We start from the raw sequence: 57671 nt of genomic DNA on the forward strand, positions 1-57671 counted from the left end.
ATAGTCCATAACACTCCGTTACCGGCGAGCCATGGCCCTACCGGAATTTCATCTTACCAGTGCCGTGCCGGCCCGGTATCAATATGCACAAAGTTACTGCTTGGGTAGTATCCTACACCACCAGCGCGCATGGAAAGCGCCGCTTTGCGTACATTGTTCAATGCAATCCCGTCAATATGCAAATCCATCGCCTGCCCCAGCGTGTGGTAACTGTGTTTCGCTACCCCTTTACTGTGTGACCGCAGGGAATTGTTGGTCGCCAGTGAACGATAACCCGAAATCAACGTGACCGGTTTGCGGGTATCCAGCAGCGCCTGCAAACGGTAAAGCTGGTCGAACAGATGGGGATCGATGTTCTTGACCTTGTTGGCCCGATAATCACGGAAGAAATGATTCAAACGTGACAACTCATCCTTGTCGTAACTTTTACCGTTAAAAAACTCGGTTTTGAGTGTTTCACCAGTATTGAGGTTATTCAGTGTTAATACACGAGGACGCGAAGTGGAGAGCGAGGCAAAAGCCTGTCCGGGAAGCAGTGCACACCCTAATGCAGCACCTCCTAATGTCAGCCACTTACGGCGATGAGCGTCGAAATTATTCATAAATCTGTGTTACCCGGCTAAATGTTCTGAAATGGTGCAAAATGGTCACCGTCGGGAACCATAACCGGGGAGAATTGCGGAGTCAACCTGGGAAATGTGACAGGAACGGCAAATATCAAAAACCTTGCCGTACCTGCCAACGGAGGTGCTTTCAGGCTTCGGCCAGAACACCTGAAGAATCAACCATTAGAGCATTAATTGACCAGCGGCGGCCATGCTCTGCACGCCTGAACGTGCGGTCATATCATAATTGTAAATATCTGTACGATATTGCGCCTTACCATCATCCGCCACCCAGGCCGTCAGATAGTAAAGGTTGACCGGAATACGATGGCGGATCGACACATATCGGGTGTCACCTTCCTTCAGGGTGGTGGAAATCCGGGTGTCATTCCAGCCAGCGTCCTGCAACAGCAAATTAGCCAAATCGGAGGCTTTGTTGACGCGCACGCAGCCAGAGCTCAGCGCCCTGATGTCCTTCTGGAACAAATTATGGTTTGGCGTATCGTGCAGGTAGATAGCATCCGAACTTGGCATATTGAATTTATAACGGCCTAAAGAATTCGTTGCACCTGGTGCCTGACGAATGCGGTAAGGGAACGAAGCCGCTGAAACCATCCGCCAGTCAATCATGCTGGGATCGATGACTTCAGCATCATTGCTCCAGCCAGAGAGCAAAGTGTAATTATGTTTGTAGAGGTAAGACGGGTCCTGCTTCACTTTTGGCACAATGTCCTGACGCACCAGGGTGGTAGGCACGTTCCATGGCGGGTTCAGCACCACGTTATTTAACGCGCTGCGCATTAAAGGCGTTTTGCGATCGGGACGGCCAACGATCACCCTCGACGCCAGAATCTGACTGCCGTTGAGATAATAGATCAGCGAGTAGTTAGGGATATTCACCATAATCCCGTTGTGCATATCGTCTGGCAGCAGGCGTAAACGCTGAATATTCAGGGCGAGCAAAGACGCGCGAAGCTGTGGCGAAACGTTCAACCATTCGCGTGTACGTGGGCCAATGGCGCCATCTGGTTCAAGCCCCTGCCAGCGCTGAAAACGTTTTACCGCTTCAACCAGATCGGCTGAGTAGATATGCGTTGGATCGGCTGGTACGGTATTCTCCTGCACCAGACCGGCTTGTTCAGGCGTATTGGCCGCATTCGGGTCTTCCGGCAACGGAGTGGCGGAAGGACTGACTGTTGCCTGCTCATCTACCGGTTTAGCTGCTGGCGTGGGCGCCACTTCTTCATCAACGAAAGAGGCAGGAACGCTGGTCGTCGGAACGGCTTCGTCTGTCGGCTTCGGTCCTTCAACGCCAGCGGTCATCATCCCGGTACGCTCCAGAATGCTTCTCAAGGCTGGCACATCATCGCTCAGTTGGCCGGGCTTCAACGTCTGCTTAGCAGCCAGTTGCGGCCAGGGATGATTGTCTGCCAGGAGCGTTTTCAATGCCTGATGCATCAGCACATATTGCGGATGCTGAGGGGCCAGTGAAGTGACAAAGGGGTTAGTCGCGCTATTTTCAACTGACCTCTGCCACTGATTAATCACGGACAGCGTAGGCAATTCCAGCTTGTAGGGCACGTTGCTGTACAGCCAGGTTTCCCCTTTGGCTGGCACCGTAGAGACAAAGTGCAGATAGCCCAGCATGGCATCAGACAAAACAACATCCCGCGCTGAGCCCGTGATCGAAGGATCGGTCAGCAGTTTGACCCACAGGTTGAACTGGGGTTGCACACCAGAGATAGCCACTTCCGCCAGCTGTTGCTGGAACTGTTGCACAGCCTGGCGATCCTGCCACATAGGTCGCATACCCTGCGCGGCATACAGTGAAGCAAGAGTAGTCAGATAAAACGGTTTATAGCCCGTTGGCAGTTCAGCCTGCAGCAGTCGCTGGGCCTGAGAAGGGCTATACGTTGAGGTGACAGGCGCTGAAACCGGTGGGATACCCGCCAGTGCAGGCTGCATCTGTCCGGCGAGCAGCACCAAACCTGCGCCTAACAGCGCTAACCTTGCAGAATTCGTTTTAATCAGCAACATCCCTTGCTCCCTGGTTAGGTGCCCAAACAGGTGCCGCGCACCTGTTTATTAGTCATTGTTATCAGTATAGAAAAAGAAAACGGCATTCGCTGTAAATACAGCCAATGCCGTTGGGTAGAATAAACCGCTGTCCGACTTTTTACTATAGAAGTCGGCTGAGATTTTCTTATGAAGAAGCCTGTTGATTTTCCTCAGGAGTTGAGGAATTTGCGGCGGTAGGTTCCGCAGCAAAGCCGCGCAGCCCAACAACGTGAACGTGTTCAATGTTGTTGACCACTTTACGGACCAGTTTATAAGTCGTGCCCTTCTCAGGACTGATATTCTCTGGAGCGGCGATAATCAGCTGCATTTCAAGACGATCGCACAGTTCAAACAGCGTGGCGATCGACTTGGCATCCAGTCGGGCGGCTTCATCAAGGAACAGTAAACGGCAAGGGGAGATATCTTTCCCGCGCAGGCGGCGAGACTCTTCTTCCCAGCTTTGCACGACCATCACCAAAATCGACATCCCGGTACCAATAGCTTCACCCGTTGACAGCGCGCCACTCTCTGCACGCAACCAGCCGTCAGATCCACGATTAACCTCAACCTCCATTTCCAGATAGTTGCGGTAATCCAGCAGCTCTTCACCAATGGTTTGCGGCGTACGCTGGCCCATATCAATCTGCGGGTTCAGTCGTTGATAGAGCTTAGCCAGCGCTTCTGAGAAGGTCAGGCGGTTGCTGTTAAACAGGTCCTGATGCACTTCATGCTGCTCAGACAGGACATCCAGAAGCGTTGAGTGTGCCTCACGCACGTTGACGTTCAGTCGCACGCTCTTCACCTGGCCAAAGCTCACGGCCTGCAAGCCCTGGTTCAGCTGGCGAATACGGTTTTGCTCGCGCTGGATGGTCTTACGAATGATATTGGACACGCTGCGGGAGCTGATGGCCAGCATCTGTTCACGTGCGGTTAATTCTTCCGTCAGACGGCCAAGCTCAATCTCCATCTGCTCGATAGCTTCTACCGGGTCGTCAGTGCGGATAATGTCCTGACGGATACGTTCACGCAGATGCTGATAAACAGCGATGAAGAACTGGATCTTACGCTCTGGGCGTTTAGGATCTTCAGACAGGCGCAGCACATCGCGCAGATGTTCGTTGTCTGCCACGGCCAGGCGCAGCGCACCTAACGCCTTATCCGACATGGAGCGCAGCTCATCGCCACCCAGATACGCCAGTTCGCGACGGTGCAGTCGGCGCTCAACGCCGTTGTCTTTCACCAGACGTAACACGGCTACCCAGCCAGCCTTGGCATTAACAACCTGCTCACGGCCCTGATGGTAATCACGCTCGACACGCTTCAGTTTTTTCTGCAACGCGTCCATTTCGGCTTCGCAGAAGGTGATCTGTTTTTCCAGCTGATTGCGACGGGCGCGGTTATTGCTCAGTGCAGCATAGAGCTCATCACGACGCAGACGTGCACGCTCTTCCGCGCTGGCATCAGCCGGCACGCCGATATCCTGCATTTCCTGCTGAAGCTCTTTCAGCATGTCGCGCTTGGCATCGTAAGAACTTTTCAGTGACGCGAGCACCTGAGAATACTGGGTAAACTGGGCCTGGTGTCCACGCAGCTGCTCGCGGGCACGAGCACGCTCGGATTCGGCCTGCTCAAGACGCTTACGCAGCTTCTCGTTGAGGTCGCTGTTGCCGTCCAGCATACCGGCGGAGTCTACATAGCCAAAGTGCGCACGACGCTGCACAACTTCGGTCATGGCAAAGGCCTGCTGGCGAGCATCGCGCTGAACCTGCTGCGCCTGCTGATAATCCAGCTTCAGCTGTTCGTATTGCTCCGGGTCGCTCTGCAGAACCGAGATCAGCGGTTCCAGTTTCGCCAGCTGGTTGCCATGCAGCTGCAGGAAACGAGCCGCTTCCTGCGCTTCATCCAGACGTTCCAGCAGTTCGTCATAACGATCCTGCAAGGTTTCATCCTGCAGCAGGCTAACGCGTGGCATCAGGCGGTTAAGCTGGGCGACGCCCTCTTTCGCCTGGTCAAACTGTTGGCGCTGCTGCTGGTTATCCGTCTCATGGGCTGCCAGCCCGCGTTCCAGTTCACCACGACGAAGGTTCAGCACTCGCAGTTCGGCTTCCGGATCTGACTCAAAGGCAACGGCTAAGTGGCTACCGATAAAACGGCTGAAGGACTGATGAAGTCGCTGCGTTTTCTGCACATCAAACGACAGCGTGGCATAGCGTTCAGCCAGCGTTTCGCGCTCAGCATGTAACAGATCCAGCTGATTTTCACGGGCAGCACGGCCAAACAGCGGCACTTTAGGGAAGCGGGAGTAACGCCACTGGCGATCGCCTGACTTCACCACTACCGCTTTTTGCAGCTCTTCAACGTTAAACACGCTGTCATCGAATGACTGCGGATCCCCTTCAATCAGATAAAGGTCTTCCGGGCAGTCTTCAAGGCCATCCAGCAGATCCTGTACCAGAGACAGGTCCGGAACCACAATACCGTGACGGGCCGGTCCATAAAGCGCGGAGAAGTAAGGCGCATCGTCGATGGTCACATCGTCATAAATTTCAGACAGCAGTACGCCGCCAAATCGCTCGGCCAGATGCGTCATGCGGGCATCTTCAGCGCCACCAGGCTGGCTCAGACGCTCAACCTGCTTTTCAACTTCGCGTTTACGGGCAGAGACTTCATCACGCTCAACGGTTGTTTCGCGCTCACGCTCCAGCAGTTGCTGCATGTATTCGGTCACCTGCTGACCGCTCTCCAGCTCCTGACCGGTTTGCTCATTCAGCTGGCTGAGAATATCCTGCGCGGCATGCCACTGAGGCGCCTGTTTGGTCAGACGGGCAATTCGTTCACGGATTTGCTCAAGCTCCTGACGCATTTCCATGCGACGTTCGCCCGCTTCAGACACACTCTCGGACAGCTGTTCAATCCGGGCTTCAAGCTCGTACTGATAGCCTTCCAAATCCTGCGGCTCAAACTGTTGGCCGTGACGCTTACAGAACTCGTTCAGTAACCGCTCTGCGTCCTGCTGTTCACGCAGTCGCTGTTCCATCTCAGCCACGCGTGAGCGTAAAGACTGTAACTGCTCGGCGTGATAGCGCTGATTGCTGGCATCTCGCAGTAATTCGCGACCGGTCTGATAAGCTTCAGAACGACTGACCGGCCCGGCAATGCGGCCCACCAGCTCAAAAGCCTGCTCGAACTGACTGTGAGCGGCCTGCGCCACACTCATTTTCTGCTCAAGCTGCAATAATTTGTCGGTAGCTTCCTGCTCTTTGGCGCGGAAGGTTTCCTGCCACTCTTCGGCATTGTCCACGCTCAACTCTGCAACCCGGCAGATTTCCTGAGCGCGTTGCAGAGCCTGCAAAGCCTGCTGATACTGAATGGCGCGGGTTTGCTGCACGTCCAGCGCCTGCTGATAATCGGCCAGCTGACTTTTCAGCTCATCGACTTCAAGTTCGGCGGCTTCGCTGCGGGCTTCATTCTCTTCCTGCACTTCACGCGCTTCAGCGACGACTTCATTCTGCTCTTCCAGACGGTAGGTCAGCTCATCGATATCGCCTTCGTAGCGCTCGATTTTTTCCTGCTGACGCATCGCCGTCTGCACCAGATTCAGGTGATCGCTGGCGCTCTGGTAGTCGGTTTCAAGATCGCTTTCCGCACCGTTGTGCTCGCCCAATTCGCGGGCCATTTCAACGTGGCGATACTGCTCGGTTTTTAACTGTTTACGGCTGGTGAACAACTCATTACGGTTCAGCAGCGCGCCATCAAGGTGGATGCGGCGTTCGTTAGCATGACGCATATAGTCCGCAGCAACATAGCTGGTTGCTTCGGAAATCAGATGCTTAAACAGATCGCGGTCGGACTGCGTGACGCGTATGGCTTCCAGCGTCATGCGGTTTTCACGCAGCGCGGCTTCCATATCCTGGAAGGCCTTACGCACGCCGCTATTTTCCGGCAGCAGGTAATCACGCAGCGATCGGGTAATGGCGCTGGAGATGCCGCCGTACAGCGAGGCTTCAATCAGGCGATAATATTTGCTGCGATCGGCCGCTGAACGCAGACGACGCGCCACAATGCCCAGATCAAACATCAGCGAGTGATAATCGGTGATCGAGTTGAACTGCTTGAACTGCACGCTTTCCATCGCTTCGAACTTCTCTTTCAGTTCGCTAAGCGGCAGTACACGCGCCTGACGGGCATTCACCGTTTCCGTCAGAATTTCCGTCGGATTGATCGACATAGGCAAGCCGTGAATACTGAAAGGCTTGATATCGACTTTACGATCGCGACCGGCAACCTGTTGCAGACGGACACCCACAATGACTCGCTGATGCAGGGAGTTCACCACATCCAGCGCGGCGTAACAGACGCCAGGACGCAGCTTTCCGTGCAGACCTTTATCACGCGAGCCGGAAGTTGCCCCTGCTTCGGTGGTGTTACGGAAGTGCAACAGCGTCAGATCGGGGATTAAAGCCGTGATAAAGGCCGCCATGGTGGTGGACTTACCGGCACCGTTACCGCCTGATAAGGTAGTAACCAGCTCATCCAGGTCAAAGGTTCGGGCAAAGAAGCCGTTCCAGTTAACCAGGGTCAGCGAGCGAAATTTTCCGCGTTCAATCATTTACTCATTCTCCGCGTTGTCCGACGACAGGCTCTGAGCCTCATCATCCTCTTCGCTTTCATCATTCAGCGCCAGGCCACCTTCAATCGGCATCGCTTCGCCCTCCCGGATCATCCTCAGCTGCGCTTCGCGGGCATCGTCGCCGCTACGCACATCAGCACCAAAGCGGAAGACCGACTCAATGATGCGGAATTTGCTGCTGTCATTGCCCATAAACCACACCATGCCAAGACGGCGCAGACGGTTGAGGGAAGCACGCATTTTTTCCTGCAACTTTTGCCGATCAATGTCGGAACCGGTTGAGCGCTGGTTGACGAACTTCATCAGTTTGCTCTCATCAGCCAGCGACAGCAGCTCATCATAGAGCTCCTGCTGGGTGAAGATACCTTCATTCGCCAGACGCTCAGGGCTGAGGTAGAGATAACAGAGGATTTTGCCAACCATCATATCCAGCTCGGAAAGGACCGAACGCGGGATCAGCGTGGTGGAGCGGGGACGCAGATAGAAGAAGCCTTCCGGCGCGCGGATCAACTCGACGTTGTAACGCGCATAAAACTCTTCCAGATACTCCTGATAATCCATCAGGAAAGCATGTTGATCCAGCTCTTCAATGCCAATATGGCGACCGGAACGTAACTGGCTGTCCAGCGCCGGGAAAAGAGAATTGGCCAGCGCCTGTGCCAGTTTAACCGGCATCACTTGTTCAATATTTGTCGATGACATGCGCCTGCACCTTGGCTCCGTAATCATTAATGACCTGCCATTCTGCTGGCAAGCCGGAGAAATCTGCTTCGGCCACGCCTAAGCGGACGGCCTGATCGACGACAATTCGCGCCACGTCGAAGTGTCGTGCCCTTGGATACTGCACCAGGTAATCACGCATTACTGCGCCCAGATTGAGCGGTTTTTGTTGGGCTTTATAGATGGCCAGCGCTTCTTCAATCATCGCCGCCAGCTGTTCACGAATTTCGTTGAACTCTTCGTATTCCAGCTCGGACGGCAGTTCACCGGTCACTTCTTCGCTGCGCAGCGCCAGCTCTTCATCACGCATATCGTATAAGCGGTCAGCGTTGGCGTAGGTTAACGCCCACGGATAATCAAAATAGGTCTGAACTGATTTGCGGAGACGCTGGGCGAAGACGCGGTTTTTATCCATATCGATCGCGGTACGGATGAATTTGTGCACGTGACGGTCGTAACCGATCCACAGGTCGATCGCCTGCTGGCCCCAGCTGATAATACGGTCCAGCTTGTTCTGCAGGTCGTACACCAGCTTATCGATAAAGCCCAGGTCCGGGCTGCTCAGCGTGGCATCCTGAATACGTAACAGATTGGCCTGCAGTTTATCACCCGCGGCTTCCAGCGTATCTTGCAGCTCTCGCAGCGTGCCGGAGGTTTCATTCAGGAGCATTTCACAGCTGGAGATCGCCGCTCGCCAGTCTTTGTTCAACAGCTGGGCGATATCCTCTTTCACCGCTTGCTGCTGTTCATCCATGGTTCGCTGAGTGATATCGATGCTGTCGAAAATTTCCGCCACGGAGTATTTCAACGGGGCGAAAACATTGCGATGCCAGTGGAATTCGTCGCCATCTTCGTCGGCCGCATCAGCGGCACGTTTCAGCTCGCCAGCCACAATTGAAAGCTGCATTGAGAGGCGCAGCGTTGAGAACTCACGCTGGCGGATATAGTAATCGGTAATACCGATGGCCAGCGGCGTCAGGCGATAGATGGCGTTGCCATCGGCCTGTTCACTGACAAAACGATTAAGCAGACGCTGACGCACCATATCGTTAATGGCGTTATTGGCTCGCACCCCAACGGTTTCGCTGGTTTGATCAAACCCTTCACTGACGTGGCGGAAGGCATCTGTCAATTCGCCTTCGCTCATTTCGCCATCCATGCGCTCCCCGTTCAGGGTGGCAATCGCCAGCAAAAACGTCAGACGTTCGGTAGGCAACGTGACGGAAAAGTCATTTTTTCGCGCCCAGGCGACCAGTTCCGGTACAGTCTGGGAAAATTCACTCATGGTTCGTCCTGTTTATGGGTTTCCGCGCGGTGACGTGGATATAACGGCCCAAACTTAAAAATGGCTCCTGGCGGCAGAAGCGCTTCTCCAGCGCCAGGACTTCCTCAAATCGTTCAGATTGCTTGTTTTTGTCACGCATATAGTCATGAAAAACGCGGATTCCGGTTTTGGTTTCCACGGTAAAGCCTGCAGCTTCCAACCAGCAATAAACCTGCTCAGGTTCTCGGGGGAAGTCAGGCGACAGCGTTTTTCTTTTGCGTTTCTTCAGGCCAGCCTGCATGTAGCCAAAGTTGCCCAGCACCAGCGTCTGCATCATCAGACCGTTGACGTTATAAAACATCAGCGACAGGACGCCGCCGGGGGCCAGAACATCATACAGTGCCTTTAATATGGCTTCAGGCTCGGCTACCCATTCAAGCACAGCGTGAAACAATACCAGATCGACAGGCTTATCCAAATGTTGACCGACTTGTTGCGCGCTAATTTGTTTGAATTGCATGTTCCCGCTCACACCTTTTTCTTCGGCATGAGCCTGAGCGCGTTGCAGCATCTCTTCGGAGACATCACAGAGTAAGACCTGATGGCCTCTGGCTGCCAGACCACAGCCAGTTTGCCCCTCTCCCCCGCCTGCATCCAGCACGTTTAACGGCCCTTCTGGCAGGCTAGCCAGGATTTCATCCAGCTCCTGCCAAACGATCGCCTGGCGGATCCGCCCTTTGGTGGTACCGTAGATATTCTTCGAAAATTTTTCGGCTATATCATCAAAGTTGCGATCCTGCATTCGGGTTCCCGGCTGGTGAGTGGGTGAAACTGGCGGCTATTTTGACATACACTGACCAGGAATGAACCTTTCAGTCACTGCCAGGCTCTCGGGTGGTGTTTTTTCGGACAAAAGGAGTCCGTTTGTATGCTTTTTGCGTTAAAAAAACTCGTCGGCGGCCTGTTGCTGCCCTTGCCTTTGCTGATTGTGGTGATGGCAATTGCACTTTCATTGCTCTGGTTCAGCCGCTGGCAGAAAACCGGCAAAATTATCCTCTCTGCGGCTTGCCTGCTGTTGGCTTTGCTAAGCCTGCAGCCGGTGGCCGACAGTCTGCTTGCGCCGACAGAAAACAGTTACCCAACCTGGCACAATCAGCAAAAAGTCGGGTATGTGGTGGTGCTGGGCGGCGGGTACACCTGGAACCCTGACTGGGCTCCCGGTTCCAATATGATCAACAACAGCTTACCGAGATTGGTTGAGGGGATCCGCCTGTGGCGTGCGAATCCGGGTGCGAAAATGATTTTCACTGGTGCGGCGGCGCAAAATAATCCGGTCAGCTCTGCAGAAGTGACTTCCAGGGTTGCGCAGTCGTTAGGCGTGCCATTAAGCGCGATCGTAACGCTCGATAAGCCCAGAGATACACGACAGGAAGCGGCAGAAGTGGCTAAAGTGGTCGGGAACACTCCCTTCCTGCTGGTGACCTCAGCCTCGCACTTACCTCGTGCGATGATCTTTTTCCAACAGCAGGGACTGACTCCTTTACCCGCGCCAGCCAATCAACTGGCCATCGCCTCGCCATTAAACTTCTGGGAGCGGGTGATCCCTTCGCCGTTGTGGCTGACTCACAGCGATCGAGCCATTTATGAGTGGCTGGGAAGAAGCTGGCAGCGGCTGACCTCAGCCGATCGCCCCTCAACTGAGCCAGGGGAGCAGTGAATCTGCCGCGCGCTGAAAGCGGCGTGCATCAAACTGACCGGTATGAATAAGCCGGTCAGTTTCATCCCATAAAGTGTATAGCCAGCGACGAGCCACAAAACCTTCAGCCACCGGAGCCTGCTTCAAATAATGGAACAGCAGGCTTTCCGCCAACCCCTCTTCGCAAAGCCTGAACAACTCATATTCTCTCGGTGCCCACAGCAGCATCCCAGGATTGATCATCGACAGCAGTTGGTCGCTCCACACCTCTTTCAGCATGTTATTAAGCGACAGGTTGCCATGAACCAGCACACAGGGATCGTTAAAATCGGCCAGCAGATTGCCCAGGTTTTCCCTGCTGCGATACAGCACTCGCCGATGTTCCATCGACAGCGCCTCACTGCGCATAAATCCGAGCGTAGACCAGATCACCTCAACGCGCTGCGCATACCAGGAAACCCAGTTATTTTCCTGCGTACTGTCGACACTGCCCACCAGCCCGTGGCTGTCTAATCGGTGCCATGCCAACAGGGCCTCAACGATTTGGTCCTGCAACTGTAACCAGCGAGCCGGCGTGCGCGTTGGCGCTTCTATCGAGACACCGCCCATGCGTTCAATCAGTAACACATCATGCTGCGGGGGCTGCTGGCTGACGATCAATCCGTAGACCGTCGGTAGACGGAGGGTGCTGTCCTTCGCCAGCATCGAAAGCTTATAGGCTTCCTGTGCCGCAATGCCTTTCACATTGAAGTACTTTGCCACCATCGGCAAGGAGTGGCCTTGCTGATCGTAGAGCGAATAGAGACTGGACCAGGGTTGCTCGCTGATGCATTCGAGACGGCTAAGGGTTTCGCCCAATACCAGAGACAGTTCCGAGCGGAGTTGCTCCATTTCCTCCTCCTTTATAAAAAGTGGAGAAGGGGCCAGCTTCAGGCCCCAACAGGATTACTGCATGGCCGCGCGGACGCGAGCCAAATCTTCTGGTGTATCCACACCTACGCTTGGGATCGCTTTTGCAACGGCAACGTGAATTTTTTCGCCGTACCAGAGCACGCGCAGCTGCTCAAGCAGTTCAATTTGCTCCAGCGGGCTTGGCTCCCAGCTAACATAGCGGCGAATGAACCCAGCACGGTAGCCGTAAATACCAATGTGGCGCAGGAAGGTTTCGCCAATTTTTTCGCGTGAAGTGGCAAAGCGCTCACGATCCCAGGGAATGGTAGCCCGGGAGAAATAGAGCGCGTAGCCTTTTGCATCCATGACAACTTTGACTGCATTTGGATTAAAGGCTTCTTCTGCTGTTTCAATTGGCACCGCTAACGTGGCCATACCAGCTTCACTTTTGGCCAGATTCTCGGCTACCTGACGGATGATAACCGGGGGGATCATCGGCTCATCGCCCTGCACGTTCACAATGATGGTGTCATCAGCAAACTGATAGCGATCGATAACTTCAGCCAGGCGCTCTGTGCCGGAGTGATGATCGGCGCGGGTCATACAAACCTCACCGCCCGCCGCTTCAACAGCACGAGCCACGTCTTCGTTATCGGTCGCGACAATAACGCGGTCGGCACCCGACTCCAGCGCTCGTTCCATCACATGAACGACCATCGGTTTGCCCTGGATATCGACCAGTGGTTTACCTGGCAGGCGCGTGGAAGCAAAGCGCGCCGGGATAATTGCAACAAAACTCATGGGTGGATCTCTTCCATGGTGAGTGAACGCGCCTCTGTCTCAAGCAGGACTGGAATGCCGTCGCGAACAGGATAAGCAAGGCCATCAGGTTTGCAGATAAGCTCCTGCTGGTCTTTGATGTAATTAAGTTTGCCGTGACAAACAGGACAAGCAACGATTTCGAGTAAACGGTGATCCATGGTTTCTCCCTGGTGAACCCGGTCAGACAGGTCCTTAGAATATCATAGCTGGCGAGGCATCGGTTACTCCCCAGCGCTCAGGATGTTACAGCACCCACCCTTTTTGCCAGGCACTGGCCAACGTCTCGGGCAGGTTATCCACAACCACAGTCTCCGCTCCCTGCCAGCGGGCAAAGCGAGAAATAGCCTGTTGCAGGTCATTGATCATTCCCTGACTGACTTTACCGCCCTGCTCCAGCCACAGCTGATTAATCTGCAATATTTTCTCCTTACGCCGCATTTTGGCATCCAGCCGCCCTTTCAGCTCACCCCTGTGCAGGATGGGCAGCACAAAATAGCCATATTGCCGCTTCGCTTCGGGCGTGTAGCATTCCAGCCGATAATCGAAGTTAAACAGCTCCAGCGCCCGTTTACGGTCCCAGACCACAGGATCAAAAGGAGAGAGCAGCGTGGTGTAGGTTGCCTGGGTTTTCTCTTCCAGCAGGGGCAACAAAGAGGCATCCAGATAACACGTTCCCAGCGATTCAACCTCGACCGGGATAACTTCTTCGCGCGCCAGCAAGTCAGCCAGCACCTCCTTCACCGGTGCGCGCTTAAGCCGATAATAATCTGGCAACCAGGCTGCACGAAAAAGTCCCAAACTCCGGGCACTGTTACGCAACATCTGCCGGACAGCCTCAGCCTCATCTATGCCATGTTGCTGGTCATTCCAGTCAGGCATCACGCGCTGTCTCAGGTCATAGACGCGCTGAAAGTTACGCCGCTCTGTCACCATCAACTCGCCAGCAGTGAACAGGTTTTCAAGGTGACGTTTATGCGGTTTCCATGCCCACCAGCCGGGTTTCTGCCCTGGCGGTGCAGCAAAATCTGCCGATCTGACCGGACCATTTTGTTCGATATGCGTCAGCAACTCGCCTACCTCTACCTGCCAGTTCTCCATCCACTCACTGTTATATTTCCACCCCATATGCTGAGGATTCAGCATGCGGTGGCGCAACAATGGATAGTCTTCGATAGGGATAAAGCAGGCTTCATGCGCCCAGTATTCATACAGGCTGCCGCTGCTTAGCGCCTCACCCAGCCAGCTTTCCGGATACTCACCTAGCCGGCTGAATAGCACCAGATAAGGGCTGCGGGCAACCACATGGATGGTGTCAATTTGCAACAAGGACATCTGGCGGATGGCGCTGAGCAGATCCTGGGCTCTGGCTTTACGTTTTGGCGGGCGCAGCAGGCCCTGAGCGGCAAGGTGTAACTGACGGGCTTTTGAGAGCGAGATCTGGAAAGAGGACATAAGGCACCTTCGTAACAAAGATGCTGTGAGTTTAGTCTTTTTCCTGCGGGTTCAGCACGGAGATTGTGCGCTTATTCAGCTTGTTAGCGTCTGGAAGGTAGTGCAGAGATCGCCGTTAGTAAGGTATCCGAAGCCGCCGTCGGTAGCTCGGCATCAACCGGCAGATACCACCAGTTATCATCCGCAAAAGCCCGGACCTTGACCGCGTCTTTTTCTGTCATTAATAACGTCTCGCCCGGCGTTAGCAGAACAGACAGCTGCGCCTTTTGGTAAGACTGATGATCGGCAAAAGGCACTTCTCTGACGGGTGTAATACCCTGGAGATGGAGGGTGGCAAAGAAGCGAGGAGGATGACCGATACCGGCCATGGCGACCACATTTTCCAGCATCGTCACCGGACGCGTTTCACCACTGCGGATATTGACGGCATGAGCAGGGACAAGTTGCATCGCTACCTCTCCCGCCTGCGCCTCACCGCCGTTGACGATGATGGCATCCACGCTATTCAAACGGGAAGCACGTTCGCGCATCGGGCCTGCGGGCAACCACCAGCCATTGCCGAAACGGCGCTTGCCATCCACCACCACGATTTCGAAATCTCTCGCCAGTGCGTAATGTTGCAGACCGTCGTCGGTAATGATGATATCGATATTGCCGCGATCGGTGAGCGCCTGAACAGCCTCTCTTCTGACAGGAGAGACCGCAACCGCTGCCCCTGTGCGCTGATAAATCAGCACAGGTTCATCACCAGCCTGATCCGTAGTGGTGTTGTCATCCAACACCAGCGGATAACGTTCAGCCTTCCCACCGTAACCTCTTGAGACGACGCCCGGGCGCAGGCCTCGTTGCTGTAAAGCCTGCACCAGCCAGATGACAACCGGCGTTTTTCCGTTGCCTCCGGCTGTCAGATTGCCAACCACCACTACCGGAACAGGAGCACGCCACGCTTTACGTAAGCCCCAGACATAGCTGAGGCGTATCAGGTTACTGATCAGGCCATACAGCCAGCTTAGCGGAACCAGCAACAGATAAAGCGCGGAGCGCCCGCTCCAGATGCGTTCAATCATTGACCAAACTGCATCTTATGAAGCTGAGCATACACACCACGCTGTTCCAGCAGATCGGCATGGCTTCCGCGTTCAACAATGTAACCGTCTTCCACAACCACAATCTCATCTGCCTTCTCAATCGTAGAAAGGCGGTGAGCAATGACCAGTGAAGTGCGGTTTTTCTGCAATTCATCCAGCGCAGACTGGATTGCGCGCTCGGACTCGGTATCGAGTGCCGAAGTCGCTTCATCCAGGATCAGGATTGGACAGTCACGCAGCAACGCACGCGCAATCGCAATACGCTGGCGCTGGCCGCCGGAAAGCAGCACGCCATTTTCGCCAATCATGGTATCCAGCCCTTTATCCATCTTATTGATGAAGTCCATGGCATGGGCCATTGTTGCGGCTTTTTCGATCTCTTCACGGCTGTACTTGTCGTTACGGGCGTAGGCAATGTTATTCGCCACCGTATCGTTAAACAGATGCACGTTCTGTGAAACCAGCGCAACCTGATTACGCAGTGAACTGAGCGTATACTCGCGCAGGTCGTGACCATCCATCAGAATTTCGCCCTGCTGGATATCGTAGAAACGGGTCATCAGGCTGGCAATCGTAGACTTACCTGAACCTGAACGCCCCACCAGCGCAACAGTTCTCCCTGCCGGGATAGCCAGGTTAATGTTGTGCAGCGCAGGCGCTTCACGGCCAGGATAGGTGAAGGTCACATTGCGGAATTCAACGTCACCTTTAGCGCGTTCAATGACACGTGTGCCGGTATCGGTTTCCTGCTCGGTATCCAGAATGGAGAACAGTGTCTGACAGGCCGCCATGCCGCGCTGGAACTGGGCATTGACGTTAGTCAGTGACTTCAGCGGACGCATCAGGGCAATCATCGAAGAGAAGACAACGGTGATAGTACCGGCCGTCAGCGTTTCCATCACGCTTGGGAAGCTTGCGGCATACAGCACGAAAGCCAGCGCCAGTGAAGCGATCAGCTGGATGATAGGATCAGAGATCGAGGACGCAGAGACCAGTTTCATGCCCTGCTGGCGCATATGGTTGCTGACGCGAGCGAAACGCTGGCTTTCCACTTCCTGGCCACCAAAGATCAGCACCTCTTTATGCCCTTTCAGCATCTGCTCAGCACTGGTGGTCACATGTCCCATGGTGTTTTGCATCGTTTTGCTGATGTTTCTGAAGCGCTTGGAAACCGTACGGATGGCAAAAGAGACAATCGGAGCCAGTAAAATCAGGATCAGCGACAGCTGCCAGCTGTAGTAGAACATCATGATGAACAGGCCAATAATCGAGGCCCCTTCACGGACTACGGTTACCAATGCACTGGAAGAAGAGGAAGCAACCTGCTCGGAGTCGTAGGTGATGCGCGAAAGTAGCGTCCCTGTAGACTGCTGATCGAAGAAGGCAACCGGCATTCCCATCATATGGCTGAACAGGCGACGGCGCATACTCATCACCACGTTGCCGGAAACCCAGGAGATGCAGTAACTAGAGATATAACTGGTGACGCCACGGATTAACATTAAACCCATAACCGCCAGAGGCATCCAAAGCAGCACGGAAGAGTCAGCCTTACCAAAACCGTCATCCAGCAACGGTTTCAGCAGTGACAGCATTAATGTATCTCCCGCTGCGTTCAGTACCAGTGCTACCGCAGCCACAATCAACCCGGGTTTAAACGGTTTGATCATCGGCCAGAGGCGACGGAATGTCTGCCAGGTGGAGAGATCTTTTTCCTGATGCATTATTTAACCAGCTTTAATTGAAAATAGCCGCTCATTCTACCTGGAATAACGTGGTACGCCAAACCACTGATGATACCATCGGCTCATTATTTGCGCTCTCAGACGGCTAACTTCCCAGTTTTTCTCAAAAAACCGGACGCTGAGCTGCCCTTCAAGCGCCGTGTCATACCAGCTGTAGTGATTCTCTTTGTATCGGGAAATCACTTTTTCCGCCGGTAATTTCCATGCACTGTAACGAGCAGCAGAAGCCAGCGCCACCTTCCCGCCTACAGCTCTGAGCAGAGGGGGGACTGAAGACGTTGAACTGCCGTGGTGAGGCACCTGCAAGATATCCGCACGTAAAGCCTCCCGGTTTAAACGGACTAAATCATACTCAGCCTGAGCTTCGATATCGCCCGTTAACAGCACTCGCCATTTTCCGTCGCTCACCCTCAGCACGCAGGATTGATTGTTACCGGCTTTCCCTTGCCCCGGTGGTGGCCAAAGAACTCTGAGAGACAAATTCTGCCAACGCCAGTTTACCCCTTGCTCACAAGGGAAATGCCCTTGCCCTGCCAGCCCGCTGTGTATTACCGCTGCAGGAAAAGCGGCCTGAAGACTCTTCAGGCCGCCAATATGGTCCAGATGACCGTGACTGAGGACGATATGGTTAACCTCAAGCCCTTGCCAGTTCAGCCAGGGAATGATCTGGCTCTTAGCCGCATCACCACCGGGCCAACTGTTGCCGGTATCATAAACCAGCGCTTCACCTCCGGACGAAATCACTACCGCAAGGCCATGTCCAATATCCAGCATATCCAGCCGCCACTTTGGTTCTTCACTATTTAGCCGCCAGCAGGCTAAGGCCAGACAAAAACCAGCCAGAGCGGCTGGCGAGGAACGCCACCAGTTGAAACGCCAACTGACTACAGCTGCCCAAATAACAGCACAGATCAACAGCGCCTGCTTGTCCACTGACCACCAGCCCGAAGGCAACCAGGCCAGAGGGACAAACACCCCTTCAAGTGACCTGTCGGCCAGCCACCAAAATCCCTGACTGACTTGTGCTAAAGGCAAAAAACTTAGCGCGCACAGAATAAGCGGGACGGTCAGGAATGTGACCAACGGGACGGCCCACAAATTAGCGATTAAAGCACTGAGACTGAAGCCATGAAAAATCATCAGTTGCATGGGCATTAACAGTAAAAATATACCCACCTGAAGATGAAGCAGTTGCAAGGGTAGCCAGCGTTTCTTACCGGTGAATGTCGTCGGTAAGGGGAACCAATGGAACCACAACAATAATCCCGCTACCGCCACAGCAGAAAGCCACAGACTGTCTGAAAGTAGGCTCAGAGGATCGAAGAACAGAATACACCCAATACACACCCCCCAAACCTGCCAGTTGCTACAACGAACGCCTGCCATGCGTAACCCGCTCCAGATGCCGACGGCTAACGTTGCCCTGACTGACGGAGGGTTGGCTCCCGCAAGCCAGCAGTAGAGTAACGCGACAAGCACACTGCAAATCAAAGGGAAACGATAGCCAATCCATGCCGCTCTGAAAGCAATCTGCACACCTCTGGCGAACAGCCAACCCACACTGGCAGCCAGACTGATGTGCATCCCGGAAATGGCCATCAGGTGCGCCGTTCCCGTCTCTCTTAGTAACTGTGACATCTGTAGACTAATGTCCCCCCGCTCGCCAAAAGCTAGCGCAGAGAGGATTGCCTGCCAGGAATACCCAGCGTAAAACCCTCGGCTGCGTTGAATGATCCTTTCACGCCAGTTGCAGGTGTCATCTACAGCAGCCAGCGAGACTATTTTCCCGGTCAGCGGCGTGCTGTTCGCCAGAGCGAACCTTTGCGCGTCAAACCCGCCTTCATTTAACCGGGCATGAACGGGTCTGAGCTTCAGCGTCATTTGCCAACGCTGGCCGCTACAAAATGACTCAGACAGCTCTTTACTACTGACTAAAGCATATACCGGAGGGAACAGCCTTTGTCCTGCAACGCTGACAATCCGCAGTTTTAGCCGCTGAGAGTTATGCAGCACAGAGTCTATTGTTGTAGTAGTAGTCAGCGTCTTTGCGGACAACGTGACAATCTGTTCTGACAGGCTCCTTGCCGCCATTACAGCCCAAAGAAACAGCAAAACGCACACAGCGATGTCTTTCATCCAACGCTGGCGCTGCATCACTAAGTACAAAGAAGGAAGGATCAGCCAGAGGTCATAGCGGGCGGCAGGAAGCCGGGAAAGAAAAGTAAGAGGGAGCGAGGCAATGATTACCCACATGGCAAGACGGCTTAAACTGTAAGGCATGACGGTTCTCCATTATTCCGTCGGCAGATCTTATCCTCACTGCCCAGGCTGTTGCAGCCGCAGGTTTTCTGCCCTGTTAACTGCTGTGCACTCTTTTGAATTGTCTTTCAGCGCCACCCTTTTTATTGCGCAGCTGCCCGCAAAGCCGGGCTAAATAACAGGCAAAAAAAAACGACACCGAAGTGTCGTTTTATCGCGTAGTGCTTCAGCGTTAGCCGTAGATATTTGCACGGTCACGCAACTCTTTACCTGGCTTGAAGTGTGGAACGTATTTACCTTCCAACTCCACTTTGTCACCCGTTTTCGGGTTACGGCCGGTACGAGGCGCGCGGTAATGCAAAGAAAAACTGCCGAAACCCCGGATTTCAATGCGTTCGCCCTGGGCCAAAGTGGTCGCCATGTGCTCAAGCATCTCTTTTACCGCATCCTCAACGACTTTCGCCGGAATATGAGAGTGCTGGCCAGCAAGTCTTTCAATAAGTTCTGACTTGGTCATAAATCCTCCGGTAAATTCCTGTTGGAAAAGCTCTGACAGTAACGGCTATTTCAGGGCAGCTTACGCCGCCCTGATGCAAAAGCAATTACTCGCCTTTAGCTGCTTTGAAAGCTTCAGCCATAGCGTTAGAGAAGTTGCCTTCTTCCTGTTTGGTGTTAACAGTAGCAATGGCTTCTTTCTCGTCGGCCTGGTCTTTTGCACGAACAGACAGGCTAACAACGCGGTTTTTACGGTCAACACCGGTGAATTTGGCTTCAACATCGTCGCCAACATTCAGAACCAGAGTTGCGTCTTCTACGCGGTCAACTGAAGCTTCAGAAGCGCGCAGGTAACCTTCAACGCCGTCTGCCAGTTCAACTGTAGCACCTTTAGCATCAACAGCAGTCACTTTACCGTTAACAATGGCACCTTTCTTGTTCAGAGAGATGTAGTTGTTGAACGGGTCTTCTGCCAGCTGCTTAACGCCCAGGGAGATGCGCTCGCGCTCTGCGTCAACTTGCAGTACAACAGCAGCGATTTCGTCGCCTTTCTTGTATTCACGAACTGCTTCTTCTCCGGTAGCGTTCCAGGAGATGTCAGACAGGTGAACCAGGCCGTCGATGCCGCCGTCCAGGCCGATGAAGATACCGAAGTCAGTGATTGACTTGATTTTACCTTCAACACGGTCGCCCTTGTTGTGGGTTTCTGCAAACTGCTGCCATGGGTTGTTTTTACACTGCTTCAGACCCAGGGAGATACGACGACGTTCTTCGTCGATATCCAGAACCATAACTTCAACAACATCGCCAACGTTAACAACTTTGGACGGATGGATGTTTTTGTTGGTCCAATCCATTTCTGAAACGTGTACCAGGCCTTCAACGCCTTCTTCGATTTCAACGAAGCAGCCGTAGTCGGTCAGGTTAGTTACACGGCCAGTCAGACGAGTCCCTTCTGGGTAACGCTTAGCGATAGCGACCCAAGGATCTTCGCCCAGCTGTTTCAGACCCAGAGACACACGGGTACGCTCGCGGTCGAACTTCAGCACTTTAACAGTGATTTCGTCGCCCACGTTGACAATTTCGCTTGGATGCTTAACGCGTTTCCATGCCATGTCAGTGATGTGCAACAGGCCATCAACGCCGCCCAGATCAACGAATGCACCGTAGTCAGTCAGGTTCTTAACGATACCTTTAACTTCCATGCCTTCCTGCAGGTTTTCCAGCAGCTGATCGCGCTCTGCGCTGTTTTCGGATTCGATAACCGCACGACGTGAAACAACCACGTTGTTACGTTTCTGATCCAGCTTGATGACTTTGAATTCAAGCTCTTTGCCTTCCAGGTGCAGAGTGTCACGCACTGGACGCACATCAACCAGGGAACCTGGCAGGAACGCGCGAATGCCGTTCAGCTCAACAGTGAAGCCGCCTTTAACTTTGCCGTTGATAACACCGGTAACAGTTTCAGCTTCTTCGTAAGCTTTCTCCAGCGTGATCCAGGCTTCGTGACGCTTAGCTTTCTCACGGGACAGCAGAGTTTCACCGAAGCCGTCTTCTACCGCATCCAGTGCAACGTCAACTTCGTCGCCAACCTGGATTTCCAGTTCGCCGGCTGCGTTCTTGAACTGCTCTGCAGGGATTGCAGATTCAGATTTCAGACCCGCATCAACCAGAACGATGTCTTTGTCGATAGAGACAACAACACCACGAACGATGGAACCCGGACGGGTTTCGATTGTTTTTAAGGATTCTTCAAATAGTTGAGCAAAAGATTCAGTCATATTGATAATCTTATGGATTCTTCAATTTAACGTCCACCTGACATCCTGACGGGTGGGGTTGTTTCACATGCCCCATGACGTCCATATCACAGGGTTAAGAGATTCATACGGACCGTCTGGCCCGTGATTCACTGCGGCAATGACAACTTTTCACGCGCATAATTGAGTGCAGTTTCAATAACTTGCTCAATTGACATGCTGGTTGAATCCAGCACCAGCGCATCGTCTGCCGGTATCAGTGGTGCAATGGCGCGATTACGATCGCGGTCATCACGTTCCTTTATCTCGGATAAAAGGCGCTCAAAGTTAACATTAAAGCCTTTATCCTGCAACTGTAGCATACGACGGTGCGCGCGCTCTTCCGAACTGGCATCCAGAAAGATTTTCACCGGTGCATCCGGGAAAACTACTGTACCCATATCGCGACCATCAGCAATCAAACCTGGCGCATCCCTGAAGGCACGTTGGCGACGCAGCAAAGCCTCACGCACGCGCGGGAAAGCAGCCACTTTTGATGCGGTGTTGCTGACATCCTGAGTACGGATTTCGCCAGAAACATCCTCGCCTTCCAGAATCACTTCCATCTCGCCGTTGGTCGAGACAAAACGGACATCGAGATGGGCTGCAATCGGCACCAGTGCTTCTTCAGAGGTCATATCCACCTGATGATGCAAGGCGGCCAGTGCCAGTACGCGATAAATCGCGCCCGAATCCAGCAGATGCCACTGCAAGGCTTCAGCCATTGCTTTACACAAGGTCCCTTTACCAGCACCGCTTGGGCCATCAATGGTGATAACCGGGGCTATAGCCGTCATCTCTTTCTCCTGTCGGTGGAATGCCAGTTAACTGCTCAGGCAAATATCGACGGGCATTATACGCAGCTTATGCAAGGATCGTTACCCCTTAAGCCTGGTCGAGATTAAATTATTTGTCAGCTTAATTGTGAGGATGAGGGGAACAACCTTGCAGGACGTGAGTTGGCTCGCAATCCGCTGCACCTGAATGCAGCGGATTTGCAGAATTATGCCAACTGACTGATACGAGCCAGCTGCTCGAAATAGTCAGGGAAGGTTTTAGCGGTACAGCCTGGATCGAGAATAGTCACCGGCGTTGAAGATAAAGCCACCAGCGAGAAGCACATCGCCATGCGGTGGTCGTTGTAAGTTCCGATTTCAGCAAACTTCAGCGCTGCTGGAGGCGTTACACGAATGTAGTCATGCCCCTCTTCCACTTCAGCGCCCACTTTACGCAACTCCGTCGCCATTGCAGCCAGACGATCGGTTTCCTTCACGCGCCAGTTATAGATGTTACGCATCACCGTGGTGCCTTTAGCAAACAGTGCCGCAGTAGCAATGGTCATCGCCGCATCAGGAATATGGTTCATATCCAGATCGATAGCGTTGAGCTCACCACGAGTGCAGGAAATATAGTCATCGCCCCACTCAATCACCGCGCCCATTTGCTCCAGCACATCGGCAAAACGAATATCCCCCTGCATGCTGTTACGACCAATGCCGGTCACCTTAACTGTGCCGCCTTTGATGGCCGCAGCCGCCAGGAAATAGGAAGCCGAAGAAGCATCACCTTCCACCAGGTAGTCGCCAGGTGAAACATACTGCTGATTAGCAGCGATATGGAATTCGCGATAGTTATCATTCTTCACTTCAACGCCAAACGTGCGCATCAGGTTCAGCGTGATATCAATATAAGGTTTGGAGACGAGATCGCCCTTGATCACAATTTTGGTGTCGTTCGGCGCTAACGGAGCCGTCATCAGCAAAGCCGTCAGAAACTGGCTGGAGACACTACCATCAACCGACACTTCGCCACCGCTAAACCCCCCCTTCAGATGCAGCGGTGGGTAATCGGTTTGCTCGAGGTAGCTGACTTCAGCGCCACCCTGACGCAGCGCATCAACCAGGTGCCCAATCGGACGCTCTTTCATCCGTGGCTCACCGGTCAACACAATGTCATTACTTCCCAGGCAGAGAGCGGCAGCCAGCGGGCGCATTGCGGTACCTGCGTTACCTAAAAACAGTTCTACCGGGCCTTCCGCATGCAGTGGACCACCCTGACCGGTCACTTCACAGACTGTCCGATCGTCGGAAAGCGAATAGCTGACGTTCAGCGCTTTCAGTGCGGTCAGCATATGACGCACATCATCACTGTCCAGCAGATTGGTCAGGCGTGTGGTGCCTTTAGCCAGCGCCGCCAGCAGTAAAGCGCGGTTCGACACGCTTTTAGAGCCAGGTAAGTTTACGGTGCCGTCTACCAGCGCGATCGGTTGTAGGGTCAGGGATTCCAACATGCGAAACATATTCTCCAAATAAAAAACACTAAAACCCCGCAGCCTTGCGGGGTTTCAACTTGCCAAGAGCTATCCGGTGGTCTTAACCGTGACGACGCTCGAAATCGATCATAAAGTCGGTCAATGCTTTCACACCTTCCAACGGCATCGCATTATAAATAGAAGCGCGCATGCCGCCCACTACACGGTGGCCTTTCAATGCATGTAAGCCAGCCGCTACAGATTCGTCGAGGAACACTTTATCCAGCGAAGAATCAGCCAACAGGAAAGGCACATTCATACGGGAACGGTTTGCCATAGCCACTTCGTTACGGTAGAAATCGCTGTTATCGATAGTGCTGTACAACAAATCGGCTTTAGCCTGGTTGCGCTTATCCAGTTCAGCAACGCCGCCCTGCTCTTTCAGCCATTTGAACACCAGACCAGACAGGTACCAGGCGAAGGTTGGAGGCGTATTGAACATCGACTCGTTTTCGCTGAGGACCTGATAATCCAGGATCGAAGGCAGTTCTTTCTTCGCTTTACCCAGCAGATCTTCACGAACGATCACCAGCGTCAGGCCAGCAGGACCAATGTTCTTCTGCGCGCCTGCGTAGATAACGCCGTAACGATTGATATCCAGCGGGGAAGAAAGAATGGTGGAGGAGAGATCGGCTACCACAACTTTGTCGCCAAAATCTGGCTCTTCATTAATGGCAACGCCATCAATGGTTTCATTCGGACAGTAGTGAACGTAGGCAGCATCGTCAGACAGTGCCCAACTGCTCATTGGCGTGATCGCCCGTAGCCCCTCTACCTTGGTTTGTGCATCAATGACGTTAGGCGTGCAGTATTTCAACGCTTCTTTGATAGCGCTGTGTGCCCAATAGCCACCGTCAACGTAATCGGCGGTGGTCTTATTGCCTAACAGGTTCATTGGGACAGCCGCGAACTGAGCTCGCGCACCACCGTGACAGAACAACACTTTGTAGTTGGAAGGGATTTTTAACAGGTCACGAAAATCTTTCTCTGCCTCTTCGGCAACCTGAATAAATTCTTTACTGCGATGGCTAATCTCCATCACTGAGGTGCCTAATCCCTGCCAGTTACGCAGTTCCTGTTCTGCGCGACGCAGAACTTCCGCCGGCAGCATCGCTGGGCCGGAGCTAAAATTGAAAACCTGACTCATTTCCCCTCACCACTTTCAGATCAATCGATTGCTATTCTGCTATCGGTTTTATCATTGCCCTTCCCTGCCTGCAATGATTAATCGGGTCAGCCGACCAGTTCCGGAAAGATGCCAGCCCGCGACAACAGGAATTTCCCCCCTCGCGTAGCAGATCGGACAGAAACCCCGTATCATTGCGCACTTTCGGCACAACCCAAAACGAGTGGGCACTATGACGCAAACTTATATTCCAGGCAAAGACGCCGCGCTGGAAGATTCCATCGCACGCTTTCAGCAAAAATTGCAGGATCTGGGCTTCAATATTGAAGAAGCTTCCTGGCTGAACCCGGTTCCTCATGTCTGGTCAGTTCATATCAGAGACCGCGACTGCCCGCTGTGTTTTACCAACGGTAAAGGCGCCAGCAAGAAAGCCGCTCTGGCCTCGGCGCTGGGCGAATACTTCGAACGCCTTTCTACCAACTACTTCTTCGCCGATTTCTGGCTGGGCAACAAGGTTGCCAACGGTGACTTCGTTCATTACCCAAATGAAAAATGGTTCCCGCTGCCAGAAGACGACAGCCTGCCGGCCGGTATTCTGGACGAACGTCTGACCGCCTTTTACGATCCTGAGCAGGAAGTCAGCGCCAGCGATCTAATCGATCTGCAGTCCGGTAACAGCGATCGCGGTATTTGCGCCCTGCCTTTTACTCGTCAGTCCGATCAGCAGACGGTTTACATCCCGATGAACATCATCGGTAACCTGTATGTTTCTAACGGCATGTCTGCCGGTAACACGCCTAATGAAGCGCGTGTACAGGGTCTGTCTGAAGTGTTCGAACGCTATATCAAGAATCGTATTATTGCTGAATCCATCAGCCTGCCTTTGATCCCACAAGACGTGCTGGATCGCTATCCGGGCGTCGTGGAATCCATCAATAAGCTGGAAGCCGAAGGGTTCCCGATCTTCTCTTATGATGCTTCACTTGGCGGCAAGTATCCGGTTATCTGCGTGGTACTTTTCAACCCAGAAAACGGCACCTGTTTCGCTTCCTTTGGCGCGCACCCTGATTTCGGTGTTGCACTGGAGCGTACCGTTACCGAACTGCTGCAAGGCCGTAGCCTGAAGGATTTGGATGTCTTCACACCGCCTACCTTCGATGACGAAGAAGTGGCTGAACATGCCAACCTCGAGACGCATTTCATCGATTCAAGCGGTCTGATCTCCTGGGACATGTTCAAAGACGATGCCGACTATCCGTTTGTTGACTGGCGTTTCGACGGTTCTACAGAAGAAGAATTCGCCACGTTGATGGCGATCTTCAAAGCGGAAGACCAGGAAGTCTACATTGCTGATTACCAGCATCTGGATGTCTATGCTTGCCGCATCATCGTGCCGGGCATGTCCGATATTTATCCAGCTGAAGATCTGCTGCTGGCAAACAACAGCATGGGCGCCTATTTGCGTGAAACGCTGCTGTCGTTGCCTGAAACTCAGTGGGAAAAAGAGGACTATCTGTCACTGATCGAGCGTCTGGATGAAGACGGTCATGATGACTTCACTCGTGTACGCGAGCTGCTTGGCCTGGCAACCGGTAAAGATAATGGCTGGTATACCCTGCGCATTGGCGAGCTGAAAGCGATGCTGGCTCTGGCCGGTGGCGATCTGGATCAGGCCTTGATCTGGACGGAATGGACCATGGAGTTTAACAACTCTATCTTCACTCCAGCCCGCGCTAACTATTACCGTTGCCTGCAAACGCTGCTGCTGTTGAGCCAGGAAGAAGAACGCGATCCGGTGCAGTATCACACTGCATTCGTCCGCATGTACGGTCTGGACGCTGTGGAAGCAGCCTCGGCGGCCATCAGCGGTGAAGCGCCATTCTATGGGTTACAGTCGGTAGACGAAGATTTGATGGCCTTCCCGGCTCATCAGTCATTGCTTGCCGCTTATGAGAAGCTCCAGCAAGCAAAACGTCTTAACTGGAAATAAGGCTTTCGGGCAATCGGGGACGCTCTCGATTGCCTTTTTCTTCTTTTCTTTCCGCCACGTCATCAAATGTTATTTTAAAGTAACGCCTAATTGTAATAAGACTAATACTTTAACCTTGCAGCTACATTTCCCGTCTCAATCCTGCCTCAATAAGGCACATATCGTGCTATATTCAACTTTATTTTATAAACTAAAAAAGTATTTATACAACAAAATCAATAATTTAACCTATTAACCCCACATAAAACAGACCATTAAGGCCAGATACTCCAGGCCAACATGATCCATGTCAATTTCTCACCTATACTCCTTTGTTAGTATTTCGTCGTTGACTAATTTAGGGAGTAGTTAGTGTGAAAGCTGGCAACCCGTTTGACTTACTCTTACCGTCTGAAATGGCCAAAGTGGCTGAAGAAGCTGGCGTCTATAAAGCGACAAAAAAACCCTTCACCACATTTTTCCTGGCGATTACCGCCGGTGTCTTCATCTCCATCGCCTTTGTCTTTTATATCACGGCCACTACAGGTTCAGCCGCTGCACCCTGGGGCATGAGCAAACTGGTTGGTGGTCTCTGCTTCTCTCTCGGTCTGATGCTGGTCGTCGTCTGTGGCGCTGACCTTTTCACTTCCACCGTGTTAACCATGGTCGCCAAAGCTAGTGGACGCATCAGCTGGGCGCAGCTGGCCCGCAACTGGATCATCGTTTACGTTGGCAATTTCTTCGGTGCGATGTTCTTTGTTGCTCTGATTTGGTTCGCTGGCCAGGCAATGGCCGACAATGGCGTCTGGGGGCTTAATGTCCTGCAAACCGCTGACCATAAAATGCACCATACTTTTCTTGAGGCTGTCTGCCTGGGGATCCTGGCTAACCTGATGGTGTGTATGGCGGTTTGGATGAGTTATTCCGGCCGCAGCCTGACTGACAAAATGTTAGCGATGCTACTTCCGGTAGCGATGTTCGTTGCCAGCGGCTTTGAACACAGCATTGCCAATATGTTTCTCGTGCCTCTGGCGATTGTTATCAAGGATTTTTCTGGCCCCGACTTCTGGCAGGCCACTGGCGCTACAGCCGCACAGTTCTCACATCTGACAGTCAGCAACTTTATCACTGACAACCTGATTCCGGTCACGATCGGCAACATTATCGGCGGTGGGTTCCTTGTAGGACTGACCTATTGGGTGATTTACCTGCGTGACAACGGTCATGACTGAGTACACCACAAACTGATCTAGCACCTGTTGCTGATGGCTGGCAGCAGGAACAACAGAACTTCACGTAATTAAGGTAGGTATCAAATGAGCGAGCACAACGAAAAACAGGTCGCGGCCTGGGAAAGCTTTGCACAGGGCGAATGGCAGAACAGCATTAACGTGCGTGACTTCATTCAGAAAAACTATACCCCGTATGAAGGTGATGAGTCCTTCCTGAGCGGTGCCACCGCCGCCACTACGTCCCTGTGGGACAGCGTGATGGAAGGCATCAAACTGGAAAACCGTACCCATGCGCCAGTAGATTTTGATACCGACCTGGCTTCTACCATCACGTCTCATGATGCGGGCTACATCAATAAAAAACTGGAAACCATCGTCGGCTTGCAGACTGAAGCGCCATTGAAACGCGGCCTGATCCCTTACGGCGGCATCAAAATGGTAGAGGGCTCTTGTAAAGTTTACGGTCGTGAACTGGATCCAGGCCTGAAAAAAATCTTCAGCGAATACCGTAAAACCCATAATCAGGGCGTCTTTGACGTCTACACCCCGGACATTCTGCGCTGCCGTAAATCTGGCGTGCTGACCGGTCTGCCAGATGCTTATGGCCGTGGTCGTATCATCGGTGACTATCGTCGCGTAGCTTTGTACGGCATTGATATGCTGATGAAAGACAAATTTGCACAGTTCACCTCGCTGCAGGCAGATATGGAAAATGGCGTGAATCTTGAAGCCACCATCCGTCTGCGTGAAGAAATTGCTGACCAGCACCACGCGCTGCAGCAGATTAAAGAGATGGCTGCGAAATATGGCTGTGACATCTCTGGCCCGGCGCAAACGGCTCAGGAAGCTGTGCAGTGGACTTACTTCGGTTATCTGGCGGCAGTGAAATCACAGAACGGGGCAGCAATGTCGTTTGGTCGTGTTTCTACGTTCCTGGATATCTTTATCGAACGGGATCTGAAAGCGGGCAAAATCACCGAGGATGACGCTCAGGAACTGATTGACCACCTGGTCATGAAACTGCGTATGGTCCGCTTCCTGCGTACCCCAGAATACGATGAATTGTTCTCCGGTGACCCAATCTGGGCCACGGAATCCCTGGCTGGTATGGGCGTTGATGGCCGTACGCTGGTGAGCAAAAGCAGCTTCCGTTTCCTGAACACCCTCTACACTATGGGGCCTTCACCAGAACCGAACATGACCATTCTGTGGTCTGAAAAGCTCCCGCTGAACTTTAAAAAATATGCGGCTAAAGTCTCTATCGACACCTCTTCCGTCCAGTACGAAAACGACGACTTGATGCGTCCTGACTTTAACAACGATGACTACGCCATTGCCTGCTGCGTTAGCCCGATGATTGTCGGCAAACAGATGCAGTTCTTCGGTGCACGTGCCAACCTGGCAAAAACCATGCTGTATGCGATTAACGGCGGCGTGGATGAAAAAATGAAAATGCAGGTTGGCCCGAAAGAAGCGCCAATGATGGATGAAGTGCTGGAATTTAATAAAGTGATGGACCGTATGGATCACTTTATGGACTGGCTGGCAAAACAGTACGTGACTGCGCTGAACGTCATTCACTATATGCATGACAAATACAGCTATGAAGCTTCGCTGATGGCGCTGCACGACCGTGATGTTTATCGCACCATGGCTTGTGGTATTGCCGGCCTGTCTGTTGCAGCTGACTCCCTGTCTGCTATCAAATACGCGAAAGTTTCCACCATTCGTGATGAAGATGGCCTGGCTGTCGACTTCAAAATTGAAGGTGAATACCCGCAGTTTGGTAACAATGACTCTCGTGTAGATGACATTGCCTGCGACCTGGTTGAACGTTTCATGAAGAAAATTCAGAAACTGCAGACTTACCGCAACGCTGTGCCTACTCAGTCTGTCCTCACCATCACGTCTAACGTGGTGTACGGTAAAAAAACCGGTAACACTCCGGATGGACGTCGCGCTGGCGCACCGTTTGGACCAGGTGCTAACCCAATGCACGGTCGCGATCAGAAAGGGGCTGTCGCTTCTCTGACTTCTGTAGCCAAACTGCCGTTTGCCTATGCGAAAGACGGTATTTCCTACACCTTCTCCATCGTGCCTAATGCCTTAGGGAAAGATGATGATGTGCGTAAAGCTAACCTGGCTGGCCTGATGGATGGTTATTTCCATCATGAAGCCAATATCGAAGGCGGTCAGCACCTCAACGTCAACGTGATGAACCGCGAGATGCTGCTGGAAGCGATGGAAGATCCTGAAAAATATCCACAGCTAACCATCCGCGTGTCTGGCTATGCTGTTCGTTTCAATTCTTTAACCAAAGAGCAGCAACAGGACGTGATTACCCGTACCTTCACTAAAAGCATGTAATTAGCGAAGCAGTAAGGCTCCACTGTGGTGGAGCCTTTTCGCAAGCCTTGTTTGCCAGCCGCCTGACCTTTCAACCAGACCGCTGGCAAAACAGACTTAACGCAGCTTAAAGACTGCGTACCTGCTGAAGGCAGGTTTACCGTGGAGAACTCATCGCAATGTCAGTAACCGGCCGTATCCACTCATTTGAATCCTGCGGGACCGTAGATGGCCCCGGCATCCGTTTTATCACCTTCTTCCAGGGCTGCCTGATGCGCTGCCTCTACTGCCACAACCGTGATACCTGGGACACGCATGGCGGCCAAGAGATCACCGTTGAAGACCTGATGAAGGACGTGGTTTCCTATCGTCACTTTATGAATGCTTCCGGCGGCGGCGTGACTGCTTCTGGCGGCGAAGCGATTTTACAGGCTGAGTTTGTGCGGGACTGGTTCCGCGCCTGTCATGCTGAAGGCATCAATACCTGCCTCGATACCAACGGGTTTGTTCGTCGCTATGATCCGGTCATTGATGAACTGCTGGAAGTGACTGACCTTGTCATGTTGGATCTTAAGCAGATCAATGATGACGTTCATCAGGTTTTGGTCGGTGTCTCAAACCACCGTACGCTGGATTTTGCCCGCTACCTGGCGAAGAAAAAGATCCGAACCTGGATCCGTTATGTGGTGGTCCCGGGCTATTCGGATGATGATGCCTCAGCGCACCTTCTCGGGGAGTTCACTCGTGATATGGGCAACGTGGAAAAAATCGAGCTGCTGCCTTATCACGAGTTGGGCAAACATAAATGGGTCGCGATGGGTGAAGAGTACAAGCTGGATGGGGTTCATCCACCCAAAGCAGAAACCATGGATCGGGTTAAAAGCATCCTCGAAGGCTACGGTCACAAAGTGATGTACTGATCCCACTCTCTCCGCAAACAAAAATGGAGCCTTTCGGCTCCATTTTTTATCGCGATAAAATCAGGCATGAGCGATTGGTGTGGCCTGCTTGTCCGTTTTACGCAGCAGCATCACCAGGTAGACGAAGGCGACTGCGGCAATCATCATAAACAGCACAGGGTCGGAATAGTTCTGCATCAGCATTGAGGTCATCGCCGGACCCAGCAGGCTGCCGACGGTGTAGCTCAGTAGCAGCGCCTGGTTCATCGCCACCAGCTCATGGTGAGCCACCGTTTCACAAGCCCATGACATGGCTACCGGATACAAAGTAAAGCCCGCACAGCCCAGCACAAACAGCGCTGGTGCCATTGCCGCGTTGCCCAACATCGCAAAGGCACCGAGGATCACCACAAATACCTGAACGCGCAGCACCAGCAGACGACCATAGCGGTCTGCCAGGCGGCCAACAGGCCATTGCCCCACAATTCCGGCGCTGACCATCAATGCCATCCAGTACCCAACCGTGGCATCGTTCATCCCCTGATGAGAGAGATACAGTGGCATCAAGCCATACAGCGAGCCAAGCAGAATGCCAGAGATGATGCAGCCGTTGATGCCAAGACGCGCGTTACGCCGGCGCAGCATGGTCCACATGCGCCCTGGTGCAGCTTCTTCGTCATCGCCCTTCGCAGTCACTTTAGTAAAGACCAGCGGCAGGATGGCTGCCACGATAATGCCGGTTACCCAAGGCAGGACGTGCAGCAGTTCGGTGGAGACTTTACTGACCAACAGCTGACCAGCAACGGTGCCGATGTAGTAAACAATCATATAGGCGGCCAACAGTTGTCCACGGTTACGAAGTGTTCCACTGCACAGCAGGGCACTTTCCACAATAACCCAAATCAGTGCGCAGCCAATCCCGGCGACGAAACGCCACATTGCCCAGGCCCAGAAACCACTTTCCAGTCCTAACGCAGCGGTAGCCAGCGCAAACAGCACTGAAGCCAGGTAATAGCTTCGATTGAAGCCCAGCCGTTTGATTGCCCAACCTGCAACGAGAGTACCAGCCAGATTACCGGTGTAGTACGAGGAACTGACTATCCCAACCTGCCACGTTGGCAACAGATCGTGGGTGAGCCAGAGAGGCACCAGCGTATTCAGCACGGCGATCGAAATCGTCAGCAGCATAAGGCCGCAAAGCAGCACAATTACAGGGCGAGACCAGGTGGACATAGTGGTGGAACAACCAAAAGAGGAGAAGATTTTGCGCGCATAATGCCATTAGCTTAAATAAAGTCAACGGCCAAAAATTGGTCGCAGCACGATTTGCTGCGGGCCGATTTAATTTTTTTATCTACAACGACTTAGCGGAGGGTTCATTGCAACAACTGCTATTGCTATCTTCATGAAAAATGACAACTTTAGCCCTTTCACCCAGATAAACATCGATAACATTTTTTTTTGGACATCTTTGTCTCAAAAATAGAGCTTTGTGGGCATTAATGGCCACTTATCATCTCTATGCTACGCCTCCAGCATTGTCCGGGCCAACAGTGCCACTCCGGGGTAAATCGCCTCCTGGTCCTGCAGGATTGGCAGTTTCTGATAACGTCAGTACCAAAGCAGGAGATGTTGTCGCAACAGCTCCTTAAGCCAGTCAGGCTGATGTCAGCACAGAGGGGCTTAGCAGCAGTAATAATACAAAGTGTTGTTCCGGCTCAGGCGAGGTTAATTCAGTACGAAGATCGCGACTTTCTATTTAGTGACGGAGAGAATGCGTTGAGTCGCCAAAAAGGACACTTTCCCCGTCAAGATAAACAGATCCCCACGGCGGCGCCTTAAATGCCTTCGGGCCAATAAACAGCGTTTGCCAGTTGGCCCGGATTTCTCAGGCCGTAATTGATCTCAGCAGCGGGATTGAGCGATGTAAATCAAAAAAAAACCTGCGGCCAGAGGCAGCAGGCTTTTTAGCAGCGAACGTCAGGAATTAACCGACGAACTCAAGACCTTTCATGTAAGGTTTCAGCACTTCAGGGACGGCAATACGACCATCGGCCTGCTGGTAGTTTTCCAGCACCGCAACCAGAGTACGACCTACCGCCAGACCAGACCCGTTAAGGGTATGCACCAGGCGTGTTTTCTTCTCGGTTTTGGTTCTGCAACGAGCCTGCATACGACGCGCCTGGAAATCTCCCATGTTTGAACAGGAAGAGATCTCACGGTAAGTGTCCTGCGCTGGCAGCCACACTTCCAGGTCGTAAGTTTTGCAGGAGCCGAAGCCCATATCGCCGGTGCAAAGCAGCACTTTACGATAAGGCAGATCCAGCAGCTGAAGCACCTTCTCTGCATTCCCTACCAGTTCTTCCAGGGCATCCATGGAATCTTCCGGGCGAGTGATGTGCACCATTTCAACTTTATCAAACTGGTGCATACGGATCAGCCCACGGGTATCACGACCATAAGCACCGGCTTCAGAACGGAAGCAAGGCGTGTGTGCAGTGAACTTCAATGGCAAAGACTCTTCTTCCAAAATTTCATCGCGTACCATATTGGTCAGCGGCACTTCAGAAGTCGGGATCAGTGCGTAGTCACTGCTGGAAGCTTCTTCTTCCAGTGGACGAGTGTGGAACAGGTCTTCGCCGAACTTAGGCAACTGGCCGGTACCGTGCAGCGAAGCATGGTTAACCAGGTAAGGAACATACGTTTCCAGATATCCGTGCTGCTCGGTGTGCAGATCCAGCATGAACTGGCTCAAAGCACGGTGCATCAGCGCGATTTGTCCCTGCATCACCACAAAGCGTGAACCTGTCAGCTTGGCGCCCATAGCGAAATCCAGACCGGAAGCCATTTCGCCCAGTTCTACGTGATCGCGAACGGCGAAATCAAATTCACGCGGGGTTCCCCAGCGGCTGACTTCGAGGTTTTCACTGTCGTCTTTGCCCAGTGGGACTTCATCTACCGGGATGTTTGGGATAGCAGAAGCCATTTCACGAATGGCATTCAGCAGGTCGTCCAGTTCCGCTTTGGCCGCATCCAGGCTCTCGCCCAGCGCATTCACTTCCTGACGTAATGGCTCGATGTCTTCCCCACGCGCCTTGGCCTGCCCGATAGATTTGGATCGGGAGTTACGTTCTGCCTGCAGTGTTTCCGTTTCGACCTGCAGAACTTTACGGCGCTCTTCCTGCGAACGCAGCGTGTCAACGTCAAGCTTATAGCCCCGGCGTGCCAGTTTTTCAGCGACTGCGTCTGGCTCATTACGCAGCAGATTGGGATCGAGCATGCTTATCCTGTGATTATTCGAGTGAGTAAATGAGGGGCGCATCCGGCATGCGAATGCGTTGAATTCCTTGCCAACCTTACCGCAACGTCACTGTCAACGGTAGCGTTTTGTCGGGCTATTTTGATCCTGCTCAGCTAACCAGGCTAGCTTTTCACCAATCTTCCCTTCAAGACCTCTGGAAGTCGGTTGGTAATAACGCGTACGTGCCATTTCAGATGGGAAGTAGTCTTCACCCGCCGCATAAGCATTTGGCTCATCATGGGCATAACGGTATTCCGCACCCAACCCCATCTCTTTCATCAGCTTGGTCGGCGCATTACGCAGATGCTCCGGCACATCAAAATCTGGATTCTCTTTGGCATCGCGGATTGCTGCTTTAAAAGCGGTGTAAACAGCGTTGCTCTTAGGAGCACATGCCAGATAAACAATTGCCTGCGCAATGGCCCTTTCACCTTCCGCCGGGCCAACACGGGTAAAACAGTCCCAGGCTGAAATCGCTACCTGCATACCTCGGGGATCGGCATTGCCAACATCTTCAGAAGCGATCGCCAGCAAGCGACGGGCAACATACAGCGGGTCGCCACCAGCCGTAATAATACGGGCATACCAGTATAAGGCCGCATCAGGTGCTGAGCCGCGAACAGATTTATGCAGTGCGGAAATCAGATCGTAAAAGCGGTCACCTTTATTATCAAATCTGGCACTGCGCTCGCCTGAGACTTCATTTAGCAGTGTAGCCGTCAGCTCTCGCTTGCCTTTGCTGTTGACCTCCGCCATATCGGCCATCATCTCCAGCGTGTTAAGCGCACGGCGAGCATCGCCGTTTACCAGTTCGGCAATCATTCTGCCTGTAGCCTCCGGCAGGACGATGTTTTCTTTACCGTAGCCGCGCTCGCTATCTTTCATCGCCTGTGTAAGCACGATTTCAATATCTTCACTGGTCAGGGATTTCAGTAAATAGACGCGGGCACGGGAAAGCAGAGCTGAATTGAGTTCAAACGAGGGGTTTTCAGTTGTGGCACCAATAAAGGTGATGGTGCCATCTTCGATGTGCGGCAAGAACGCATCCTGCTGACTTTTGTTGAAGCGGTGAACTTCATCAACAAACAGGATGGTGCGGCGACCTGCATCGCGGTTTTGCCTTGCACGCTCAATGGCTTCACGGATCTCTTTTACACCTGAAGTGACAGCAGAGATACGCTCCACATCAGCCTGACCATAGCGGCCAATAATTTCCGCCAGCGTGGTTTTCCCTGTCCCTGGTGGCCCCCACAAGATCATTGAATGCAGATGTCCGGCCTCAATCGCTCTTGGCAAGGGCTTACCGGCAGCCAGTAAATGCTGCTGCCCGATATATTCCGCCAGCGTTCGTGGCCGCATACGGGCGGCCAGAGGCTGAAATTCGTTGTGGGAGAAATCCAGAGACAGAGTATTCAAGCTAACCTCACTGACGCTGATCGTCCAGCGTCACGCCTTTTGGCGGTGTGAACTGGAATTTACTGGCTTCTACAGCCCCATTCTGCTGGCTTTTCAGGGCATAACTGCTGCGCTGTCCATCCTGCTCCACGGCGCTGAACTGGTTGATGGTACCGTTACCAGACACATTGATGGTGAACTGCTTCAGGTTGCCATCGGTCGATTTAGGGGTCAGATCGAAGTTGTCACCCTGCTGCTTAATGTTGTACTGCTTCCAGTCGCTGCCCTGATTACGCGCGATCAGCATAAACGGGGTATTGCTGGTAGCGTCTTTCAACCAGGTTGCACTGACCTGCTCAACAAACGGGTTATAGAACCACAGTGTTTTACCGTCTGAAATCAATACGCTTTCATCCGGTGCCGTCATATGCCAGTTGAACAGGTTCGGGCGTTTAACCCACAGCTCGCCTTCCCCATCCTGCACGGACTGACCGCTGCCATCGGTGACTTTCTGGGTGAAGCTGGCGTGGAAGCTCTTCACTTTATCCAGACGCTGCTGCAGATCTGAAGAAGCATCGGCCAGGACGCTGGCAGAAGCAAAGGCGGTCAGCAGACAGCAGGAAACGATCAATTTTTTCATTAGGGCATCCTTATTAAAACTTTTTTATCCCGATATGCGGGGAAGCCTGGGAGGATAACTGTAGCCAGGCACTGACGAAATCAACAGGGGATCCCCTGAATGAAACTGGCAATACTGTCTGATATGGGGATCCGCCCCAGAAACTCAACGGGCCGGGTCTCCCCGGCCCGTATTTTAAGGCAAAACTGACTGAACAGCCGAACTACATCTCATGTGGCGGCGGTGAAAGCACTTCACGGTTACCATTATGGCCCTGTGAAGAAACAATCCCCTGCGCTTCCATCTGTTCAATGATGCGTGCCGCACGGTTATAACCAATGCGGAACTGACGCTGCACACCCGAAATGGAAGCACGGCGTTTTTCCACCACGAAGCCAACAGCCTGATCGAACAACGGATCCAGCTCTTCATCTCCGTCCAGTGTCACACCGCCTTCGCTCTCTTCACCAGCGGTGATGCTCTCAATGTACTGAGGACGACCACGAGCTTTCCAGTCCTGAACAACCGCGTGAACTTCCTCATCGCGGACGAAAGCACCGTGAACACGTACAGGCATTGAGGAGTTAGGCGGCATATACAGCATGTCACCCATTCCCAGCAGCGATTCTGCGCCTGACTGGTCAAGAATAGTACGGGAGTCGATCTTGCTTGATACGGTGAAGGCAATACGCGTTGGGATGTTAGCCTTGATCAAGCCAGTAATAACATCGACCGACGGACGCTGTGTAGCCAGAACCAGGTGGATACCCGCTGCACGAGCTTTCTGTGCCAGACGAGCAATCAGCTCTTCCACTTTCTTGCCCACCGCCATCATCAGGTCGGCGAACTCATCCACCAGCACGACGATATACGGCAGTTTTTCCAGTACGGGTGGCGTAGTCTCCATGCTGTCGCCCGGTTTCCAGAAAGGATCCGGAATTGGGCGACCCATAGCTTCAGCCTGAGCCACTTTCTCGTTATAGCCCGCAAGGTTACGCACACCAAGCGCCGACATCAGCTTATAACGACGCTCCATCTCCCCCACACTCCAGCGCAGCGCATTGGCAGCGTCTTTCATATCGGTAACGACTTCAGTCAGCAGATGAGGGATGCCTTCATAGACGGATAGCTCCAGCATTTTCGGGTCGATCATGATAAAGCGCACATCTTCCGGCGAGGCTTTATACAGCATGCTGATGATCATTGCGTTGACGCCGACAGACTTACCCGAACCCGTGGTACCGGCTACCAGCAAGTGAGGCATCTTCGCCAAATCCGCAACCACTGGCTGACCAGAGATATCTTTACCCAACACCACGGCTAGCGGTGAAGGATTGTCACGGAATTTAGAGCACTCCAGCACTTCACGCATGTACACCGTCTGGCGATGCTTATTAGGCAGTTCCAGGCCGACATACGGCTTGCCAGGGATCACTTCCACCACGCGAACGGCAACCGCAGAAAGCGAACGCGCAAGGTCACGAGACAGGTTGGAGATACGGGCAGCTTTTACGCCCGGTGCCAGATCCAGCTCGAAGCGGGTAATAACCGGACCAGGAGAGATGCCGACAACTTCGGCTTTCACCCGGTAATCAGCCAGACGGGCCTCAACCAGTCGAGCCATCTGCTCAAGAGCAAACATATCGACAGGTTCGGCTTCAACAGGCGGTTCTGTCAGTAAATCCAGTGACGGCAGCGGAGTTGTTGGTCGCTCCAGGCGCTGCTCATGACGAACGAGGAACGGATGGAACAAGCTATCCTCAGCCGGTTTGGCTGGCGCTGGCTCAGGTGCCGCTGGCTCCTGAGGTGCTTGCCACGAAGGGGCAACGGGAGCCTGAGGCTGAACTGGAGGCGTCTGCCAGGACGGCTCTACTGGAGCCTGAGGTTGGGCCGGAGGCGACTGCCACGACGGCGCAGCTGGAGCCTGAGTCTGAACTGGAGGCGTCTGCCACGACGGCGTTACAGGTTGCTGTACCGGCGCATGTTCGGGCGTAGAGCTGTGTTGCTGCCACTGCTCAGCCGCTTTATCAGCTTCTGCTGGCAGGGTAAACAGCGGCTCGCTTGGGCCGTTATCAACCAAATCATCCATTGGAGAGAAATCAAACGCCCCGGCGGTGTCCAGCTTGAGGGAAGGAGCCTGCTGCTGTTCTTCGCCATAACGCTGCTGCTGTTGTTCAGCAAACTGACGAGCAAGCGCAGCCTGTTCAACAGCGGCTTCATCTTCCTCAGCAAACTCCTCTCCGTAGCGCGTTTGCTGCTGAGCCATAAAGGCCTCGCGCAGATGCGCTTCTTCGATCTCCATAGCATCCTGATCGTCTGCTGCTGGAAGAGTTTGAGCTGTTGGCTGCAGCAGTTCCTGCTCTTCTTTCGCTTTCTCTTCGGCCATACGCTGAGAAGGCAATTTAATGCCATATGAAGCCAGTTCGCGTCGTGTTGGCAATTTAACCGGATTTGGACGAGGTAATGCCGGGCCGATGCCCTGCTTAACCTGAGGATTACCCGGTGCCTCACTGGTGGCACTAAATCCTGGCATAAACGGCGCAGATGCCGCTGCCACTTTAGCCGCCGCTACGGCACCCTGAACGCCAGTGACCCTATCGGTTGGCTGAGTGCCCTGTGGGGCCGAGAAGTCGAACGGCGAGGAAGAAGAGCTGTCACGCCAGTTCCCCATTCTCGGACCGTCATCATCTTCATCTACCTGCACAGAAGGTGCAGGCGTGGTCTCAGCAGGCATTTCAAAACGATAAAGTTCAGGCGTTTCTGCCGCTGGAGCGGGTGGAGCAGACTGAGCAGGTTGAGCCGATGTCGGAACGGCAGCCTGAGCTGGAGCAAAGGCATGCGCAGGCTGTGAAGTCGCAACCGGAGACGCAGGAGCAGAAGGTACGGCGGAAGAAGGCGAAGCTGCGGCTACTGGTGCAGATGCCGCTGCAACTGCAACCGGTTTGCTGAGCAGAGGATCGTTATCCTCATCTTCAGCTTCCTCTTCATGCAGCACATTCTTCGGTGCGGACAACAGCACATCATCTACTTCGTTGTGAGCGCTCTGCTTCAGAACAGGCTGGGCGGAAGCCTCATTGCCCTGCTCTTCTTCATACTCATCCTCATGCCAGCGCTCATCAGTGCGCGAACGATTACTGGCGAACGTCAGCACGCCCATCACCGCACCCCCGATTTTCTCGGCAATCGTCAGCCAGGACCAGCCGGTGTAAAGCGTCAGACCCGCTGCCCAGATGCACAACAGCGTTAACGTCCCGCCTGCACTGCTGAACCAGGGAGCCATCGCATTACTCAGCAGGCTGCCAATCACGCCGCCAGAGGCGAAGTACCAGATATCATCCGCATTCAGCGCCGCCAGCCCACAGGAAGTGATAACCAGCGCCAGCACGCCAATCATACGCAAGGCTACCGCAAAGTAATCAATGAATTCCTGAGAATGGCGCTGGCGGAAGGTAATCCAGCAGAGACCTAAAATGACCGGAGGAATGGCATACGCCATCACGCCAAAAACGAAGAACAGGGTATCCGCAAGCCAGGCGCCAATGCCGCCGCCCACATTGTGGATAGGTTCATGCCAGGCGGTCTGGGACCAGCTGGGATCGGAAGGATTGAAGCTCACCAGTGCTGCCATCAGGTAGACGGCAAAAAGAGCCACAACAATCAACAACGCTTCGAGCAGACGACGCCCACTGCTAAGCGGTTGTAAGGATACTTCTTTATCTTCTGTGTATTCCTGGCTCAAGAGTACTCTCCAGGGGCCTGTAAACTATGGAGGCAACAGCGCCGGGCAAGCCCGACGCTGAACCTGTATGAATTCACAGGAGTGTACCGAAAACTATCAGGTTTTGCACCTGCCCTGTGTTACCGCGTTTTAATGACTAAGCGGTTACTTTGTTTCACTTCTTCCATGACGACATAGGTCCGCGTATCGTTCACGCCCGGCAGACGTAGCAGGGTTTCGCCCAGCAATTTGCGATAAGCCGACATATCAGGCACACGGGTTTTCAGCAGATAGTCAAAATCGCCTGAAACAAGATGACACTCTTGAGTTTCCTCAAGTTTTTGGACGGCGGCGTTAAATTGCTCAAACACATCCGGCGCACCACGATTCAGAGTAATCTCAACAAATACCAGCAGTGAAGCGTCCAGATAGTGCGGATTCAGCTGCGCGGTATAGCCAAGGATGAATCCCTGGCGCTCGAGGCGACGAACACGCTCAAGACAAGGTGTTGGGGATAAGCCCACACTCTTAGAAAGATCGACGTTAGAAATTCGACCATTCTTTTGCAGTTCGTTAAGGATGTTGCGGTCGATCCTGTCCAGATCTTTACCAGGTCGTTTTTTATTGTCTACCATTATTATTGTCTCTCTAAATGCCTTCCCTTTACTTGCCATACCCTGGCGCATTCGATGTGCAGGGTTGTTCTAAGTGAAGTCAGGAGCCTGCTGCGCTTCTCACAAAGCGCCCATCCGTATGACGCATGTTGTCTGTCCACACCATGCGTCATGACCAATGACAGACTGAGTTTTATTCGGCTGGCGTGCCAAAACAGAGAATGAAAATCTGTTTTGCCAGCCTAAATCCCCTCTGCTTCCTACACTGTTTTCGCAAAAGCGCAGCCGATTGTCAAAGCAAAACAACTAAAACCAGTACAACATGCCAGAAGTATCGCTGCGTGACTGTTTTTAAATGGATATTTTCAGCAGGTTGCACTATCAGAACCCCTCCTTTGCCCCAAAATGGCGCACAACTCCCCAGCATGGTTCACGGGGTTCATTGGTCAAACCTTTTGCAGTCATCGTTAACAAAATCGCAGAATGCTTTTGTTGCCGCGTTAAATTCCCTACAATCGAAAAATGTTTGCCAGACAAATAATGAGGGTCTCATGAGCACGGCCAAACACAGTAAATTACTTATCCTGGGCTCAGGCCCGGCTGGCTATACCGCTGCCGTCTATGCAGCGCGTGCCAATTTGAATCCAGTGTTGATCACCGGTCTGGAAAAAGGCGGTCAGTTGACCACCACCACTGAAGTGGAAAACTGGCCGGGCGATGCGAACGATCTGACCGGTCCGGCGTTGATGGAACGTATGCAGGAGCATGCCGAGAAATTTAACACCGAGATTATTTTCGACCATATTCACACGGTCGATCTTCAGACTCGCCCATTCAGGTTGATTGGCGACAGCGCGGAATATACTGCTGATGCCTTGATCATCGCCACCGGCGCTTCTGCCCGCTATCTGGGCCTGCCCTCTGAAGACGCCTTCAAAGGGCGTGGTGTTTCTGCCTGTGCAACCTGCGATGGGTTCTTCTACCGTAACCAGAAAGTGGCCGTGATCGGCGGCGGTAATACGGCCGTTGAAGAAGCGCTTTATCTGGCGAATATCGCCGCTGAAGTGCATTTGATCCACCGCCGTGACAGCTTCCGCGCCGAAAAGATCCTTATCGACCGACTGATGGAGAAAGTGCGCAACGGCAATATCGTCCTGCACACTAATCAGACGCTGGACGAAGTGATGGGCGATCAGATGGGTGTTAGCAGCCTGCGCCTGCGCTCTGCGCTGGACGATCAGCAGACTGAAGAGCTGACTGTCGCTGGCCTGTTTGTGGCTATCGGTCACAGCCCGAACACGGGCATTTTCAAAGATCAGCTCGAACTGGAAAATGGCTATATCAAAGTCCAGTCTGGCCTGCAGGGCAACGCCACTCAGACCAGTATCCCTGGCGTGTTCGCCGCAGGTGATGTGATGGACCATATCTACCGTCAGGCCATTACCTCTGCCGGCACCGGCTGTATGGCCGCGCTGGATGCAGAACGCTACCTGGATGGATTGGTTAAAAACTCTCAGTAAGTTGTTAACACTCTGCATCAATCTTGCCAAAGGCGACCTCAACAGGTCGCCTTTTTGCTTTCCACATTGTAACATTGCCAGCCAATTCCCCCTGTGTTTAGCAGGGATGTTTTCTCCTCTTTCGTTTAACGCTCAGCTGGAAAAGCATGAACAAAACACGGCAGCAACAGTTACTCCGTTGGTTAAAAAGCCAGACCGGGCACGGTAAACGCTGGTTACGGCTCTCTCTGATCCTTGGCATGCTTAGCGCCCTGCTGATTGTCTGCCAGGCGTGGTTGCTGGCCTCGTTGCTACAAGCCCTGATTGTTGATCACACGCCGAGAGAAGCCCTGCTCTCACAATTTGTCTCTCTGTTCACCTGTTTTGCGCTGCGAGGCGTGCTGGCGTGGCTACGCGAAAAAGTCGGGTTCGAATGCGGCAAGGCCATCAGAACCACGCTTCGTCGTACCGTGCTAAACCAGCTCAGCGCACTGGGGCCAGCCTGGATTCAGGGCAAACCGGCAGGCAGTTGGGCCACGCTGCTGCTTGAACAGATTGAGGATATGCAGGATTACTACTCCCGCTATCTGCCGCAGATGCTGCTGTCCGTTTTTATTCCGTTCTTTATTCTTATCGCCCTCTTCCCGGTTAACTGGGCAGCTGCACTGATCCTGATGTGTACCGCGCCATTGATACCGCTGTTTATGGCGTTGGTAGGAATGGGCGCAGCTGATGCCAATCGCCGTAATTTTAAGGCGCTGGCCAGGCTCAGCGGCCACTTCCTCGATCGTTTACGCGGGCTGGAAACCCTGCGCCTGTTCCATCGCGCAGAGGCAGAAACTGAAAGTATTCGCCATGCATCGGAAGATTTCCGTCAGCGAACCATGGAAGTCCTGCGCTTAGCTTTCCTCTCTTCCGCAGTACTGGAGTTTTTCGCCTCGCTTTCCATCGCGGTTGTGGCGGTCTATTTCGGCTTCTCTTACCTGGGCGAACTCAACTTTGGTCATTATGGTTCCGGCGTCACGCTGTTTGCCGGTTTCCTTGCGTTGATCCTCGCACCAGAGTTCTTCCAGCCACTGCGGGATTTAGGCGCGTTTTATCATGCCAAAGCTCAGGCCGTAGGCGGCGCAGACTCGCTGGAAACGTTTCTGAATCAGAGTGAAACCCTGACCTCTGCTCAAGGCGAAAAGGTCATTGATACGCAGAATGGCCTGACCTTCCAGGCAGAAGAGCTGCAGATCCTCTCACCTGATGGCAAAGTGCTGGCAGGCCCCTTGAGCTTCACTCTCCTTCCCGGCATGCGCATTGCGCTGGTAGGGCAAAGCGGCGCTGGTAAAACCTCCCTGCTCAACGTGCTGCTGGGGTTTCTTCCCTATCAGGGCTCACTGCGCGTTAACGGCACGGAACTGCGGGAAATTTCGCCTGAGTTCTGGCAACAGCAACTCGCCTGGGTTGGGCAGAACCCTCATCTGCCTGCGACCACTGTGCGGCAGAATATTGCTCTGTCAGGCTCAGTTGACCCGGTCAAACTTGAGCAAGTCTGTGAGCAGGCAGGCGTCAAAGAGTTCCTGTCACAGCTTCCTGACGGGGTGGACAGTCAAATTGGTGAGCACGCTTCATCACTTTCTGTAGGTCAGGCCCAGCGTGTTGCGGTTGCCAGAGCGCTGTATAAACCCTGCCATTTTCTGTTGCTTGATGAGCCGGGTTCCAGCCTCGACAGCCACAGCGAGCAGCGGGTGAATGAAGCCTTGCTGGCGGCTTCCTACCTTCAGACCACGCTGCTGATCACCCACCAGCTGGATCAACTGGGCCGTTGGGATGAAATCTGGCTGATGCGTAACGGGAAAATTCTCCAGCAAGGCGATCACGCTGAGCTTCTGCGCTCGCCGGGTGCCTTTGCCGAACTTGCCGCTCAGCGTCAGGAGACCGTGGAATGAAAATTTTAATGCCTTTTCTGGCCCTTTACCGTCGTCACATTTGGCGGCTTTCGCTTGGTGTGGTGCTGGCCATCATTACGCTGCTGGCGAGTATTGGTCTGTTAACACTTTCAGGCTGGTTCCTCGCGGCTTCCTCCGTGGCGGGCTTTGCCGGGTTATACAGTTTTAACTACATGCTGCCTGCTGCTGGCGTGCGCGGCGCGGCGATAACCCGCACGGCTGCACGCTATTTTGAGCGACTGTTCAGCCACGACGGCACCTTCAGAGTGCTCCAACATCTGCGGGTGTTTACCTTCAGCAAATTGTTACCGCTCTCCCCCGCCGGACTAAGTGGTTACCGTAAAGGGGATTTGCTGAACAGGCTGGTAGCCGATGTTGATACGCTCGACCATCTTTATTTGCGCGTGATCTCACCTTTGTTTGGCGCTCTGGTTGTGATCCTTACCGTGACCGTTGGCCTGAGCTGGCTGGACTGGCATCTGGCGATGATTTTGGGCGGGCTGATGCTGATGACGCTGTTGCTGCTGCCTCCGCTGTTCTATCGCGCCGGAAAGCCTGCTGGCATCGCCCTGACGTCACTTCGTGGTCAATACCGTAGCCAATTGACTGACTGGTTACAGGCTCAGGCGGAGCTGGCGCTCTATGGTGCGGCTCAGCTTTTCCGCAACAATCTGGACGACACTGAAACGCGCTGGATGGCAGCACAGAAAAGTCAGGCAAGCCTGATGGGCATCTCCCAGGGGTTACTCATCCTGATCACCGGGTTTACCGTGGTGCTGATTTTATGGCTTAGCGCCGGCGGCGTAGGAATGGAGACCCAGCCAGGTGCGTTCATTGCCCTGTTCGTCTTTTGTGCTCTGGCAGCCTTTGAAGCCCTTGCTCCGGTTAGTGGTGCGTTCCTGCATCTGGGTCAGGTAATGGCTTCGGCTACTCGCGTTTCTGAAGTCATCAATCAGCAACCTGCGGTCCGCTTTGCGACTAACCAGCGGCAATCCACAGAAGGCGTATCTCTTAGCGTGAAGGATCTCAGCTTCAGCTATGGCGACAATTCTCCGGCACTGGACTCTTTTTCTCTGGACGTTGCAAAGGGTGAACATGTTGCGCTGCTAGGCAGAACCGGCTGTGGAAAATCCACCTTGCTTCAGCTGTTGACCCGCGCCTGGGATGCTAAGAGCGGAACGCTACTTCTCAACGGTCAGCCCATCTCACAGTGGGACGAAGCCTCCCTGCGCGCCTCCACCAGCGTGGTCACTCAACGCGTTCACCTGTTCAGCAACACGCTGCGGGAGAATCTGCTGTTGGCCGCCCCTGAAAGCAGCGATGAGCAATTAGTCGCGATCCTTCAGCAGGTCGGCCTTAGCGCGTTGCTGGATGACGATCAGGCACTGAATGCCTGGCTGGGTGAAGGTGGACGCCAGCTCTCTGGCGGCGAGTTAAGAAGGCTTGGACTTGCACGCGCGTTGCTGCACGGCGGTGATTTACTGCTGCTGGATGAACCCACAGAAGGCCTTGATGCCGAAACCGAGAAGCAAATTCTGGCGTTGCTGCATAAAGTAGCCGAAAACAAAACGATGATTATGGTCACTCACCGTCTTCAGGGGCTGCAGCACTTCAACAAAATTTGCATTATGGACAGTGGCAGGATCATCGAGCAGGGAAATCATGTCGAATTAATCTCAAAACACGGTCGCTACTGGTATTTTCACCAGCGGTTTGCGCTATAGTCATAGCCTCTCGTGCCGCTGAGGCTGTAAACATGCGCCTGATCCAACTCTCAAGGGAGTCACTCAATTTTCCGCCGCCGGAAATGGCGCTGCGCGAACCCAATGGCCTGCTGGCAATGGGTGGCGATCTCAGCCCTGCGCGTCTGCTAAGCGCTTATCATCGGGGTATTTTCCCCTGGTTCTCGCCGGGCGACCCTATTCTCTGGTGGTCGCCAGATCCGCGTGCGGTGCTTTATCCAGAACGGTTCCACCTGAGCCGCAGCATGAAACGCTTTCATCAGCAGTCGCCCTACCGTGTGACGCTCAACCAGAATTTTTATGATGTTATCGAAGGCTGCGCCAGCGATCGTGAAGAAGGAACCTGGATAACCAATGAAGTCCGCCGCGCCTGGCTGAAGCTGTTTGAGGCAGGCCATGCGCAGTCGATTGAAGTCTGGCATGAAAACGTGCTGGTTGGCGGGATGTACGGACTGGCATTGGGGCAGATTTTTTGTGGCGAATCGATGTTCAGCCGACGGGAAAATGCCTCAAAAACCGCTTTACTCGTTTTCAGCCGCTATTTCCAACAACAGGGCGGAAAAGTGATAGACTGCCAGGTTATTAACCCGCACACCGCCTCGCTTGGCGCAGAAGAGATCGGCCGTGCGGATTACCTGCATCAGGTCAACTCTCTGGCAGATCAACCGCTTTCAAATGACTGCTGGCAGCCGCAGACCCTTTTTTAGTGCTATTAATCGATGTTTTCCACGCAAGAGTGGATAACAGTGATATAATATGCGCGTTTGGTATGTCGTCCGCCCTTCGCCTCCTGTTACTGGCGAGCCGGGATTGGCCTGGCTGGGAATATTAACGCACCTTGTCTTTCGGTTGGCATTGCGCACAGGAGCGAATGCGAGACCCATTTTTAGCCCGCTTATTCCCCCACGCTGACGTCATACACTGCACTTTTTGAAACGTGAGCTCCACTGCGCAAAACGCGTAACAGTGGGGTTGATGCTGGTGAAATCACCAACAATTCTTTACATAATACTTGAAATTCGGCATTATCTTGCCGGTTCAAAACTAAGGTTGTAACACCTAGAGGATTCGATGGCCAAAGAAGACAATATTGAAATGCAGGGTACCGTACTGGATACGTTACCTAACACCATGTTCCGCGTTGAGTTAGAAAATGGACACGTGGTTACCGCTCACATCTCCGGTAAAATGCGCAAAAACTATATCCGCATCCTGACGGGCGACAAAGTCACTGTAGAGCTGACCCCGTACGACCTGAGCAAAGGCCGCATTGTCTTCCGTAGTCGCTAATTAGCATTCAGCCGTGCTGCCGCCCGTAGCCGCAGCACCCATAAAAAAAGGCCGGATATTTTATCCGGCCTTTTTTCTGTCTGTCAGACAGCTTAGTGTTCTGATCCTACCGTTTTACGCTTCTCAGCGCTGACGAAGTCATAGGTCAGCTGGTTTTTCTCTTTATCGAGAGCCACCGACACCGAGCCGCCATCCACCAGTGAACCGAACAGCAGTTCGTTCGCCAGCGGTTTCTTCAGGCATTCCTGCACGGTACGAGCCATTGGGCGTGCGCCCATCGCTTTGTCATACCCTTTCGCTGCCAGCCAGTCTCGGGCTTCATCGCTGACTTCCAGCGACACGCCTTTCGCATCCAGCTGCGCCTGCAGTTCGACAATAAACTTGTCGACAACCTGATGAATAACCTCGGTATCGAGGTGTTTGAACCAGATAATATTGTCCAGACGGTTACGGAATTCTGGCGTAAAGATCTTCTTGATCTCTTCCATCGCATCGGTGCTGTTATCCTGATGGATCAGGCCGATCGACTTACGTTCAGTTTCCCGTACGCCGGCGTTGGTGGTCATCACCACTACCACGTTACGGAAATCGGCTTTACGGCCGTTGTTATCAGTCAGCATGCCGTTATCCATCACCTGCAGCAGCAGGTTAAAGACATCCGGGTGTGCCTTCTCAATTTCATCAAGCAGTACGACGGCATGTGGATGCTTAATAACCGCATCCGTCAGCAGGCCGCCCTGATCGAAGCCAACGTAGCCCGGAGGCGCACCAATCAAACGGCTGACGGTGTGACGCTCCATGTATTCCGACATATCGAAACGCAGCAGCTCAATGCCCAACGCTTTCGCCAGCTGCACAGTCACTTCTGTTTTACCTACGCCCGTTGGGCCGGCAAACAGGAAGGAACCGACAGGTTTACGATCCTGACCCAATCCGGCGCGGCTCATTTTGATCGCTTCGGTTAAGGCCTCAATCGCATCATCCTGGCCAAAGACCAGCATTTTCAGGCGATCGCTCAGCGTTTTCAGCGTGTCACGGTCAGTGGCAGAAACACTCTTCTCTGGAATACGCGCGATGCGGGCAACCACAGATTCGATATCCGACACGTTAACCGTTTTCTTACGCTTGCTGGCCGGCATCAGACGTGCGCGAGCGCCCGCCTCATCAATCACGTCAATCGCCTTGTCAGGCAGATGACGGTCGTTGATGTACTTAACCGCCAGCTCGACGGCTGCTCTGACCGCTTTCGCGGTGTAGCGCACATCGTGGTGAGCTTCGTATTTCGGTTTCAGACCATTGATGATCTGCACGGTCTCGTCGACAGAAGGTTCGGTAATGTCGATCTTCTGGAAACGGCGAGCCAGCGCACGGTCTTTTTCAAAGATGTTGCTGAACTCCTGATAGGTTGTGGAACCCATCACGCGGATCTTCCCGCTGGAGAGCAGCGGCTTAATCAGGTTAGCGGCATCCACCTGGCCGCCAGAAGCCGCACCGGCACCGATGATGGTATGGATTTCATCGATAAACAGAATGCTACTGGTGTCCTGCTCAAGCTGTTTTAACAGCGCTTTGAAACGTTTTTCAAAATCACCACGGTATTTGGTGCCTGCCAGCAGTGAGCCGATATCCAGCGAATAAATCGTGGCATCTTTCATCACTTCCGGCACGTCACCCTGCACAATGCGCCAGGCCAGGCCTTCCGCAATGGCCGTTTTCCCTACGCCAGACTCACCCACCAGTAGCGGGTTGTTTTTACGACGACGGCAAAGTACCTGAACCGTACGCTCCAGTTCTTTATCGCGCCCGATCAGTGGGTCAATCCCACCTACGCGAGCAAGCTGATTAAGATTGGTGGTGAAGTTTTCCATACGATCCTCCCCGCCTGCTTGCTCTTCGTTGACCGGGTTTTCCGCACCTGACGCCGGACCCGGTTCATCTTTACGAGTCCCGTGGGAAATGAAGTTAACCACATCAAGGCGGCTCACTTCGTGCTTACGCAGCAGATAAGCGGCTTGCGACTCCTGTTCGCTGAAAATAGCGACCAGAACGTTAGCACCAGCAACTTCGCTACGACCGGATGACTGCACGTGGAATACGGCGCGCTGTAATACGCGTTGGAAACTGAGCGTCGGCTGAGTGTCGCGCTCTTCTTCGCTGACCGGCAAGACCGGGGTGGTTTGTTCGATGAAGGCTTCGAGTTCCTGCCGGAGCGCCACAATATCGACCGTGCAGGCTTCTAACGCCTCTCGGGCCGATGGGTTACTGAGCAATGCCAGCAATAAATGCTCGACGGTCATAAACTCATGACGGTGCTCGCGCGCTCTGGCGAAAGCCATATTTAAACTGAGTTCCAGTTCTTGATTGAGCATAGGCACCTCCCCCAATAGATTGCCTTATTCAGGCTTTTTCCAGCGTACACAGCAACGGATGCTCGTTCTCCCTGGCGTACTTATTTACATGAGCGACTTTGGTTTCTGCCACTTCGGCAGTAAAGACTCCGCAGATCGCCTTTCCCTGGTAATGGACCGCAAGCATCAGTTGCGTTGCACGTTCAGTATCATAAGAAAAGAACTTTTGCAGCACGTCAATAACAAATTCCATAGGTGTATAATCGTCATTGTTCAGAATAACTTTATACATCGAAGGTGGCTTAAGCCCTTCACGGAGCTTGTCATCTGCAAGGTGTTCAAAGTTAAGCCAATCGTTAGTGTTTGCCATACGTACCCAATCTCAACACGTTACTTACTCAGGTCAGACTAGCATTATTAAGGGTAAGTTTAACACGCCCAGAATGCTGGCCGACGCCGGTGATTTTTTGCATCAAACTGCTGCTACGCGACCTCCATCACAAAATTCGCAATAGCGTTAACTGCTTCAAATTTTGACGATTTCGTCCCCGTTTGAACGCCCCATTTGCTTGACGCTCAATGCCAATTCTCTACAGTACAGGCATAAGCTGAATGCGATTTACCCAGCTTAGAGGCTTTAAGCCTCGCCACCTCACTCATTCGAATGTCTTGCGAGGGAAGTAGAAGCATGGAGACGGGTACTGTTAAATGGTTCAATAATGCCAAAGGCTTCGGCTTTATCTGTCCAGTCAGTGGCGGCGAGGATATCTTCGCGCACTACTCGACCATCAAGATGGATGGATACAGAACGCTGAAAGCCGGGCAGCAAGTCCAGTTTGATGTGCATGAGGGACCGAAGGGCAATCATGCCAGCCTCATTGTCCCAGTGGAAACGGCAATGGCAGTCAGTGCCTGACCTTTCCTTACCTCATTCTGAACAACCCTACAGTAAAATGCCAGCCATGCACGCTGGCATTTTTATGAGCGACTTCTGGCAATACCTTTAAGATTGGGCTGCTCCCGCCCTTTTCAAGGGAACGATTTCAGAATTCATCCCCTTTCCCTCTTGCCAGCCATTGCACCGTGGCAAACATCTCTCTCAGAACAGGTGGCACCGAGGCTACACCACGTTCGGCGGCTTCCGTTGCCACAGCTATCGCCAGATCAGGTTTCGACGAATGCTGAATCGCTTTGCTGATAATCCGCCGCACAGACATCGGCACGTTCGCTGGCAGGTGAGCACTACGATGATAAACTTCTGAAAATCCCTGCTTATACAGGAAATGCTCCATATCCAGTGCGGGTAACTCGGTCAGGTGGTGATGTTCATGCTGGCGATGCTCGTGCAGTTGGCTTCTGGCCGTTGCTGCATACTTCTTCCCTGCGGGATCGCCATCGGTCAGCACATGCCAGGCGATTCCCATTCTTTGGGCAAATTTTAGCAGCGGACGCAGACCAGACTGGGCGAACTCAATCACTTTGATCCCTTCAGCGGCAAAATGAAATCCGCACTGTTGCGCCAGTTCGTTCATCACCCAAACCTCTGTCTCCCCTTCCACCAGCAGCCAGCAGCGGGCAAAAAGTGAAGAAGGCCGGTTAAAACGGATATGAAAAGCGATCCGGCGGCTCTCCTCGGCGTTCATACCTGAAGGGCCAAGTCGCCAGGCAACCACTTTGCGGTCTTCTCGTACCAAACGACAAACCGCTTCTACGGGAACTTGTGACAGCAGATCGCCGGAATTGGTGGTGGTAATTTTTTGCAGCGGCAGCAGCGCAAGCAAACCCCAGGCCACCGCCAGCATGATCGGGTGCAGTCGTGTTTCCGGGTCTTCAATCAGCAGCAGAGGACGGGCAAGGGGATCGAGCTGATAAGCACCTTTCGCCTGCACCAGCAGCGAAAACATCCGCAGCAGGATCAACTGCCGGCTACGATTATCCGCTTCAGCCACCACATGCTTCAGGCTATCCAACGCGCGCCATCCCTGGCGAGTGTGGCGCTGTTGCGGCGTCATTCTGCCTCGCGGAAGCGAATCCGTTGCCGGTTGCAGAGCAAAATAGTGCTCCAAAAGCTGCTGCAGCGTCAGCAAGCCCTGTTTTATCGCCTCATCAGTAAGGCTCTCAGGACGCGAAACCAGATTGCGAGTCAGCGTATCAATTTGCCCGGCAAGTGAGCCCAGCGACTCTCCTGACGTGCTGTCAGCCGCTGATTGACGTAGCCGACGAGTAAAGCGGGCATCGCGCAGGCGCAATACAGGATGGAAGCGAATTAATTGCGCGACCAAAGCATTCACCTCGGCTTCCGACAGATTTTCAGCCTGTCCGGTGACAAACTGGCGCCTGGTCACCACGCTACGGTCGGGCTTCAACTCGGCTTCCACTCTGTAAATCAAATGCCTGAGGTTATCGTTGCCGTCCTGCCAGACAGGAGAGAAAATCGCCAACTGCGTGGCTCTCAGGGCTTCGCCTGTCTCACTTTCCTGGAAGGTAAACTGGACAGACAACTGTTGCTGCCGTTCCTCCTGTTCACCCGGCGGATAATAGAAATCCTGCTCGGAAAATTGATAGTGAGGCTCCTCAGGGGACAGCAGCAGCGTCAGCGCATCAAGCAGGCTGGACTTGCCCCAGGCATTTTCACCAATGAGCACGTTTCCCCGCTCAAGAGGCAGCGAGAGATGGCTGATGCCACGGAAACCAGTGAGGGTTATATGCGCAAGGATCATCTTCTTTTCCCTTTGTTTTTATTGAGAATGGTTGCCATAACGCCACGGGTCAAGGTGCAGGCTGGAACTTTGCTTTACTCTCTAAAGAATTTTCGCTAGCTTGACGCGACAAATTCTCCCAAGGACGACCTGCCCCATGTATTCAGGCTTGCTGATCATTCTTCTGCCTTTGATCCTCGGCTACATTCTGCCGACCAAAAACGTTTCCTTGCTGCGACTGGTGAACAAGCTTCTCAGCTGGATGGTCTACGTCATCCTGTTTTTTATGGGGATCAGTCTGGCCTTCCTGGACGACCTGAGCAGCAACCTGGTCTCTATTTTCCATTACTGCGCGGTAAGTGCGGTCTGCATCCTGATCTGTAATTTGCTGGCATTGCGGTTGTTAGAGTCTCGCCGTCCGTGGACGCACACGCACCGCCAGGAAGCCCTTCCTTCCCGTCTGCATATGGCGCTGGAATCGTTGAAGTTGTGCGGTGTGGTGGTGGTTGGATTTCTGCTGGGTTTGAGTCACTGGGCGCCACTGAAGTTTGCCTCACTGGCCAGTGAATACGCGTTGCTGTTCTTGCTGTTCCTGGTGGGATTACAGCTGCGCGGGAGCGGGATGACGCTGCGTCAAATCATCCTGAATCGCCGTGGCCTGATGGTAGCGATGGTGGTGTTCCTAAGCGCCATGGTCGGAGGCGTGCTGACGGCATTAGCGCTTGGCCTGCCGCTAAAAACAGGAATGGCGATGGCCTCTGGCTTCGGCTGGTACTCGCTGTCCGGCATTCTGATGACGGAATCCTTTGGCCCTGTCATCGGTAGCGCCGCCTTCTTTAACGATCTGTTGCGCGAACTGCTGGCGATCATGCTGATCCCGGCGCTGATCTCCCGCCACCGCTCCAGCGCCCTCGGGCTTTGTGGCGCAACCTCGATGGATTTCACCCTGCCAGTGCTGCAACGCAGCGGCGGAACGGAGATTGTGCCAGCCGCTATTGTTCATGGTTTTCTCCTCAGCCTGTTCGCGCCGATCCTGATCGCTTTGTTCTCCTCCTGAGCCTCCTGACTCTCTGGCAGCCTGCGGGCTGCCGTAAACCGCACGTTTGACCACCGCCCTTTCCCTGACAACCTCCCGGCTTCGTCTATGCTTTAGTCTGACTAATTTGAGATAAGCCAAACGGAGAAAGGCATGAAACAGACCGTAGCCGCCCTGGTGGCGAAAACGTTAGAAAGCGCCGGGGTAAAACGTATCTGGGGAGTCACCGGTGACTCCCTGAACGGGCTGAGTGACAGCCTGAACAAAATGGGCACCATCGAATGGATGCCTACCCGCCATGAAGAAGTCGCCGCTTTTGCTGCCGGTGCCGAAGCGCAAATCAGCGGTGAACTGGCTGTCTGTGCGGGCTCCTGTGGTCCCGGTAACCTGCATCTGATCAACGGTTTATTCGACTGTCATCGCAACCGCGTCCCGGTGTTAGCGATTGCCGCACACATCCCTTCCAGTGAAATAGGCAGTGGCTATTTCCAGGAAACCCATCCGCAGGAACTGTTCCGCGAATGCAGCCACTACTGCGAACTGGTCTCCAACCCGGAGCAATTGCCGCAGGTGCTGGGCATTGCGATGCGTAAAGCCATTCTCAATCGTGGCGTTTCTGTGGTGGTGCTGCCTGGTGATGTCGCCCTGAAACTGGCGCCTGAAGGTGCAACGGCGAACTGGTATCCTCCTCAGTTGCCTGTGGTGCAGCCTCAAGCCAGCGAGATGGCCAAACTGGCAGAATTACTTAACGACTCACGTAACATTACCCTGATGTGCGGCAGTGGTTGTGCTGGCGCGCACGCGGAGGTGGTGAAGCTTGCAGAGACGCTGAAAGCGCCAATTGTGCACGCTCTGCGCGGCAAAGAGCACGTGGAATACGACAATCCTTATGACGTCGGCATGACCGGGCTAATCGGCTTCTCGTCCGGCTTCCACGCGATGATGAACGCAGAGACGTTAGTGCTGCTTGGCACGCAGTTCCCTTACCGGGCGTTCTATCCTGCCGAGGCGAAAATCATTCAGATTGATATCAATCCAGGCAGCATTGGTTCGCACAGTCACGTTGATATGGCGTTGATTGGCGACATCAAAACGACCCTGACAGCGCTGTTGCCTCAGCTGGACGTGAAGACGGATCGCGACTTCCTGGACAAAGCGCTGGAGCACTACGTCGATGCCCGCAAAGAGCTGGATAATCTGGCCACCGCCAATGATAAACAGGCCATCCATCCCCAATATGTGGCCCAACAGTTAAGTCACTTTGCTGATGAAGATGCCATTTTCACCTGCGACGTGGGAACGCCGACAGTCTGGGCAGCCCGTTACCTGAAGATGAACGGCAAACGCCGGCTGATTGGCTCTTTCAATCATGGATCGATGGCGAATGCCATGCCGCAGGCCCTGGGTGCTCAGTCGCTCGATAAGCAGCGCCAGGTGATTGCCCTGTGTGGCGATGGCGGCTTCAGCATGCTGATGGGAGATTTCCTCTCGGTTGCTCAACTGAAACTGCCGGTGAAGCTGGTGATTTTCAACAACAGTGTGCTGGGCTTTGTGGCGATGGAAATGAAAGCGGGCGGTTACCTGACTGACGGCACCGATCTGGAAAATCCGAATTTTGCGGACATTGCCACCGCCTGTGGCGTGAAGGGGATCCGGGTGGAGCGAGCTTCCGATCTCGATGCAGCGCTTCAGGAAGCACTGGCTCATGACGGCCCGGTGCTGGTTGACGTGGTGACCGCCAAAGATGAACTGGCGATGCCGCCACAAATCAAGCTGGAGCAGGCGAAAGGCTTCAGTCTGTATATGCTCAGAGCGGTGATCAATGGGCGTGGCGATGAAGTGGTTGAACTGGCAAAAACCAACTGGCTGCGGTAAAACATTGACAGGTCTTTTTTTACGGACGCTACGGCGTCCGTTTTCATTAGAGGAGCTCAGGTGTGATTGATTTACGCAGTGATACGGTGACTCGCCCCAGCCAGGCGATGCTTTCCGCGATGATGACCGCAGAAACCGGGGATGATGTTTACGGCGATGACCCCACGGTCAATGCACTTGAAGCTAAAGCCAGCCAGTTAACCGGCAAAGAGGCCGCCCTCTTTTTACCGACCGGCACTCAGGCTAACCTGATTGCGCTGCTGTGCCATTGTCAGCGCGGGGAAGAGTACATTGTGGGTCAGCTGGCCCATAACTATAAGTACGAAGCTGGCGGCGCTGCCGTGTTAGGGAGCATTCAGCCGCAACCTATTCTGGCCGCCTCTGACGGCACGCTGCCGCTGGATGTGGTGGCTCAGTTTATCAAGCCTGACGATTTCCACTTTGCCGTCACCAAACTGCTGAGCCTCGAGAACACCCACAACGGCAAAGTCCTGCCGATGTCCTATCTGAAAGACGCCTGGGAATTTACCCGCCAGCATAAACTTGCTCTGCATGTCGACGGCGCGCGTCTTTTCAATGCCAGCGTGGAACTCGGTGTAGAGCTGGAAGCGCTAACCCGTTATTGCGACACGCTGACCCTCTGCCTGTCAAAAGGACTGGGAACGCCGGTAGGTTCACTGTTGTGCGGCAGCGCTGAGTACATTCAACGTGCCCGTCGCTGGCGTAAAATGACCGGCGGCGCAATGCGTCAGTCCGGCATTCTGGCGGCGGCGGGATTATATGCGCTGGAGCACAATGTCGCCCGTCTGAAAGACGACCACGACAATGCGGCCTGGCTGGCAGAGCAGTTAAAATCGATTGGCGTGGAGGTTTCCCGTCAGGACACCAATATGGTGTTTGTGCGGCTGCCAGAAGCGCAGATTACGCCGCTGAAAGTCTGGATGAAGCAGCAGGATATCCTGATCAGCACCGGTGCCGTAACGCGTCTGGTAACGCATCTGGATATCGATCGTCACGCGCTGGAAACCCTCGTCGCTCAGTGGAAGGCGTTCCTCGCTGCTTAACAGCCCAGAGCCAAACCCCTCCCTTGAGGTTTGGCTTTTTCTCCTCGAAGCCCCTTAACCTGCACCGTACTTCTCAAGCAAAGCCCTCACCGTAGCTTCCGTTTCCGCATCAGGCAGACCCAGATAGTTTGCAGAGCGGAAATGCATCTGAAAAGCCGCAATCACATTGCGCTGTTCGGCTGGGGTCATCTCTGGACTGGCCTGATAGCCATAAAGGGAGAGTAGCGTCAGCAAATGGGGCTGACTTACCAGCTCTTCAGGCGGTCTGCCTGCCAGATAAAAACGCACTCGTCCGGCATCCGGCCATGCGCCAACCCCTTGCTCTGCCAGCCATTTCCAGGGAAATAGCGGCCCCGGATCTACTTTACGCTGCGGGGCAATATCACTGTGCCCAACCACATCCTGTGGCCGGATGGCATATCGTCGCACGATGTCCTTTGTCAGCGGCAGCAGCGCCGCAATCTGTGGCTGAGAAAAGGGAAACCAAATCCGTCCACCGGACGTCTGCTTGTAACCCTGATTCTCGAGTTCGATACCGACAGAAGTGTCATTCAACCTTGACGCTCCCCGCCAGAAGCTGGGACCCGCATGCCAGGCAAGCTCAGTTTCCGGCACCAGACGGAACACCACCGGCTGATGCTCTCTTTTACGCGGTTTAGCCGGGATCAGGTAATGCGCACTCACATCGAGATCGGTCAGGGTAGCCAGCGAGCTGGGGAAGTCTCCCGCGGTGTAGTGGATCACCAGCACTTTAATGCGCGGACGCGCGCCATAAGCAGGATGGCTGGTATCAACGGTATAACCCGGATGAGGCTCATACTCTGATGAACCGCAGGCACTTAGCAGCAGCGTAGCCACTGCCAATATCAACAGCCTCATCACTGACTGATTTTAACTGCGGTGCCGCTTACGCTGACCATCAACATGCTGCTGTCTTTGCCCACCGTTTCATAATCGATATCAATCCCTACCACGGCATTGGCGCCCAGCGCTTTGGCCTGTTCTTCCAACTCGGCAAAGGCAATCTGCCGGGCTTTCCGCAACTCTTTCTCATAGGCACCTGAACGGCCACCGACGATATCGCGGATACCGGCAAAGAAATCGCGGAAAATATTAGCCCCTAAAAT

44 protein-coding genes (1 of these 44 running past the window's edge) are annotated in these 57671 nt (G+C 53.5%); 14 read left to right on the plus strand and 30 right to left on the minus strand.

The features are described from left to right. Positions 1–53: 53 nt before the first annotated feature. The 6 genes from WCC56_RS17745 to cmoM all read right to left on the minus strand — a co-directional run bounded on the left by WCC56_RS17745 (position 54) and on the right by cmoM (position 10079). Positions 54–602, minus strand: a complete 549-nt coding sequence (locus WCC56_RS17745) for a DUF882 domain-containing protein (RefSeq protein WP_424693647.1) — start codon at positions 600–602, stop codon at positions 54–56. A gap of 186 nt (positions 603–788) precedes the next feature. Further along, on the minus strand, positions 789–2642 hold the full coding sequence (ldtD, locus tag WCC56_RS17750; protein ID WP_424693648.1) for a L,D-transpeptidase: 1854 nt from the start codon (positions 2640–2642) through the stop codon (positions 789–791). Positions 2643–2808: 166 nt separating this feature from the next. Continuing rightward, the gene (gene mukB / locus WCC56_RS17755) at positions 2809–7272 is read right to left on the minus strand and encodes a chromosome partition protein MukB (RefSeq protein ID WP_424693649.1); all 4464 of its coding nucleotides are present in this window, start codon (positions 7270–7272) and stop codon (positions 2809–2811) included. Next, positions 7273–7995, minus strand: coding sequence for a chromosome partition protein MukE (gene mukE, locus WCC56_RS17760; RefSeq protein WP_424693650.1), 723 nt, complete (start codon positions 7993–7995; stop codon positions 7273–7275). Continuing rightward, entirely contained in the window at positions 7976–9298 is a 1323-nt protein-coding gene (mukF, locus tag WCC56_RS17765) for a chromosome partition protein MukF (protein ID WP_424693651.1), read from the minus strand. The genes mukE and mukF overlap by 20 nt, the downstream gene beginning before the upstream one ends. Then, complete coding sequence (cmoM, locus tag WCC56_RS17770) at positions 9291–10079, minus strand: tRNA uridine 5-oxyacetic acid(34) methyltransferase CmoM (protein WP_424693652.1); 789 nt, start codon at positions 10077–10079, stop codon at positions 9291–9293. The genes mukF and cmoM overlap by 8 nt, the downstream gene beginning before the upstream one ends. Positions 10080–10205: 126 nt before the next feature. Here cmoM and elyC point away from each other — a divergent pair, with 126 nt between their 5' ends. Then, positions 10206–10994 (plus strand): envelope biogenesis factor ElyC, encoded by a 789-nt coding sequence (gene elyC, locus WCC56_RS17775; RefSeq protein ID WP_424693653.1) that lies wholly within the window; start codon positions 10206–10208, stop codon positions 10992–10994. Here the strand turns inward: elyC and WCC56_RS17780 are convergent. The 12 genes from WCC56_RS17780 to serC form a co-directional block, all read right to left on the minus strand. Next, positions 10971–11864 (minus strand): YcbJ family phosphotransferase, encoded by an 894-nt coding sequence (locus WCC56_RS17780; RefSeq protein WP_424693654.1) that lies wholly within the window; start codon positions 11862–11864, stop codon positions 10971–10973. The two genes, elyC and WCC56_RS17780, sit on opposite strands and share 24 nt — an antisense overlap. Before the next feature lie 54 nt (positions 11865–11918). Further along, positions 11919–12665, minus strand: a complete 747-nt coding sequence (gene kdsB / locus WCC56_RS17785; RefSeq protein WP_424693655.1) for a 3-deoxy-manno-octulosonate cytidylyltransferase — start codon at positions 12663–12665, stop codon at positions 11919–11921. Further along, complete coding sequence (locus WCC56_RS17790) at positions 12662–12844, minus strand: Trm112 family protein (RefSeq protein ID WP_424693656.1); 183 nt, start codon at positions 12842–12844, stop codon at positions 12662–12664. Before WCC56_RS17790 ends, kdsB begins: the two co-directional genes overlap by 4 nt. Positions 12845–12929: 85 nt before the next feature. After that, entirely contained in the window at positions 12930–14138 is a 1209-nt protein-coding gene (locus tag WCC56_RS17795; RefSeq protein WP_424693657.1) for a winged helix-turn-helix domain-containing protein, read from the minus strand. An 83-nt stretch (positions 14139–14221) separates the two neighbouring features. Beyond that, on the minus strand, positions 14222–15205 hold the full coding sequence (lpxK, locus tag WCC56_RS17800) for a tetraacyldisaccharide 4'-kinase (RefSeq protein WP_424693658.1): 984 nt from the start codon (positions 15203–15205) through the stop codon (positions 14222–14224). Beyond that, complete coding sequence (gene msbA / locus WCC56_RS17805; RefSeq protein WP_424693659.1) at positions 15202–16950, minus strand: lipid A ABC transporter ATP-binding protein/permease MsbA; 1749 nt, start codon at positions 16948–16950, stop codon at positions 15202–15204. Before msbA ends, lpxK begins: the two co-directional genes overlap by 4 nt. 36 nt (positions 16951–16986) lie before the next feature. Next, positions 16987–19251, minus strand: coding sequence for a ComEC family protein (locus WCC56_RS17810; protein WP_424693660.1), 2265 nt, complete (start codon positions 19249–19251; stop codon positions 16987–16989). A gap of 211 nt (positions 19252–19462) precedes the next feature. Further along, positions 19463–19747 (minus strand): integration host factor subunit beta, encoded by a 285-nt coding sequence (gene ihfB / locus WCC56_RS17815; RefSeq protein ID WP_013201528.1) that lies wholly within the window; start codon positions 19745–19747, stop codon positions 19463–19465. Between the two features lie 85 nt (positions 19748–19832). Beyond that, positions 19833–21506, minus strand: a complete 1674-nt coding sequence (gene rpsA, locus WCC56_RS17820) for a 30S ribosomal protein S1 (protein WP_424693661.1) — start codon at positions 21504–21506, stop codon at positions 19833–19835. A 128-nt stretch (positions 21507–21634) separates the two neighbouring features. Then, positions 21635–22321 carry a (d)CMP kinase gene (gene cmk / locus WCC56_RS17825; protein ID WP_424693662.1) on the minus strand — a complete coding sequence of 229 codons (687 nt, stop codon included), beginning with the start codon at positions 22319–22321 and terminating at the stop codon, positions 21635–21637. Positions 22322–22527: 206 nt separating this feature from the next. Continuing rightward, positions 22528–23811, minus strand: coding sequence for a 3-phosphoshikimate 1-carboxyvinyltransferase (gene aroA / locus WCC56_RS17830; protein ID WP_424693696.1), 1284 nt, complete (start codon positions 23809–23811; stop codon positions 22528–22530). Positions 23812–23896: 85 nt separating this feature from the next. Further along, on the minus strand, positions 23897–24982 hold the full coding sequence (gene serC, locus WCC56_RS17835) for a 3-phosphoserine/phosphohydroxythreonine transaminase (RefSeq protein ID WP_424693663.1): 1086 nt from the start codon (positions 24980–24982) through the stop codon (positions 23897–23899). Between the two features lie 211 nt (positions 24983–25193). Between serC and ycaO the strand changes: the two genes are divergently transcribed. The 4 genes from ycaO to pflA all read left to right on the plus strand — a co-directional run bounded on the left by ycaO (position 25194) and on the right by pflA (position 31428). Continuing rightward, complete coding sequence (gene ycaO, locus WCC56_RS17840) at positions 25194–26951, plus strand: 30S ribosomal protein S12 methylthiotransferase accessory factor YcaO (protein WP_424693664.1); 1758 nt, start codon at positions 25194–25196, stop codon at positions 26949–26951. A 353-nt stretch (positions 26952–27304) separates the two neighbouring features. After that, complete coding sequence (focA, locus tag WCC56_RS17845) at positions 27305–28162, plus strand: formate transporter FocA (RefSeq protein ID WP_424693665.1); 858 nt, start codon at positions 27305–27307, stop codon at positions 28160–28162. Positions 28163–28246: 84 nt separating this feature from the next. Continuing rightward, positions 28247–30529, plus strand: a complete 2283-nt coding sequence (gene pflB / locus WCC56_RS17850) for a formate C-acetyltransferase (protein WP_424693666.1) — start codon at positions 28247–28249, stop codon at positions 30527–30529. Between the two features lie 158 nt (positions 30530–30687). Then, positions 30688–31428, plus strand: a complete 741-nt coding sequence (gene pflA / locus WCC56_RS17855; protein WP_424693667.1) for a pyruvate formate lyase 1-activating protein — start codon at positions 30688–30690, stop codon at positions 31426–31428. 60 nt (positions 31429–31488) lie between these two features. Here the strand turns inward: pflA and WCC56_RS17860 are convergent, their stop codons facing one another. The 7 genes from WCC56_RS17860 to lrp all read right to left on the minus strand — a co-directional run bounded on the left by WCC56_RS17860 (position 31489) and on the right by lrp (position 41075). Beyond that, on the minus strand, positions 31489–32640 hold the full coding sequence (locus tag WCC56_RS17860) for an MFS transporter (RefSeq protein WP_424693668.1): 1152 nt from the start codon (positions 32638–32640) through the stop codon (positions 31489–31491). Positions 32641–33166: 526 nt separating this feature from the next. Beyond that, a complete protein-coding gene (locus WCC56_RS17865) occupies positions 33167–33292 on the minus strand; it encodes a molecular chaperone TorD family protein (protein ID WP_424693697.1) in 126 nt (41 codons plus the stop codon). A 102-nt stretch (positions 33293–33394) separates the two neighbouring features. Next, the gene (gene serS / locus WCC56_RS17870) at positions 33395–34687 is read right to left on the minus strand and encodes a serine--tRNA ligase (RefSeq protein ID WP_424693669.1); all 1293 of its coding nucleotides are present in this window, start codon (positions 34685–34687) and stop codon (positions 33395–33397) included. Positions 34688–34780: 93 nt separating this feature from the next. Next, complete coding sequence (locus WCC56_RS17875; protein ID WP_424693670.1) at positions 34781–36124, minus strand: replication-associated recombination protein A; 1344 nt, start codon at positions 36122–36124, stop codon at positions 34781–34783. Positions 36125–36131: 7 nt separating this feature from the next. Beyond that, complete coding sequence (gene lolA / locus WCC56_RS17880) at positions 36132–36743, minus strand: outer membrane lipoprotein chaperone LolA (RefSeq protein ID WP_424693671.1); 612 nt, start codon at positions 36741–36743, stop codon at positions 36132–36134. 202 nt (positions 36744–36945) lie between these two features. Next, positions 36946–40461, minus strand: coding sequence for a DNA translocase FtsK 4TM domain-containing protein (locus WCC56_RS17885; protein ID WP_424693672.1), 3516 nt, complete (start codon positions 40459–40461; stop codon positions 36946–36948). Positions 40462–40580: 119 nt separating this feature from the next. Beyond that, on the minus strand, positions 40581–41075 hold the full coding sequence (gene lrp, locus WCC56_RS17890; RefSeq protein WP_013201514.1) for a leucine-responsive transcriptional regulator Lrp: 495 nt from the start codon (positions 41073–41075) through the stop codon (positions 40581–40583). Between the two features lie 530 nt (positions 41076–41605). Here lrp and trxB point away from each other — a divergent pair. From trxB to infA, 5 genes are all read left to right on the plus strand, one after another. Then, on the plus strand, positions 41606–42574 hold the full coding sequence (gene trxB / locus WCC56_RS17895; RefSeq protein ID WP_424693673.1) for a thioredoxin-disulfide reductase: 969 nt from the start codon (positions 41606–41608) through the stop codon (positions 42572–42574). A 146-nt stretch (positions 42575–42720) separates the two neighbouring features. Further along, positions 42721–44490 (plus strand): heme ABC transporter permease/ATP-binding protein CydD, encoded by a 1770-nt coding sequence (cydD, locus tag WCC56_RS17900; RefSeq protein WP_424693674.1) that lies wholly within the window; start codon positions 42721–42723, stop codon positions 44488–44490. Further along, complete coding sequence (gene cydC / locus WCC56_RS17905; protein ID WP_424693675.1) at positions 44487–46214, plus strand: heme ABC transporter ATP-binding protein/permease CydC; 1728 nt, start codon at positions 44487–44489, stop codon at positions 46212–46214. Before cydD ends, cydC begins: the two co-directional genes overlap by 4 nt. Before the next feature lie 32 nt (positions 46215–46246). Further along, the gene (aat, locus tag WCC56_RS17910; protein WP_424693676.1) at positions 46247–46939 is read left to right on the plus strand and encodes a leucyl/phenylalanyl-tRNA--protein transferase; all 693 of its coding nucleotides are present in this window, start codon (positions 46247–46249) and stop codon (positions 46937–46939) included. A gap of 364 nt (positions 46940–47303) precedes the next feature. After that, positions 47304–47522, plus strand: a complete 219-nt coding sequence (gene infA, locus WCC56_RS17915; protein ID WP_002211347.1) for a translation initiation factor IF-1 — start codon at positions 47304–47306, stop codon at positions 47520–47522. 92 nt (positions 47523–47614) lie between these two features. On the opposite strand, the gene clpA is transcribed toward infA, so the two are convergent. Together clpA and clpS are read right to left on the minus strand one after the other, a co-directional pair. Beyond that, positions 47615–49891 (minus strand): ATP-dependent Clp protease ATP-binding subunit ClpA, encoded by a 2277-nt coding sequence (clpA, locus tag WCC56_RS17920; protein WP_424693677.1) that lies wholly within the window; start codon positions 49889–49891, stop codon positions 47615–47617. Positions 49892–49919: 28 nt separating this feature from the next. After that, entirely contained in the window at positions 49920–50240 is a 321-nt protein-coding gene (clpS, locus tag WCC56_RS17925) for an ATP-dependent Clp protease adapter ClpS (RefSeq protein ID WP_424693678.1), read from the minus strand. Between the two features lie 318 nt (positions 50241–50558). Between clpS and cspD the strand changes: the two genes are divergently transcribed. Next, positions 50559–50786: a cold shock-like protein CspD gene (gene cspD, locus WCC56_RS17930; RefSeq protein ID WP_424693679.1), complete on the plus strand. Its 228-nt coding sequence runs from the start codon at positions 50559–50561 to the stop codon at positions 50784–50786. 127 nt (positions 50787–50913) lie between these two features. On the opposite strand, the gene WCC56_RS17935 is transcribed toward cspD, so the two are convergent. Next, positions 50914–52590 carry a DUF2813 domain-containing protein gene (locus tag WCC56_RS17935; RefSeq protein WP_424693680.1) on the minus strand — a complete coding sequence of 559 codons (1677 nt, stop codon included), beginning with the start codon at positions 52588–52590 and terminating at the stop codon, positions 50914–50916. Positions 52591–52726: 136 nt separating this feature from the next. Between WCC56_RS17935 and WCC56_RS17940 the strand changes: the two genes are divergently transcribed. From WCC56_RS17940 to ltaE, 3 genes are all read left to right on the plus strand, one after another. Further along, positions 52727–53626 carry a lysine exporter LysO family protein gene (locus WCC56_RS17940; RefSeq protein WP_424693681.1) on the plus strand — a complete coding sequence of 300 codons (900 nt, stop codon included), beginning with the start codon at positions 52727–52729 and terminating at the stop codon, positions 53624–53626. Between the two features lie 132 nt (positions 53627–53758). Beyond that, positions 53759–55480, plus strand: a complete 1722-nt coding sequence (gene poxB, locus WCC56_RS17945) for a ubiquinone-dependent pyruvate dehydrogenase (RefSeq protein WP_424693682.1) — start codon at positions 53759–53761, stop codon at positions 55478–55480. A gap of 62 nt (positions 55481–55542) precedes the next feature. Beyond that, complete coding sequence (gene ltaE, locus WCC56_RS17950; protein ID WP_424693683.1) at positions 55543–56544, plus strand: low-specificity L-threonine aldolase; 1002 nt, start codon at positions 55543–55545, stop codon at positions 56542–56544. A gap of 54 nt (positions 56545–56598) precedes the next feature. Here ltaE and WCC56_RS17955 read toward each other — a convergent pair whose 3' ends face one another. Together WCC56_RS17955 and WCC56_RS17960 are read right to left on the minus strand one after the other, a co-directional pair. Further along, positions 56599–57426: an N-acetylmuramoyl-L-alanine amidase gene (locus tag WCC56_RS17955; protein WP_424693684.1), complete on the minus strand. Its 828-nt coding sequence runs from the start codon at positions 57424–57426 to the stop codon at positions 56599–56601. Beyond that, positions 57423–57671, minus strand: the 3' portion of a protein-coding gene (locus WCC56_RS17960; RefSeq protein WP_424693685.1) for a heavy metal-binding domain-containing protein. It continues 75 nt past the right edge of the window; only the last 249 of its 324 coding nucleotides appear in the window; its start codon lies off the right edge, out of view; its stop codon occupies positions 57423–57425. The genes WCC56_RS17955 and WCC56_RS17960 overlap by 4 nt, the downstream gene beginning before the upstream one ends.

The sequence above is a fragment of the Erwinia sp. genome, from assembly GCF_049696395.1.
Classification (GTDB): Bacteria; Pseudomonadota; Gammaproteobacteria; order Enterobacterales; family Enterobacteriaceae; genus Erwinia.

What these genes read in the sequence shown, in the direction of transcription:
- WCC56_RS17745 (WP_424693647.1), bottom strand. Translation starts at nt 602, where the DNA reads ATGAATAATTTCGACGCTCATCGCCGTAAGTGGCTGACATTAGGAGGT.
- ldtD (WP_424693648.1), bottom strand. Translation starts at nt 2,642, where the DNA reads ATGTTGCTGATTAAAACGAATTCTGCAAGGTTAGCGCTGTTAGGCGCA.
- mukB (WP_424693649.1), bottom strand. Translation starts at nt 7,272, where the DNA reads ATGATTGAACGCGGAAAATTTCGCTCGCTGACCCTGGTTAACTGGAAC.
- mukE (WP_424693650.1), bottom strand. Translation starts at nt 7,995, where the DNA reads ATGTCATCGACAAATATTGAACAAGTGATGCCGGTTAAACTGGCACAG.
- mukF (WP_424693651.1), bottom strand. Translation starts at nt 9,298, where the DNA reads ATGAGTGAATTTTCCCAGACTGTACCGGAACTGGTCGCCTGGGCGCGA.
- cmoM (WP_424693652.1), bottom strand. Translation starts at nt 10,079, where the DNA reads ATGCAGGATCGCAACTTTGATGATATAGCCGAAAAATTTTCGAAGAAT.
- elyC (WP_424693653.1), top strand. Translation starts at nt 10,206, where the DNA reads ATGCTTTTTGCGTTAAAAAAACTCGTCGGCGGCCTGTTGCTGCCCTTG.
- WCC56_RS17780 (WP_424693654.1), bottom strand. Translation starts at nt 11,864, where the DNA reads ATGGAGCAACTCCGCTCGGAACTGTCTCTGGTATTGGGCGAAACCCTT.
- kdsB (WP_424693655.1), bottom strand. Translation starts at nt 12,665, where the DNA reads ATGAGTTTTGTTGCAATTATCCCGGCGCGCTTTGCTTCCACGCGCCTG.
- WCC56_RS17790 (WP_424693656.1), bottom strand. Translation starts at nt 12,844, where the DNA reads ATGGATCACCGTTTACTCGAAATCGTTGCTTGTCCTGTTTGTCACGGC.
- WCC56_RS17795 (WP_424693657.1), bottom strand. Translation starts at nt 14,138, where the DNA reads ATGTCCTCTTTCCAGATCTCGCTCTCAAAAGCCCGTCAGTTACACCTT.
- lpxK (WP_424693658.1), bottom strand. Translation starts at nt 15,205, where the DNA reads ATGATTGAACGCATCTGGAGCGGGCGCTCCGCGCTTTATCTGTTGCTG.
- msbA (WP_424693659.1), bottom strand. Translation starts at nt 16,950, where the DNA reads ATGCATCAGGAAAAAGATCTCTCCACCTGGCAGACATTCCGTCGCCTC.
- WCC56_RS17810 (WP_424693660.1), bottom strand. Translation starts at nt 19,251, where the DNA reads ATGCCTTACAGTTTAAGCCGTCTTGCCATGTGGGTAATCATTGCCTCG.
- ihfB (WP_013201528.1), bottom strand. Translation starts at nt 19,747, where the DNA reads ATGACCAAGTCAGAACTTATTGAAAGACTTGCTGGCCAGCACTCTCAT.
- rpsA (WP_424693661.1), bottom strand. Translation starts at nt 21,506, where the DNA reads ATGACTGAATCTTTTGCTCAACTATTTGAAGAATCCTTAAAAACAATC.
- cmk (WP_424693662.1), bottom strand. Translation starts at nt 22,321, where the DNA reads ATGACGGCTATAGCCCCGGTTATCACCATTGATGGCCCAAGCGGTGCT.
- serC (WP_424693663.1), bottom strand. Translation starts at nt 24,982, where the DNA reads ATGAGTCAGGTTTTCAATTTTAGCTCCGGCCCAGCGATGCTGCCGGCG.
- ycaO (WP_424693664.1), top strand. Translation starts at nt 25,194, where the DNA reads ATGACGCAAACTTATATTCCAGGCAAAGACGCCGCGCTGGAAGATTCC.
- pflB (WP_424693666.1), top strand. Translation starts at nt 28,247, where the DNA reads ATGAGCGAGCACAACGAAAAACAGGTCGCGGCCTGGGAAAGCTTTGCA.
- pflA (WP_424693667.1), top strand. Translation starts at nt 30,688, where the DNA reads ATGTCAGTAACCGGCCGTATCCACTCATTTGAATCCTGCGGGACCGTA.
- WCC56_RS17860 (WP_424693668.1), bottom strand. Translation starts at nt 32,640, where the DNA reads ATGTCCACCTGGTCTCGCCCTGTAATTGTGCTGCTTTGCGGCCTTATG.
- serS (WP_424693669.1), bottom strand. Translation starts at nt 34,687, where the DNA reads ATGCTCGATCCCAATCTGCTGCGTAATGAGCCAGACGCAGTCGCTGAA.
- lolA (WP_424693671.1), bottom strand. Translation starts at nt 36,743, where the DNA reads ATGAAAAAATTGATCGTTTCCTGCTGTCTGCTGACCGCCTTTGCTTCT.
- lrp (WP_013201514.1), bottom strand. Translation starts at nt 41,075, where the DNA reads ATGGTAGACAATAAAAAACGACCTGGTAAAGATCTGGACAGGATCGAC.
- trxB (WP_424693673.1), top strand. Translation starts at nt 41,606, where the DNA reads ATGAGCACGGCCAAACACAGTAAATTACTTATCCTGGGCTCAGGCCCG.
- cydD (WP_424693674.1), top strand. Translation starts at nt 42,721, where the DNA reads ATGAACAAAACACGGCAGCAACAGTTACTCCGTTGGTTAAAAAGCCAG.
- cydC (WP_424693675.1), top strand. Translation starts at nt 44,487, where the DNA reads ATGAAAATTTTAATGCCTTTTCTGGCCCTTTACCGTCGTCACATTTGG.
- aat (WP_424693676.1), top strand. Translation starts at nt 46,247, where the DNA reads ATGCGCCTGATCCAACTCTCAAGGGAGTCACTCAATTTTCCGCCGCCG.
- infA (WP_002211347.1), top strand. Translation starts at nt 47,304, where the DNA reads ATGGCCAAAGAAGACAATATTGAAATGCAGGGTACCGTACTGGATACG.
- clpA (WP_424693677.1), bottom strand. Translation starts at nt 49,891, where the DNA reads ATGCTCAATCAAGAACTGGAACTCAGTTTAAATATGGCTTTCGCCAGA.
- clpS (WP_424693678.1), bottom strand. Translation starts at nt 50,240, where the DNA reads ATGGCAAACACTAACGATTGGCTTAACTTTGAACACCTTGCAGATGAC.
- cspD (WP_424693679.1), top strand. Translation starts at nt 50,559, where the DNA reads ATGGAGACGGGTACTGTTAAATGGTTCAATAATGCCAAAGGCTTCGGC.
- WCC56_RS17935 (WP_424693680.1), bottom strand. Translation starts at nt 52,590, where the DNA reads ATGATCCTTGCGCATATAACCCTCACTGGTTTCCGTGGCATCAGCCAT.
- WCC56_RS17940 (WP_424693681.1), top strand. Translation starts at nt 52,727, where the DNA reads ATGTATTCAGGCTTGCTGATCATTCTTCTGCCTTTGATCCTCGGCTAC.
- poxB (WP_424693682.1), top strand. Translation starts at nt 53,759, where the DNA reads ATGAAACAGACCGTAGCCGCCCTGGTGGCGAAAACGTTAGAAAGCGCC.